General features: G+C 74.3%; 43 protein-coding genes and 1 pseudogene (2 of these 44 only partly in view). 21 read left to right on the top strand and 23 right to left on the bottom strand.

All coding sequences use genetic code 11. The features are described 5' to 3' along the window. Positions 1-65 carry the 5' end (the start) of a helix-turn-helix domain-containing protein gene (locus AB0I16_RS19405; protein WP_363250648.1) on the bottom strand. It extends 304 nt beyond the left edge of the window, so the window shows 65 of its 369 coding nt (coding positions 1-65); it begins with the start codon at positions 63-65; the stop codon falls past the left edge of the window. A 128-nt stretch (positions 66-193) separates the two neighbouring features. Between AB0I16_RS19405 and AB0I16_RS19400 the strand changes: the two genes are divergently transcribed. Further along, positions 194-967 (top strand): ANTAR domain-containing protein, encoded by a 774-nt coding sequence (locus AB0I16_RS19400; protein ID WP_363250647.1) that lies wholly within the window; start codon positions 194-196, stop codon positions 965-967. A gap of 25 nt (positions 968-992) precedes the next feature. On the opposite strand, the gene AB0I16_RS19395 is transcribed toward AB0I16_RS19400, so the two are convergent. The 4 genes from AB0I16_RS19395 to AB0I16_RS19380 all read right to left on the bottom strand — a co-directional run bounded on the left by AB0I16_RS19395 (position 993) and on the right by AB0I16_RS19380 (position 4,314). Then, the gene (locus AB0I16_RS19395; protein ID WP_363250646.1) at positions 993-1,325 is read right to left on the bottom strand and encodes an STAS domain-containing protein; all 333 of its coding nucleotides are present in this window, start codon (positions 1,323-1,325) and stop codon (positions 993-995) included. Then, positions 1,322-2,638: a SpoIIE family protein phosphatase gene (locus AB0I16_RS19390; protein WP_363250645.1), complete on the bottom strand. Its 1,317-nt coding sequence runs from the start codon at positions 2,636-2,638 to the stop codon at positions 1,322-1,324. Before AB0I16_RS19390 ends, AB0I16_RS19395 begins: the two co-directional genes overlap by 4 nt. After that, positions 2,638-3,441, bottom strand: a complete 804-nt coding sequence (locus tag AB0I16_RS19385) for an alpha/beta hydrolase (protein ID WP_363250644.1) — start codon at positions 3,439-3,441, stop codon at positions 2,638-2,640. Before AB0I16_RS19385 ends, AB0I16_RS19390 begins: the two co-directional genes overlap by 1 nt. Positions 3,442-3,591: 150 nt before the next feature. Beyond that, on the bottom strand, positions 3,592-4,314 hold the full coding sequence (locus AB0I16_RS19380) for a hypothetical protein (RefSeq protein WP_363250643.1): 723 nt from the start codon (positions 4,312-4,314) through the stop codon (positions 3,592-3,594). Between the two features lie 255 nt (positions 4,315-4,569). On the opposite strand from AB0I16_RS19380, the gene AB0I16_RS19375 reads away from it, so the two are divergent. Next, positions 4,570-5,214: a LysE family translocator gene (locus AB0I16_RS19375; RefSeq protein ID WP_363250642.1), complete on the top strand. Its 645-nt coding sequence runs from the start codon at positions 4,570-4,572 to the stop codon at positions 5,212-5,214. On the opposite strand, the gene AB0I16_RS19370 is transcribed toward AB0I16_RS19375, so the two are convergent. Further along, complete coding sequence (locus AB0I16_RS19370; RefSeq protein ID WP_363250641.1) at positions 5,177-6,181, bottom strand: MBL fold metallo-hydrolase; 1,005 nt, start codon at positions 6,179-6,181, stop codon at positions 5,177-5,179. The genes AB0I16_RS19375 and AB0I16_RS19370 overlap by 38 nt on opposite strands. 274 nt (positions 6,182-6,455) lie before the next feature. Between AB0I16_RS19370 and AB0I16_RS19365 the strand changes: the two genes are divergently transcribed. From AB0I16_RS19365 to AB0I16_RS19350, 4 genes are all read left to right on the top strand, one after another. Further along, on the top strand, positions 6,456-6,683 hold the full coding sequence (locus AB0I16_RS19365; RefSeq protein ID WP_363250640.1) for a hypothetical protein: 228 nt from the start codon (positions 6,456-6,458) through the stop codon (positions 6,681-6,683). Further along, on the top strand, positions 6,670-8,067 hold the full coding sequence (locus AB0I16_RS19360) for an amidase (RefSeq protein WP_363250639.1): 1,398 nt from the start codon (positions 6,670-6,672) through the stop codon (positions 8,065-8,067). The genes AB0I16_RS19365 and AB0I16_RS19360 overlap by 14 nt, the downstream gene beginning before the upstream one ends. Before the next feature lie 28 nt (positions 8,068-8,095). Further along, complete coding sequence (locus AB0I16_RS19355; protein ID WP_363250638.1) at positions 8,096-8,674, top strand: TetR/AcrR family transcriptional regulator; 579 nt, start codon at positions 8,096-8,098, stop codon at positions 8,672-8,674. Positions 8,675-8,933: 259 nt separating this feature from the next. Next, on the top strand, positions 8,934-10,100 hold the full coding sequence (locus tag AB0I16_RS19350; protein WP_363250684.1) for an alanine--tRNA ligase-related protein: 1,167 nt from the start codon (positions 8,934-8,936) through the stop codon (positions 10,098-10,100). 48 nt (positions 10,101-10,148) lie between these two features. Here AB0I16_RS19350 and AB0I16_RS19345 read toward each other — a convergent pair whose 3' ends face one another. The 3 genes and pseudogenes from AB0I16_RS19345 to AB0I16_RS19335 all read right to left on the bottom strand — a co-directional run. Then, complete coding sequence (locus tag AB0I16_RS19345) at positions 10,149-10,796, bottom strand: NAD(P)H-dependent oxidoreductase (RefSeq protein ID WP_363250637.1); 648 nt, start codon at positions 10,794-10,796, stop codon at positions 10,149-10,151. 172 nt (positions 10,797-10,968) lie between these two features. Beyond that, positions 10,969-11,238, bottom strand: a complete 270-nt coding sequence (locus tag AB0I16_RS19340) for a hypothetical protein (protein ID WP_363250685.1) — start codon at positions 11,236-11,238, stop codon at positions 10,969-10,971. Between the two features lie 229 nt (positions 11,239-11,467). After that, a pseudogene (locus AB0I16_RS19335) lies at positions 11,468-11,599 on the bottom strand (nucleotidyltransferase domain-containing protein); the annotation flags it as partial. 359 nt (positions 11,600-11,958) lie between these two features. Between AB0I16_RS19335 and AB0I16_RS19330 the strand changes: the two are divergent. From AB0I16_RS19330 to AB0I16_RS19305, 6 genes are all read left to right on the top strand, one after another. Then, entirely contained in the window at positions 11,959-12,141 is a 183-nt protein-coding gene (locus AB0I16_RS19330; protein ID WP_363250636.1) for a hypothetical protein, read from the top strand. Continuing rightward, positions 12,138-12,872, top strand: a complete 735-nt coding sequence (locus AB0I16_RS19325) for a hypothetical protein (RefSeq protein WP_363250635.1) — start codon at positions 12,138-12,140, stop codon at positions 12,870-12,872. The genes AB0I16_RS19330 and AB0I16_RS19325 overlap by 4 nt, the downstream gene beginning before the upstream one ends. 17 nt (positions 12,873-12,889) lie before the next feature. Continuing rightward, entirely contained in the window at positions 12,890-13,819 is a 930-nt protein-coding gene (locus AB0I16_RS19320; RefSeq protein WP_363250634.1) for a hypothetical protein, read from the top strand. Next, entirely contained in the window at positions 13,816-14,991 is a 1,176-nt protein-coding gene (locus tag AB0I16_RS19315; protein ID WP_363250633.1) for a serine hydrolase domain-containing protein, read from the top strand. Before AB0I16_RS19320 ends, AB0I16_RS19315 begins: the two co-directional genes overlap by 4 nt. Positions 14,992-15,275: 284 nt before the next feature. Beyond that, on the top strand, positions 15,276-16,499 hold the full coding sequence (locus tag AB0I16_RS19310; RefSeq protein WP_363250632.1) for a phospholipase D-like domain-containing protein: 1,224 nt from the start codon (positions 15,276-15,278) through the stop codon (positions 16,497-16,499). A 107-nt stretch (positions 16,500-16,606) separates the two neighbouring features. Continuing rightward, positions 16,607-16,897, top strand: a complete 291-nt coding sequence (locus AB0I16_RS19305; protein WP_363250631.1) for a hypothetical protein — start codon at positions 16,607-16,609, stop codon at positions 16,895-16,897. Between the two features lie 25 nt (positions 16,898-16,922). Here the strand turns inward: AB0I16_RS19305 and AB0I16_RS19300 are convergent, their stop codons facing one another. Beyond that, positions 16,923-17,348 carry a pyridoxamine 5'-phosphate oxidase family protein gene (locus AB0I16_RS19300; protein WP_363250630.1) on the bottom strand — a complete coding sequence of 142 codons (426 nt, stop codon included), beginning with the start codon at positions 17,346-17,348 and terminating at the stop codon, positions 16,923-16,925. Between the two features lie 92 nt (positions 17,349-17,440). Further along, the gene (locus AB0I16_RS19295; RefSeq protein ID WP_363250629.1) at positions 17,441-17,929 is read right to left on the bottom strand and encodes a hypothetical protein; all 489 of its coding nucleotides are present in this window, start codon (positions 17,927-17,929) and stop codon (positions 17,441-17,443) included. A 125-nt stretch (positions 17,930-18,054) separates the two neighbouring features. On the opposite strand from AB0I16_RS19295, the gene AB0I16_RS19290 reads away from it, so the two are divergent. The 4 genes from AB0I16_RS19290 to AB0I16_RS19275 all read left to right on the top strand — a co-directional run bounded on the left by AB0I16_RS19290 (position 18,055) and on the right by AB0I16_RS19275 (position 22,738). Beyond that, a complete protein-coding gene (locus AB0I16_RS19290; RefSeq protein WP_363250628.1) occupies positions 18,055-18,915 on the top strand; it encodes a LysR family transcriptional regulator in 861 nt (286 codons plus the stop codon). Between the two features lie 152 nt (positions 18,916-19,067). Further along, positions 19,068-19,598: a 2Fe-2S iron-sulfur cluster-binding protein gene (locus AB0I16_RS19285; RefSeq protein WP_363250627.1), complete on the top strand. Its 531-nt coding sequence runs from the start codon at positions 19,068-19,070 to the stop codon at positions 19,596-19,598. Continuing rightward, positions 19,595-20,590, top strand: coding sequence for a xanthine dehydrogenase family protein subunit M (locus tag AB0I16_RS19280; RefSeq protein WP_363250625.1), 996 nt, complete (start codon positions 19,595-19,597; stop codon positions 20,588-20,590). The genes AB0I16_RS19285 and AB0I16_RS19280 overlap by 4 nt, the downstream gene beginning before the upstream one ends. A 45-nt stretch (positions 20,591-20,635) precedes the next feature. Then, positions 20,636-22,738 carry a xanthine dehydrogenase family protein molybdopterin-binding subunit gene (locus tag AB0I16_RS19275; RefSeq protein WP_363250624.1) on the top strand — a complete coding sequence of 701 codons (2,103 nt, stop codon included), beginning with the start codon at positions 20,636-20,638 and terminating at the stop codon, positions 22,736-22,738. 66 nt (positions 22,739-22,804) lie between these two features. Here the strand turns inward: AB0I16_RS19275 and AB0I16_RS19270 are convergent, their stop codons facing one another. The 6 genes from AB0I16_RS19270 to AB0I16_RS19245 all read right to left on the bottom strand — a co-directional run bounded on the left by AB0I16_RS19270 (position 22,805) and on the right by AB0I16_RS19245 (position 27,692). Next, entirely contained in the window at positions 22,805-23,833 is a 1,029-nt protein-coding gene (locus AB0I16_RS19270; protein WP_363250623.1) for a PHP domain-containing protein, read from the bottom strand. A gap of 96 nt (positions 23,834-23,929) precedes the next feature. Continuing rightward, positions 23,930-24,181 (bottom strand): hypothetical protein, encoded by a 252-nt coding sequence (locus AB0I16_RS19265; RefSeq protein ID WP_363250622.1) that lies wholly within the window; start codon positions 24,179-24,181, stop codon positions 23,930-23,932. 83 nt (positions 24,182-24,264) lie between these two features. Further along, positions 24,265-25,113: a SigB/SigF/SigG family RNA polymerase sigma factor gene (locus AB0I16_RS19260; protein WP_363250621.1), complete on the bottom strand. Its 849-nt coding sequence runs from the start codon at positions 25,111-25,113 to the stop codon at positions 24,265-24,267. Between the two features lie 385 nt (positions 25,114-25,498). Next, positions 25,499-26,164 (bottom strand): HAD family hydrolase, encoded by a 666-nt coding sequence (locus AB0I16_RS19255; protein WP_363250620.1) that lies wholly within the window; start codon positions 26,162-26,164, stop codon positions 25,499-25,501. 3 nt (positions 26,165-26,167) lie between these two features. Then, on the bottom strand, positions 26,168-26,386 hold the full coding sequence (locus tag AB0I16_RS19250) for a hypothetical protein (RefSeq protein ID WP_363250619.1): 219 nt from the start codon (positions 26,384-26,386) through the stop codon (positions 26,168-26,170). 64 nt (positions 26,387-26,450) lie between these two features. Beyond that, positions 26,451-27,692 (bottom strand): cytochrome P450, encoded by a 1,242-nt coding sequence (locus tag AB0I16_RS19245; protein WP_363250618.1) that lies wholly within the window; start codon positions 27,690-27,692, stop codon positions 26,451-26,453. Between the two features lie 292 nt (positions 27,693-27,984). Here AB0I16_RS19245 and AB0I16_RS19240 point away from each other — a divergent pair, with 292 nt between their 5' ends. Further along, complete coding sequence (locus tag AB0I16_RS19240; RefSeq protein ID WP_363250617.1) at positions 27,985-30,789, top strand: BTAD domain-containing putative transcriptional regulator; 2,805 nt, start codon at positions 27,985-27,987, stop codon at positions 30,787-30,789. Positions 30,790-31,021: 232 nt separating this feature from the next. Here AB0I16_RS19240 and AB0I16_RS19235 read toward each other — a convergent pair whose 3' ends face one another. After that, positions 31,022-31,195 carry a hypothetical protein gene (locus AB0I16_RS19235; RefSeq protein WP_363250616.1) on the bottom strand — a complete coding sequence of 58 codons (174 nt, stop codon included), beginning with the start codon at positions 31,193-31,195 and terminating at the stop codon, positions 31,022-31,024. Positions 31,196-31,375: 180 nt separating this feature from the next. Here AB0I16_RS19235 and AB0I16_RS19230 point away from each other — a divergent pair, with 180 nt between their 5' ends. Further along, positions 31,376-31,576, top strand: a complete 201-nt coding sequence (locus AB0I16_RS19230; protein WP_363250615.1) for a DUF4236 domain-containing protein — start codon at positions 31,376-31,378, stop codon at positions 31,574-31,576. Between the two features lie 57 nt (positions 31,577-31,633). Here AB0I16_RS19230 and AB0I16_RS19225 read toward each other — a convergent pair whose 3' ends face one another. Continuing rightward, a complete protein-coding gene (locus AB0I16_RS19225) occupies positions 31,634-32,248 on the bottom strand; it encodes a LysE family transporter (protein ID WP_363250614.1) in 615 nt (204 codons plus the stop codon). Between the two features lie 70 nt (positions 32,249-32,318). Here AB0I16_RS19225 and AB0I16_RS19220 point away from each other — a divergent pair, with 70 nt between their 5' ends. From AB0I16_RS19220 to AB0I16_RS19210, 3 genes are all read left to right on the top strand, one after another. Then, complete coding sequence (locus AB0I16_RS19220) at positions 32,319-33,242, top strand: LysR family transcriptional regulator ArgP (protein ID WP_363250613.1); 924 nt, start codon at positions 32,319-32,321, stop codon at positions 33,240-33,242. A gap of 157 nt (positions 33,243-33,399) precedes the next feature. Then, the gene (locus AB0I16_RS19215) at positions 33,400-34,296 is read left to right on the top strand and encodes an MBL fold metallo-hydrolase (protein ID WP_363250612.1); all 897 of its coding nucleotides are present in this window, start codon (positions 33,400-33,402) and stop codon (positions 34,294-34,296) included. An 86-nt stretch (positions 34,297-34,382) separates the two neighbouring features. Next, complete coding sequence (locus AB0I16_RS19210) at positions 34,383-34,685, top strand: hypothetical protein (RefSeq protein WP_363250611.1); 303 nt, start codon at positions 34,383-34,385, stop codon at positions 34,683-34,685. A gap of 33 nt (positions 34,686-34,718) precedes the next feature. On the opposite strand, the gene AB0I16_RS19205 is transcribed toward AB0I16_RS19210, so the two are convergent. The 4 genes in view from AB0I16_RS19205 to AB0I16_RS19190 are tightly spaced (at most 49 nt apart) and all read right to left on the bottom strand, a layout consistent with a single transcriptional unit that may run on beyond the window. After that, positions 34,719-37,235: a beta-ketoacyl synthase N-terminal-like domain-containing protein gene (locus AB0I16_RS19205; RefSeq protein ID WP_363250610.1), complete on the bottom strand. Its 2,517-nt coding sequence runs from the start codon at positions 37,233-37,235 to the stop codon at positions 34,719-34,721. A 9-nt stretch (positions 37,236-37,244) separates the two neighbouring features. Beyond that, entirely contained in the window at positions 37,245-38,393 is a 1,149-nt protein-coding gene (locus tag AB0I16_RS19200) for an OzmP (protein ID WP_363250609.1), read from the bottom strand. Between the two features lie 49 nt (positions 38,394-38,442). Further along, positions 38,443-41,985, bottom strand: coding sequence for an amino acid adenylation domain-containing protein (locus AB0I16_RS19195; RefSeq protein ID WP_363250607.1), 3,543 nt, complete (start codon positions 41,983-41,985; stop codon positions 38,443-38,445). Beyond that, positions 41,982-56,572, bottom strand: partial view of an SDR family NAD(P)-dependent oxidoreductase gene (locus AB0I16_RS19190; RefSeq protein WP_363250606.1) — the 3' portion only. 238 nt of this gene lie beyond the right edge of the window; the window shows 14,591 of its 14,829 coding nt (coding positions 239-14,829); its start codon lies off the right edge, out of view; it ends in the stop codon at positions 41,982-41,984. Before AB0I16_RS19190 ends, AB0I16_RS19195 begins: the two co-directional genes overlap by 4 nt.

Below are 56,572 nucleotides of genomic sequence, written 5' to 3'. Positions count from 1 at the left end.
GCCAGCACGCGCGCGTGGTTGGTGAGGAACGTCCATCCGGTGTGAGGCTCGGGCACTTCATCCATGGACCCAACTCTAGCGACCCCGGTTACACGATTTCAAAAACACGTACTATCTTTCGTGCATTAGTTGACGTGCTTGGCTGCGGCAGGCAGCCTGGTAGCGGCGGTAGGCGATACGAGAGGGAGAGGCCATGCCTGAGCCTGCACACCCCGAGCGGCCCCTCACCGGGGGTGGCGCCGACAGTGCCGAGGAAGGCCGGGGCACTCGCCCTTCGCCGCCCGCGATGCCTCTGCCGGCCACGGTCGACACCGTGCCGGACGGTGCCCGGGTGGGCGTCATCGTGCGCGGCGAACTCGACCTCGACGCCTGCCAGCGCCTCCGGCCCGATCTGCTGCACGCCCTGAGCCGCTCGGCGGAGGGCCTCGACCTCTACCTGCGCGAAGTGGCCTTCTGCGACTGCTCGGGCGTCAACCTCCTGCTCGCCCTGCGCCGCCTCGCACTGAGGTACGGCAAGACCGTCCTTCTGCGCACCACGAGCCCCGCCGTCGAACGCATGCTGGACCTGACCGCCACGCACGCCCTGTTCGAGCCGTTCGAGCCCCACGAGTCCGAGGACGTACCTGCGGTCGGCCCCGCCGCAGGCGGCACGACCGAGCAGGAGCTGCGGACCATCGTGTCCCAGCTGCAACGGGCGATGCGGACCCGGCCGACCATCGACCTGGCCCGCGGCATCCTGATGTCCGTCTTCACGCTGAGCCCGGAGGCGGCGTGGGAGGTCCTCGTCACGGCGTCGCAGAACACCAACACCAAGCTCCACCGCCTGGCCGGGCACCTGGTCGACACCGTCAACGGCGACGAGCTGCCCCCGGCCATGCGGAAGCAGCTCGCGAACGCGGTCGCCAAGGCCAACAAGACGCGCGCCGCGGGGAGCGGGCCTTCCGTCCCTCCCCAGGGCTCCGCGTGACCGGCCGCGCCGGACTCAGAGGCTCTCAGAGCACGTCGTCCGCGCTGTCGCGGATGACGAAGATCTGGTCCAGGCCCGCGACGGCGAGGATGCGCATGGTGTTGGGCGGCACGCCGACCAGGACCAGGCCCGCCTCCGCGGCCTGCGCGCGCTGCCGGGCCGCCAGGAGCGCGGTGATGCCGCTGGAGTCGCAGAACTCCAGGCCGGACAGGTCGATGACCAGGCGCCGGCCCGGATCGAGCACGAGATCGGAGACCTGTTCCCGCAGGCCACCTGCGTACTTGTAGTCGAGCGCGCCGGCCACGGAGAGGACCGGTCCGGCTGTCGCGTCTCGTCGGGTGATCTTCAGTTGGCTCATCGTGGTCGCTTCGCTACCGAGGGAACGGTCGGGCCGACGGCCGGAACGCCGAGGGCGAGCAGGGCGGTGTCGTCGTCGAGGCCGTCGCCGAAGCTCTCCAGGAGCTTGGACAGCGCGCCGATCACCTCGTGGACCGTCGCGGAGGTGTGCTCGGCCGCGAAGGCGCGCAGCGCCTCGTCGCCGAACATGCTCTCCCTGGTCTGGCCTATGCGGGCCTCGGTGAGGCCGTCGGTGTAGAGGAGAATCGTATCTCCGGCGGCGAGAACGGTCGACGCCGTGGTGAAGGGGACGGCGGGCAGGGCGCCGACGAGCAGCCCTCCCGGGGTGCGCAGATACTCCGTCCGGCCGTCGGCCCGCATGATGAGCGCCGGCGGGTGGCCGCCCGAGGCGAGCCGCACAGTGGTCCCGCCCTCCTCCGCGCCCGGCTCGATGACACCGAAGATGGCGGTGCAGTAGCGCGGGTCGCCGCCGGCGGAGTAGCGGTCGTGCAGCACCGCGTTGAGCGTGGCAAGGGCGGTGGCCGGTTCGGGATCGTGCAGCGCGGCGGCCCGCAGGGTGTAGCGGGTGAGCGAGGTGAGGGAGGCCGCCTGGGGCCCCTTGCCGCACACGTCACCGAGGAAGAACGCCCAGCGGCCCTCACCCAGCGGGAAGAGGTCGTAGAAGTCGCCGCCCAGGAGGTCGGGCGAGGCGGTGTGGTAGTAGACGGCCGCCTCAAGGCCGGGCACCTCCGGCAGCGAGGAGGGCACGAGTGACTGCTGGAGGGCGGCGAGCGCGTCCGCGAGCCTCGCCCGGTCGGCCTCGGCCTGGCGGCGTGCCTCCTCCGCCTCGGCGCGCGCCCGCTCCGCCTCCTCCTGGCGGCGCAGGAGCTCCTGCTCGTAGGCGCGCCGGTCGGAGGCGTCGAAGACGGTGGTGCGGATCAGCAGCGGCTCGCCCGTGTCGGTGTGCTTGACCACGGAGGAGACGAGAACGGGGAGGCGGCGTCCGTCGGCGGCCTTCATCTCCAGGGCGATGCCGCTCAGCTCCCCCTGCATGCGCAGGAGCGGGGCGAAGTGCGTCTCGTGGTAGAGCTTCCCGCCGACCGTCAGGAGGTCGGCGAAGGTCCTGCGGCCCACGACCGCTTCGCGCTCCAGACCGAGCCAGCCCAAAAGTGTGCTGTTGATTTTGGCGATGGTGCCGTCCATCAGCGTCGACAGGTACCCGCAGGGCGCCGACTCGTACAGTTCCTCGGGGCTGTCCTCCAGCAGGGCCGAGAACGCGGCGTCCGTACCGGCCGCGTCCCCCGCCTCGGACGGCTCTCCGCTCTGGCAGTTCATCACCTCAGTTCCTTCAGGAAGCCGAGCATCGCTTCCGCGGTCGCCTCGGGCGCGCTGAGCTGGGGGCAGTGACCCGTGGCGTTCAGGGTGACGAGCCGCGAGGAGGGAATGCGGGCGTGTACGTACGCGCCGACCTCGCGGGGGGCGATGACGTCCTGGGAGCACTCGATGACCAGGGTGGGCACGGTGACGCTCCCGAGGTCGTCGCGGCTGTCGCTCAGGAAGGTGGTGCGGGCGAAGACGCGGGCGATGTCGGGGTCGGTGGCGCAGAAGCTGTTGGTCAGCTCCTCGCCCAGCTCGGGCCGCTCGGGGTTGCCCATGATCACCGGGGCCATGGCGGAGGACCAGCCCAGGTAGTTCGACTCCAGGGAGACGAGCAGTTCGTCGATGTCCTCGGCGCTGAAACCGCCGCGGTAGCCGTCGTCGTCGATGTAGCGGGGCGAGGGGGCCACCATCACCAGGGCGCCGATCCGCTCCGGCGCCGAACGCGCGGCGAGGACGCCCACCATGGCGCTGACGGAGTGGCCGACGAACACGGCCTGCCGCAGATCCAGCTCCTCGCAGACGTCCACCACGTCCTGCGCGTAGCCGTCGAGGGAGGAGTACCGCTCCTCGTCCCAGGCGGACAGTTCCGAGCCCCCGGAGCCGACGTAGTCGAACAGCACCACCCGGTAGCGCTCGGCGAGGACGGGCACGGCGAGCCGCCACATGTTCTGATCACAGCCGAACCCGTGCGCGAGCACCACGACGGGCGCGTCCGCGGGGCCGATGGCCGTGATGTTGTTCCTGCGGCGAATGTCCATGTCACCCATCCTCGCATCCGCCCGGGTGTGCCCTCGCGGCGGTGCGGTGCGGGCGGGCGGCGCGGGCGGACACGGGGTGCCGGGCGGACGGACACGGAGGACCGGGCCGCCCGCCCGGCGTCGGACGGGCGGCTGAACGGGACCGGCCCGCTACTCGGCACCGGCGAGTTCGCCGAGGTCGACGGTCTCGCCGGCCGCGGGCTTCTCCGGGCTGACCGCCTTGCCGTAGTCGCTGAACGTGGCGGTGTTCGGCGTCTGCCCGCCCTCGGCGGTGCTGCGCAGGATGTACGGCTCGCCCTCAGTGGCCACGTAGAGCGTCAGTGTCTCGCCGCCCGCCTTCTTCTTGGTGAGCTTGATGGCCTCCTGGCCGCCCACCGTGGTGGTCCCGCCCTTCTTCATGCCCTTGCGCTCGGACTTGTCCTCGTCCATCGACGCGATGAGCTTCTGCTTGTCGCACAGGCCCTCGTCCGCGTCCTGACCCGCGGGCATCTTCGCCCACTTGCCCTTGAGCTTCGTCACCGCCTTGCCGGCGTCCGGCTGCCCCTTCAACGCGGTCTTCCAATAGGCCTCGTCACCGCGCATGTAGAAATTCTGGCCGACCTGCCGCACGTCCGCCCGCGCGTTCTGCATGCGGATCGTCCCGTCGCAGTTCTTCTTCTTGTCCACCGCGAGGTCGACGGTCATCGCCTTTCCGCCGGACTGCTGCGCGTCGCCCTTCATGCGCAGGGATTCGGCCTTCTTCGTGGCCGCTACCGCCTTTTCCGCGATCTGGTCCGCGCTCTGTCCGGAGAACGGCTTGTCCGAGCCGCTCTTTCCGTCTCCGTCGTCACCACATCCCGCGAGAAGCGCCCCTGAAATCCCGACAACCGTCATCGCCGCCAGCATCCTGCTTCCACGCACTGTGAACGCCACCCTCCCTGGAACGCACGACCGCGTTCCGTTTCTCGGCGCGGCTTCGGTATCAGCCGCCGCTGGATGTGCCGGATACCCCCAATTCCCGTTTCTGCACAGCAGTGTTGGCCTTTTGCCGACGGTGCGATCTCCCGGGCCGCGGCATAGGGGGCGTGATCCGTGGAACCTGGCCACCCGAGACGCGTCCGGCGGCCGGACGCGGGACGGAGCGGCACCATGTCGATCGATCTGGCCGGATTCCTCGGGGTGGTGGTGCTGGCCTATCTGGTGCCGGGCCCGGACTTCCTGGTGATCGTACGAGCCGCGGCGCGCCGTGCCTCCCTCGGCCGGGCGGCGGCCCTGGGGGCGCAGGCCGGTCTCTGCGTGCACATGTGCGCGGCGGCGATGGGCCTGTCGGCGATCGCCACCCGGTCGGCCCTCGCGTTCACCGTCATCAAGTTCGCGGGCGCCGCCTACCTGATCCTCCTCGGCGTACGGGCCCTGCTCGACGCGCGGCGCCGCCCGGCAGGACCGGATCACACCGGAAACCCGCACCCGGCGGGCCCTGCGGCCGGCCCGGCCCTACGGCGGCGGGACAGCTTCGCCGAGGGATTCCTCACCAACGTGCTCAACCCGAAGGCCGCGCTGTTCTTCCTGAGCGTCCTGCCCCAGTTCGTGGACCGGGGCGGTTCCCTGCCCGAGCAGATCTTCCTGCTCGGCGCGGTGGACGTCGTCATCGGCGTGGCCTACTGGCTGGCCCTGGTGCGGGTCGCCGCCCGGCTGCGCGCGGCGTTCGACCGACCCGCCCGGCGGCGCCGCTGGGAGCGGATCAGCGGCTGCCTCTTCATCGCCGTCGGCGTCGGGGTGGCTGCGGTCGAGTGACCGGCGTGCGGGTGGCGTGGACCGGCACCATCCGGTAGCCGGCGCCGTCGGCGACGACGCGGCCCGCGGTCGGGGGCGCGAAGTGGGTGCCGATGACGAGCGTGTCGGTGCCGGCGAGCGAGGCGAGGAGCCCGCGCCGGGTGGCCTCGGACCGCGCGGGGTCGATGTCGACGCACGAACCGATGCCGGGGTGGGCGAACTGCACGGGGTGGTGGACGCAGTCGCCCGTGATCAGCGCGGTCCGCCCCCGCGACGACAGCTCGACGGCGACGTGGCCGGGGGTGTGCCCCGGCGTGGGCAGCAGCCGCACCCCCGCGGCGACCTCCACGCCTTCGTCCGGGACGTCGACGAGGTCGAGCAGGCCGGCCTCCTCCACCGGGGCCACGGAGTCGGCGAACATCTGCCGACGCGCCTCGTCCATCTCGTGCCCGGCCCAGAACGCCCGCTCGACGCGGGAGGTGAGGTACCGGGCGTCGCGGAAGGTCGGCACCCACGCGCCGTCGACCCGGCGGGTGTTCCAGCCGACGTGGTCGGTGTGCAGGTGGGTGAGGAGCACCAGGTCGACGTCGTCCGGGGCGAAGCCCGCCGCGCCGAGGCCGTCCAGATATCCCGTGTCGAGGCCGTGCCAGGCCGGGTTCGCCCGTGTCTTGCCGTTGCCGATGCCGGTGTCGACGAGCAGCCGCGTGCCGTCCTCGGCCTCGACCGCGAAGCTCTGGCTGTGGGCGCGCAGGACGCCGTCGCTTCCGGCGAAGTCGGGGCGCAGCCAGTCCTGCCGGCCGACCACCTCCTCGGTCGCGTCGGGCAGCAGCCAGCGGCCGGTCTCCGGGGGCAGCGCGGTCTCCTCCACGCGGTACACGGTGATGCCGCCCACGGTCCAGGCGGGCGGGGGGAGGGGCGAGGTGGCGGAGGTGAGGGAGGTGGCGGGGGTGGTGTCGGCGGGGTCGGAGGTGTCGGTGAGCGTGGTCATGGGGTTCTCCGCGTTCGAGGGACAGATCCGGAGCGCGTGTGCGTGTGAGCACTTGAGCGCTTGAGCGCTTGCGGCACCTGAAGCACCTGCGGGCACTCGCGGCACTCGTCAGCACTGGAATCTCTTAACGCAATGGGATTGCTTTAAGCGACCGTAGGCCGTAGCGTCCCTTAATGCAACTGTTTAGCGTTTACGTGCTGCGTCAAGCCAACCTGCCATCCACCCGTCCACCCGTCCGTCCACCCAATCGCCCATCCCCCCGGAAGGGACCCCCATGTCCGACCTCACGCCCACCGAGGCGGCCCGCCTCGCCGCTCGTGCGGGGCTGCCGCTCGCCGAGGCGCGCACCGCCGGTGTCGCGGCCACGGCCAACCACATCCACTCCGTCGTCTCCACCCTGCGCGAGCTGGACTTCGGCGACACCCCGCCCGCCTCCGCCTACCGGGCCCTGGCCGTCGGGCACGGAGCCGCACCGGAGGAGAACACCGATGGAGCTCGCTGACCTCACCCTCGCGGAGGCCTCGGAGGCGATACGGGAGCGCCGCCACTCCCCCGTCGAGCTCGTCGAAGCCGTCCTCGACCGCGTCGAGCGGGTGGAGCCCCGGCTGCACGCCTACGCGGCCGTGACGGCGGACCGGGCCCGCCGCGCCGCCGGGGAGGCCGAGCGCGAGGTGGCCGCGGGGCGGTATCGCGGTCCGCTGCACGGCGTCCCCATGGGCCTCAAGGACCTCATCGACGTCGGCGGCATGGCGACCACCGCGGGCTCGAAGGCCCGCGCGGGCCACCGGGCCGGCTCCGACAGCGCGGTGGCCGGACGGCTGTCGGCGGCGGGCGCGGTGCTCATCGGCAAGACCCACACGCACGAGTTCGCCTACGGTCTGACGACGCCGCAGACGCACAACGCCTGGGACCAGGAGCGGGTGGCCGGCGGATCGAGCGGCGGCTCCGCGGTCGCCGTGGCGGCCGGCACCGCCACCTTCGCCCTCGGCACCGACACCGGCGGCTCGATCCGCGTGCCCGCCTCGCTCAACGGCGTCGTGGGCCTCAAGCCCACCTACGGCCTGGTGTCCCGGCACGGCGTCACCTCGCTCTCCTGGTCCCTCGACCATGTGGGCCCGATCACCAGGACCGTCGAGGACGCCTCCCTCGTACTCGCCGAACTGACCGGGTACGACCCGCGGGACCCGGCGTCCGTGCCCGCCCCCGGCGGCGACCACCGGCCGCCGAGCGGCACCGACCTGTCCGGGCTGCGCGTCGGGGTGCCGGGCAACTACTACTTCGAGCGGGTCGACCCGGAGGTCGAGGCCGCCGTGCGCGGTGCCATCGCGCGGCTCGCGGAGCTGGGCGCCGACCTCGTCGAGGTCGAGATCCCCATGGCCGAGTACGTCCGGGCCGTCCAGTGGGGGCTGATGGTGCCCGAGGCCACGGCCTACCACGAGCGCGGCCTGCGGAGCGCGCCCGAGCTGTACGCCGACGACGTCCGCGCCCTGCTCGAAGCGGGCGAGCTGATGAGCGCCGGGGACTATCTGCGCGCCCAACGCGCGCGCACGCTGATGCGCGAGGCGTGGGCGGGCCTGCTCGACGGCGTCGACGTCATCGCCGCCCCGACGGTGCCCATGACCGCGGTTCCCGCCGGGCAGTCGACGGTCACCTGGGACGACGGCACGGTGGAGAGCGTGTCCGATGCCTACGTGCGCCTCTCCGCCCCCGCCGACATCACCGGCGTCCCGGCCCTCACCCTGCCGGTGGGGCAGGACTCGGCGGGCCTGCCGATCGGCATGCAGGTGCTCGGCCGCCCCTTCGGCGAGGACGTGGTCCTGCGCACCGGACACGCCTACGAGCGCTCGCGGCCCGCCGCCAGGGGGCTGACCGCCACGACCGCCTGAAGCAATGGATTCGCTTTAAGGTGGTGCCATGAGTCGCAAACCGATGGTGCGCCCGGGCGGGCGCAGCGCCCGGGTCCAGGAGGCGGTGCACGGAGCCGTGCGCGAACTGCTCGCCGAGGTGGGCCGCGAGAACCTGACCGTGCCCATGGTCGCCTCGCGGGCCGGTGTCACCCCGTCGACCGTGTACCGGCGCTGGGGCGATCTGCAGGAACTGCTCTCGGACGTGGCGGTGGAGCGCCTGCGGCCCGAGGCCGCGCCCGACGACCACGGTGCGCTGCCCGCGGACATGGCCGCGTGGGCGGAGCAGTTCGTCGACGAGATGTCCTCGCCCGCCGGGCGCGCGTACATCCGTGACGCGCTGCTCGGCGATCCGGACGGCAGCAACGCCGGCCAGTGCTCCGCCTACGCGGCCGAGCAGATCGACGTCATCCTCGCGCGGGCGGCGGAGCGCGGGGAGGCCGTGCCGGAGGTGGAGACCGTCATCGACGGCGTCGTCGCGCCGGTCATGTACCGCATCCTGTTCCGGCCGACGGAGCTGGGCACGCCGTACGCGCGACGCCTCGTGGCGTCGGTGCTCGACGGCCGACGGCCTGTGACGGGCGGTTAATCGAGTGACTTCGCGGGGCGGAGGCGTTATCGTCGGCCCCATGAACGTCATCGGACGAGACACCTTCGCGACCGCGCGAGCGACCAGCTCGCCGGTTGCCGCCGCCTGACGTCCTTCTTCCATCGGCGACCGGAAACGGCCCGCCGATGACTTCCTGGCTCTGGCTCTCGCCCCGGCTCCGGTGATCGTGCGGTCCGTCGTCCGGCCGCCTCCCCCGCCCGTGAGCGAAGGAGCCACCGCCATGAACCACCGGCCCACCATGAGCACCGAACGGATCATCCGGACGTTCGTCGAGTACTTCGAGGAGCGCGGCCACCGTCGGACGACGGGTTCGACGCTGCTGCCCCCGCCCGGCGACCCGGTGCTGTTCACCACCTCGGGCATGCATCCGCTCACCCCCTACCTGGAGGGGCGGCCACACCCCCTCGGCAGGCGGCTGGTCAACGTACAGCGCTGCCTGCGCACCACCGACCTGGAGGAGGTCGGCGACCCCACCCATCTGACGGTCTTCGAGATGCTGGGCACCTGGTCGCTCGGCGACTACGAGGGGCCGCAGAGCCTGGACTGGGGATACGGCCTCCTCACCGAGGGCTTCGGCGTCGACCCGAAGCTGCTGCACGCCACGGTGTTCGGCGGCGACGGGCAGGTCGGCCCGGACACGTCCTCCCTGGAGGTGTGGCAGAGGCACGGCGTCCCGGTGGAGCCGACCGTCGAGGACAACTGGTGGGACAACGGGCCGACCGGTCCCTGCGGACCCGACTCCGAGATCTTCCTCTGGACCGGTGACACCCCACCGCGTTCGACACCCACCCAGGACGACCGGTGGGTGGAGGTGTGGAACCACGTGATGATGCGTCACCGCCGGCTCGACGACGGTTCACTCGTACCGCTCCCCCAGCGCAACATCGACACGGGGCTCGGCCTGGAGCGGCTCGCCTCGCTGCTGCAGGGCAGGACGTCGGTGTTCGAGTGCGACGTCTTCGACCCCTGGCGGCGCCTCGTGCCCGGGCTGTGGACCGTGGACGAACCCTCGCTGCGGCTGGTCTGCGACCACCTGCGGTCCGCCATGGTGGTCATCGGCGACGGCGTGCGCCCGTCCAGCACCGGTCGCGGGTACGTGCTGCGCCGCCTGGTGCGGCGCGTGCTCACCACGCTGTGGCGCGACGACCCCTCGCGCGAACTCGGCAGCCTGCCGGACGAGTTGTTCCGCCACACGGGCGACCACTTCCGCCAGGAGACGGACGTGGAAGGCGTACGGGGTGTGCTGCGCGAGGAGGAGCAGCGCTTCCGCCGCCTCCTGGAACGCGGCAGGCAGGTCCTCGCCCGCCCCCGCTTCCGTGGCCCGCTCGGCGAGGAGGACCTGCACTACCTGCACGACACGCACGGCCTGCCGCGCGACCTCGTGCTGAGCCTGCGCGAGGAGTGAGGTGCGCGGCGCTCGGGGCCGCGCCGGGGGCCGGACCGAGGCCATGTCCTACGCGGCCAGTCGCGCCAGTTCCTTCGCGTGGGACTCGGCGGCCGCCAGGGATTCGGTGCGGGATGCCTCGTAGAGCGGGACGAGGTCGGCCATCGCCGGGACCGTCGGGGCCATCGTCAGCTCGGGGACGATGAAGGTGACGTCGAGTCCGAGCGCGCCGCCGAGCGTCTGCCGCAGGAAGTCCTGCACGTAGTCGTTGCCGTGGTTCGGAGTCCCCTCCCGGTAGGAGCCGCCGCGGCTGGTCACGACCACGGCGCGCTTGCCCGCGAGCGTGCGGTCCCCCGCGCCCGCGGTGCGGCCCATGGCGAAGACGTGGTCGATCCACGCCTTCAGCGTCGAGGGGATGGAGAAGTTGTACATCGGGGCGGCGAGCAGCAGGACGTCCGCCGCCTCGGCCTCCGCGATCAGCTCGCCCCGCAGCGCGAAGGCCGCCTGTTCCTCGGCGGAGCGGTCGGCAGGGTCGGTGAACCCGGCGTAGAAGGCGTCGGCCCGCAGGTGGGGCAGCGGATCGGCGTCGAGGTCACGGTAGATCACCGTGCCCTCCGGGTGCTCGCGCTCCCACGTCGCGCGGAACGCGGCGGTCACCGCGCGGGAGTGGGAGTTGTCGCCGTTGAGCGAGGTGTCGATGTGCAGCAGCGTGGCCATGGCGTTTCTCCGTGAGTCGAGAGGTGGGGTGGGGCGGTGGAGCCGAAGGGACGCGGCTCGGCCCGCTCCGGTGCCGGTGAGGCGGAGCGCTTCGGCGCTCCCCCTGCACACCGATACCGTGCTCCCTCAAGTCCACTTGAGGTCCAGCCCCACCCGGCCCGTGTGATCCACTTCACCCGCCCGAGCCGCCACGCCAGTCGAGCGCATACCCCTCCCGCAGCGGCCCGCCGACGAGACCGAGCACCTGGTGGACCGCCGCGGCCAGGGGCGCGGGGTCCGCGGTCTCGGCCACGGCCCGGTGGCCCTCCAGCAACGCCCCGCCCCGCACCGCGTCCGCGGCGAGCAGCCGGCGCGGCAGCCATCTGCCGATGCCTGTCCAGGCACGGTGGTACGCGGTGAGCAGGTGACTCGCCTCGCGCAGCGTGAAGTCGGCCAGGGACAACTGCTCGTGGCGGGCGGAGCGCGGGGTGTCCAGGAGGTCGTCGAGGTAACACGTCAGGCTGTAGCGGCCCCGGGACCACTCGGCGGGGGTGAGCGGTGGCGGGGCGGGCCCTGTCCCAGGCGAAGAACTCCGGTATGTCGGCTCGGGTGTTGAGGAACAGCTCGGCCAGGCGGCCCTCGTGGCGCAGGACTTCGCGGCGGCTCCTCCCGGTGTCCGGCAGGAGCACGGCCACGTCCAGGTCGCCGGCCGGAGTAGCACGGCCCTGGGCGGCCGAGCCACCCAGTACGGCACCGAGTGCCTGGGGGAAACGGGCGGAGACCAGGCGCAGCGCCTGCGCGGCCGGATCGTCGTGGTCGGTCATGAGACCGCATCCTGACAGGCCCGGCGCCCCGCCCGCCCCCTCATCCGACAGCGCCCACCCCCGCGCGTCCGGCGCGCTTTCCGGACGCGCGGGGGTTACTCCGCAACCACCGTGGGCTGACGCGGCGTTGAGGGCGAGGCCGCCGGGGCGGGCGCGCCCATCGCCCGCACGATCAGCGTCCGCGCTCGCACGCCACCCGGTGCGCGCCGCGGCCACCCTGAGTACTCGCCCGGTTCCGCCCTGCTGAGGGTTCAGGACGCCGCGGGAACTGAACGGACAATATAGGCCAATTGCCTTAAACTAGTCCGAGGGTGGGCGTCATCGGAACGGTGACGACGACTTTATTTGAGGAGGCAATGATGCTTGCTCAGGAAACGCCACTTCTCATCAGCTCGACGGACACCGCGGCGCTCGGCACGGCCATGGTGGAACCGGAGGCCGCTCTCAGTGACGCCCCGGTGTACGCGCCGCAGGCCGTAGGGGTCCTCCTGCTGCTGGCCCTGCTCTCGCCGAAGGAGCCGAAGGAGCCGAAGGAGAAGTGAGCCCCGATCAGTCGCAGACCGCATATGCCGCGTCGGCGGCTGACCTGGCTGTTCGCGTCCTCGATGCCCTGCGTGGCACCGAGGACGCGGCGCTGGTCGCCCGGCACGTCGAGGAAGCGGCGGACCCCAAGGCGGCGCTGGCCGCGATCCGCGTCGTGGGCGCCGACCTCTTCGCCCCGCACCTGCTCGCCGACGCGGTCCTCCTCCCCGAGGACGCGATGGCCGTCGTGCAGTCCTTCACCGTCTTCCCGCCCCCGGTGACCGTCCCGCCTGCGCCGCCCGCGGGACCCGCGGAGCCCTGGATCGCCGCCTGGCGGGACCGGGCCACCGCCACGCTGCTCGCCCGCTTCTCCGGCGGTGAGGCACTGGTGCCCGAGCCCCTGGGAGCTCCCGTCGCCGAGGAGCCCGACTGGCAGCGCTGGTCCGTCCGCATGGGCCAGCTCTCGCCGCTCGCGCTCCCGGGCCTGGACGGGCCCGTGCACACCGCCGCGCGGAACGCACCGCTCGCCCTCGCACGCGGCGCCTGCCGTGCGGTGCTGCGCCGCGACTTCCCCACGGCCATGCGGATCACGCGCTGGCTCGCCCTGCTCGCCGCGGAAGGCGCGCGCCCGCCCATCGACCCCGCTCCCCTGGTCGAGCACCTGCGCCTGCTCGGCGGCGGACCGCGGCTCGCCCTCGACGCGGCGATCGCCGGGCGGCTGCTGGCGCCGGCCCGCCGCGGCCACGCCTGACCCCGTACGGAGATCCCATGACGGCGACCGCGACGCAGACCGCCCACCAGGTGAGCACCCGCGCCATGGCCTGGCTGCACGCGCACCACCGGCTCGGCGCACTGCCCGACGACACCACCGCCGACCTCGGCGACCCGGACAGCGTCTACAAACCGCTCGGCGAGACCGCTCTCGCCGCCTCCCTCGTGCTGCGCGAAGAGGCGGCCGGAAGCACCCAGCTGCGCATGGCCCGCGAACTCCTCGACTTCTGCTGGCAGCAGCTCCGCGCGGGCGACATGCTGTACGAGCGGCTGCTGCGGTACTCGATGATGAGCGACCCGCTGGAGACGTACGCGCCCTTCGCCCGCAGCGGTCTCCGCCACGAGCCCCTGGAGCGGCTGCTCGCCCACACCGGCGGGCTGCGGTCCGTGCGCGCCGTGGAGATCATGCCCAACCGGCGGCTCGCCGTCGCCAACGCCGCCCGCGTCGTCGGCCTCGGCGGGCGGGACGCGTACGACTGGCCGACCCTGGCCCGCGCCACCTGGCTCGGCAATCTGCCCGAGCCGTGGCTCGTGGACTGGATGTCCGCCTACTGCGCCACCCACACCGTCTTCCACCTCACCGACTGGGGCGGACGGCCCGCGGGTCTGCCGGCCGACCTCACCGCGTACGTGACCGCGTGGCTGCCCGTGTGGATCGACATCTGGGCGGAGATCGAGCAGTGGGACCTGGTCGGCGAGCTGATGCTGGTCGGGTGCTGCCTGGAGGAGCCCTACTGCGAGGCCGCCGACTGGGAGCGGCTGGCCGGCGCCCAGCACGCGGACGGACTCGTCCCGCGCGACGGCGACCCCGTCTCCGACGACCCCGTGCGACGGTTCACCGACCACCAGCACACCGCCGTGGTCGCCGCCGTCGCCGGCACCCTCGCGGTCTCCCGGGCGCTGGGCGGCGGAACGGCGGCCACGTGAGCCGCGGCGGCCCGCCATCGGCGGGGGACGGCGCGCGGCCACCGCACGTCGAGCCCGGCCGGGCGTCACCGGACGCCCCCGGCCGCGACGCGCCGCCGGACCCCGCCTGGGCCACCGCCCTCCTCGCCGGACTCCGCGACGCCGCCCCCGGAGCCAGTGCGGTGGCGCTCGCCGTGCGGCGCGGGCCGGAGAGGGCGCTGCTGGCCACCGGTCGGACCATGACACGTGGCGGGAGCGCGGCCGGGCCCGACACCCGGTTCGAGATCGGCTCGCTCACCAAGACGTTCACCGCGCTGCTGCTCGCCGAGATGGTGGCGCGCGGCGAGGTCGCGTACGACGATCCGATCGACCGCTACCTGCCGGGCGGCGCCGCCCCGCTGCCGCGCGGCTCCCCCATCACGCTCGGCCATCTGGCCACGCACACGTCGGGGCTGCCGCGGCTGCCGCGCGGCTTCCTGCTCGGCGGCGCGTCCGGCTACTTCAGCAACCCCTACGCCCACCGCTCCCGCGCCGACCTGTGGCGGGCCCTCGCGCGCACCCGGCCGCACGCCGCCCCCGGCACCCGGGTGCGCTACTCCAACCTCGGGGTCGGGCTGCTCGGCGAGCTGCTGGCGCGCGCCGCGCACGGCCCCGGCGGTGCCTACGCCCCACTGCTCGACGAGCGCGTCCTGCGGCCGCTCGGCCTGACCCGTACGAGCTGCGACACCGGGCAGCCGCAGGCCACCGGCTACTGGCACGGCCGGGCGCGGCCCGCCTGGCGGATTCCCGCCCTGCCGGGTGCCGGGGCGGGGCGGTCGAGCCCGCGCGACCTCCTCGCGGTCCTCGACTTCCTGATGGACCCCGCGTCGGCGCCCCCGGACACCCCGGGCCCGCTCCGGGCCGCGCTGGCCGACGTCACCGGGCCGCGCGTCGCGCTGCCGCGCACCGGCCGGCGCATCGCCCTGGTGTGGAACATCCGCCCGCGCCCGGGGTACGACCTCTACCACCACTCCGGAGGCACCCGGGGCTTCACCGCCTTCGCGGGCTTCGACCCCCGGCACCGCGTCGCCGTGGCCGCGCTGGCCAACACGCAGCCGGCCCCGACCGGCGCGTTCATCCAGCGGGCGTACCTGGGGCTGTGGGCACTGGCGCGGGAGGGGGCTTCGCGGGAGGAATCGCCGAAGCACGGGTGACCGGTCGGCATGCGGGAGAGGACCGGTGGGCATGCGTGAGCGGCCGCGTCTCTGTCCCACGAGGACGCGGCCGCTCCGTTCACACCCGGCACCGCCCACTGACCATTCACAGCAGTGCCTCACAGGTTGTCACCCCTGTACTTGCCGACTGCCCCGCGCACCGGCGCCTACACCCCTTCGCACGGAAACAGTTCCCGGTGGCGTAAAGTCTGCTCGCCGCGCCGCCTGAGCCGGACCGGGTGGCGGCGGCCCCTCGTCCCCTCGTGTGCCGGCCAGGTGACGCCATGACTTCTCCACAGGACCGGCCGGAAGCGGGCCCCGACGCCGTGCGGAGATCCGATGCCGAGCTCTTCGAGTACCGGACCGCCCGCATACGCCGCCGCCTGGAGCGGCTGATAGGCATCGCGGCGACCGAGGGCAACTCCCTGGTCGCCCTGCGCAACGGGAACGAGATCTTCACCGCGATGCTCGACGCCATCGACGGCGCCGAACACACCGTGGACATGATGACGTTCGTCTACTGGAAGGGCGACATCGCCCACCGGTTCGCCGAGGCGCTCGCCGGCCGTGCGCGCCGGGGAGTGCGCGTGCGGCTGCTCCTCGACGGTTTCGGCAGCCGTCTCATCGAGAAGGACCAGCTGGAGCTGATGGAGCGGGCCGGAGTGCACGTGACGTGGTTCCGCAAGCCGCTGTCGCTCTCGCCGTTCAAGCAGAACCACCGCTGCCACCGCAAGGTCCTCGTCGTCGACGAGTCCGTGGCGTTCACCGGCGGTGTCGGCATCGCGCAGGAGTGGTGCGGCGACGCCCGCGACGAGAACGAGTGGCGTGACACGCATGTCTCGGTGCGCGGCCCCGCGGTCGACGGCATCGCCGCCGCGTTCGCGCAGAACTGGGCCGAGTGCCACGAGGAGCTGTTCGACGAGCGGGACCGGTTCATCGACCTGCCCCCGCAGGGCGACGCGGTGGTCCAGGTCGTGCGCGGGTCCGCGAGCTTCGGCTGGCAGGACATGCAGACGCTGATGCGGGTCATGCTGGAGTCGGCGGAGGAGCGCTTCCGGCTGGCCACCGCCTACTTCGCGCCGGACCCCTACTTCGCCGAGCTGCTCTGCGCCGCCGCGCGCCGCGGCGTCGAGGTGGAGATCCTGCTGCCGGGCCCGCACACGGACAAGCGGGTCTGCCTGCTGGCGGGCCAGAACTTCTACGAGGACCTGACCGCCTGCGGCGTACGGATTCACCAGTACCAGCCGACGATGATGCACGCGAAGATCATCACGGTGGACCGGGTCGCCTCGCTGGTCGGCTCGACCAACTTCAACCGGCGCTCCCTCGACCACGACGAAGAGGTCATGCTCGCCGTCCTCGACCCGGGCTTCACCGCCACGCTCGACGGGCACTTCGACGAGGACCTCGCCGTCAGCAAGCTGGTGGAGCGGGGGCGCTGGAAGAACCGCTCACTCGTGCAGCGGTCCAAGGAGTACGCGGTCCTGCCGATCCGCCGCTTCCTGTGAGCGGCGCGCCCCCGCGCCCCCGGCGTTCCACCCCCCGGATGGCCGAACAGGTCCCCTGATCAGTGGGGCGGACGCATCCTCGGCCCGCCTCGGACGTTGGGGAGGGCATGAACAACCAGAACCGCGTGATCGCCTCCGTCGGCCTCGCCGCCGCCATGCTCGCCCTGACCGGGACCGCCCACGCCGCCGCCCCCGCGGCGGACGGCAAGAACAACGGGAACGACATCGGCCGGGCCGTCAGCAGGACGCTGGCCGACCCGTCCGGCACCGTCGGGAGCGTCTTCGACGCCACCAAGATCGTCCTCACCGCCGCCAAGTCGGGCCTGGAGGGGAAGGGGACCACCCCGCAGACCGGTGTTCCGCCGCTGCCGAAGACAGTGAAGGGCTCGCAGCCGTAGCGGGCGGAGAGGTGCCCGCGCGGTGTCAGACCGTGCCGAGGTCCGCGGAGTACCAGCGCTCGGGGCGCAGGTAGTAGACGGCCTGCTCGCCGTGTTCCTTGGCGGCGGACTCGATGTAGCCGTCCACCTTCTCGGCCGGCAGGTAGCGCGCGGTGATCTCCCGCAGTTGCTCGGTGGTCGCGTCCTCCGAGCGCACCACCGGGCCCTCCACGGAGACGTACCTGACGGTCGGCTCCAGGCGGTCGACCATCAGTGAGAAGCGGCCCGCCTCCTCGATCAGGCGCCCCTTCTTGGAGTGGCGTCCGGTCATCACCCACAGCTCGCCGCCGGGCGCGTACTGGTACCAGATCGGCAGGGTGAGCGGTGCCCGCCCGTCGCCCGCCGCCACGGCGAGCGCGCCGATGTGGGGCTCGGCCAGGAACTGCTCCCGCTCTTCGACACTGAGGGACATGGGTTTCTCCTCCGACGGTACGGCGCTCTCGGGTCTGTCCTGAACCTCAACTCGGCCGCCCCGCCCGGATATTCCGGACGCGGGCCGAGGTCTCAGCGCTCGGCGAGCGGCGTCCCGCAGCGTGCGCAGAAGCGGGCGTCGCGTTCGGTGGCGAGGCGGCCGCACTCGGGGCAGACGCGGTCGAGCAGGCAGGCCGCCTCGCCCTCACCGGAGGGCCGGGACGAGCCGATGCTCATCGGCGGCCTGCGGCGGTGGGCGGTCGTGTACGTGAGCCCTTCGGGGCCCGCGTGGACGGAGCGGGTCGTGCCGGCGGGCAGCCAGGCGAGGACGCCGGGTTCGAGAGCGAACGTCGCGTCCGGCGTGCGCACCTCGCCCGAACCGGCCAGGACGGTGACGAGGACGCCGAGGACGGTCTCGGTGTGCTCGGAGATGTACGCGTCGGGCGCGAGACGCACGACGTTGGCGTCGAGGTCCCGTGCGGGGCCGGTGAGCGACCACGTCACGCTGATCGGGCCCCGGCCGGCCGCGCCGGTCTGCTCCCTGCCGACGTACTCGGCGGCTGCGGACGGCGGCGTACTCATGGCAACTCCAGTCGACGGGGGTCGGGTCACCATAACCAAGCCGCGCTCCACCCGCCCGCGCGGCCCGCACCGGGCCTCCTGCCCGGCCGCCCCGCCGCCGTGACGCACGGTTATGCTCGGGAGGCATGACCATCGAGCTGCGGCACCTGCGGGCGTTCCTCGCCATCGCCGACGAGGGCAACGTGACCCGTGCCGCCGCGCGGCTCCGGCTGAGCCAGCCCGCGCTCTCGCGGACCCTGCGGCAGTTGGAGGACCATCTGGACGCCCGGCTCGTCGACCGCTCCACCCACCACCTCGAACTCACCGCGCGGGGCCGCGTCTTCCGCGACAAGGCCGCCGTCGCCCTCGCCGCCGCGGAGACCGCCCTCGACCCCGGCGGCCTCGGCGGCTGGCCGCTGCGGCTCGGGCACACCTGGGCGGCGCTCGGCGACCACACCGTTCCGCTGCTGCGCCGCTGGGACGAGACCAGGCCCGGCGTCCCGCTCGAACTGCTCCGCGTCGACGACCGCACGGCGGGGCTGACCCGGGGCGAGGTCGACGTGGCCCTGCTGCGCGGCACGGTGACCGCCGCCGGGCTCCGCACGGAGCCGCTGCGGCACGAGGCGCGGGTCGCGGTCATGCCCACCGACAGTCCCCTGGCGGCCCTCCCCCGGGTCACCCTCGCGGATCTCGCCGCCCACCCGATCGCGCTGAACGGCGTCTCGGGCACCACGACACCGGAGCTGTGGCCGCCCTCCGCCCGTCCCCGCAGGACCGTCCACGTCTCCACCACCGACGAATGGCTCATGACCATCGCCGCGGGGCGCGCCCTCGGGGTCTCCACGTCGGCCACGCCGAGCAGTCACGCCCACCCCTCGCTGGTCTACCGCCCGCTCGCCGACGCGCCGCCGGTCCCCCTCGTCATCGCCTGGCGCGAGGGGCGGGGGCACCCCGCCGTCCCGGACCTGGTCGCGCTCGCCCACGAGATCCTCGCCGGGCCCGAGTGACCCCGGCGTTCCCGCTGATGGCGTAGTCGTCCCGGGTGAAGGGCCCGGCGAGCGCGGACCCGCGCGTCGTCGGCATGCCGGAACGTGTGTCCTGGCTCAGGCTGGATACGCGGTCACCGCACCGAAAACGCCCGACGAGGGAGCAGAGAGTCATGGGAGCCGATGCGTTCCACTCGGAAGTGCCCCTGACGGTGAACGGCGAAGCCCGCCGGCCCACCGTCGACCACCGTTCGACGCTGCTGGACGTCCTGCGCGAGCAGCTCGGCCTGACCGGCGCCAAGAAGGGCTGCGACCACGGCCAGTGCGGTGCCTGCACCGTCCTCGTGGACGGGCGCCGCGTCAACAGCTGCCTGCTGCTCGCGGTCTCCCTGGAGGGGTGCGAGGTCACCACCATCGAGGGGCTGTCGCCCGCCGGCGGCGAGCTGCACCCGCTGCAGCGGGCCTTCGTCGACCGGGACGCCTTCCAGTGCGGCTACTGCACCCCGGGCCAGCTCTGCTCCGCCGTCGGCGCCATCGCGGAGGCCGGCGCGGGCCACCCCTCCCACGTGACGGACCCGGCCGCGGGCGTGGGCGGGTCCGTGGAGCTGACCAGGGACGAGATCCGGGAGCGGCTCAGCGGCAACATCTGCCGTTGCGGCGCCTACCCGCACATCGTCGAGGCCGTCGAGGACGTGACGCGATGAAGTCCTTCAGGTACCTGCGCGCCCACAGCGTCGAAGAGGCGACCGCCGCGCACGCGGGACGCCCCGGCTCCCGCTACCTCGGCGGCGGCACCAACCTCGTCGACCTGATGAAGATGGGCGTGGAGCGGCCCCGGACGCTGATCGACGTCAGCGGGCTGCCGCTGGACGCGGTCGAGGAGCTGCCCGACGGTTCGGTGCGCGCCGGGGCGGCGGTGCGCAACAGCGACCTCGCCGCCCATCCGCTGGTGCGCGGGCGCTACCCCGTCCTCTCCCAGGCCCTGCTCTCCGGTGCGTCGGGGCAGCTCCGCAACGCGGCGACGACCGGCGGCAACCTGCTCCAGCGCACCCGCTGCCCCTACTTCCAGGACCTCGGCAAGCCCTGCAACAAGCGGGAGCCCGGCACCGGCTGCGGCGCGCGCGAGGGCGTCCACCGCGACCACGCGGTGCTCGGGCACTCGGCGCAGTGCATCGCCACGCACCCCTCCGACATGGCGGTCGCACTGGCCGCGCTCGACGCCCAGGTGGAGCTGCACGGGGCGCACGGCCGGCGGACCGTGCCCGCCGCCGAGTTCCACCGGCTGCCCGGTGACCGCCCCGACCTGGACACCGAGATCGCGCCCGGTGAACTCGTCACCGGCGTCCGGCTCCCCGCCGCCACGGCCGGCCTGCCCTCCGCCTACCGCAAGGCCCGCGACCGCGCCTCGTACGCCTTCGCGCTCGCCTCCGTGGCCGTGGTGCTCGACGTCGACGGCTCCCTCGTACGCGATGTGCGGATCGCGTTCGGCGGCCTCGCCCACCGGCCGTGGCGCGCGCTGCGCGCCGAGCGGGCCCTGGTGGGCGGCCCGGTGACCGAGGAGGCGTTCCGCGAGGCCGTCGACGCCGAACTCGCCGCCGCCGAACCGCTGCCCGACAACGCGTTCAAGGTGCCCCTCGCCCGCAACATCGCCTGCGACGTGCTGCGGCGCCTGAGCACGGCGCCCACCGCCGCCTGACCCGAAGCCGCCGCCCGATTTCCGCCACCGAGGGAGACGAAACCCATGCCGGACACCACCAGCGCGCTCGGGGCGCCCACCGAGCGCAGGGAGGGCCCCGCCAAGGTGACCGGGGCCGCCCGCTACGCCGCCGAGCACCTGCCCGACGGGCTCGCGTACGCCTGGCCCGTGCCCGCCACGATCGCGCGCGGCGAGGTCACCGCCGTCGACGACACGGCGGCCCGCGCGGTGCCCGGTGTCGTCGGCGTCCTCACCCACCTGAACGCGCCGCGCCTGGGCGAGGCGGACGACGCGACGCTCGCCGTGCTCCAGGACGCCCGGGTCCCGCACCGCGGCTGGTACGTCGCCCTCGTCGTCGCCGACACGCTCGAAGCGGCCCGTGAAGGTGCCGCCGCCGTCGCGGTCAGCTACGCCGAGGAACCGCACGACGTCACCCTGGACCCCGCCCATCCCGCCGTGCGCGTGCCCGAGGACCCCGACGGCAACCCGGACGAGCACACCCGCGGTGACCCCGAAGAGGCCTTCGCCGCCGCACCCGTCCGGGTGGACGTGACGTACGAGGTGCCGCCCCTGCACAACCACCCCATGGAGCCGCACGCCACCACCGCCCACTGGGCGGACGGACACCTGACCGCCCACGACTCCAGCCAGGGCACCACCACGGTCCGCCAGACCCTGGCGAGCCTGTTCAAGCTGCCCGAGGAGCAGATCACCGTCGTCTCCGAACACGTCGGCGGCGGCTTCGGCTCCAAGGGCACGCCCCGCCCGCACGTGGTGCTCGCCGCGATGGCGGCGCGCGAGACGGGAAGGCCCGTCAAACTGGCCCTTCCCCGGCGCCACCTGCCGGCCGTGGTGGGCCACCGCTCGCCGACCGTGCAGCGGATGCGGCTCGGGGCGGAGGCGGACGGCACGCTGACGTCCTTGATCCACGAGGTCACCTCGCACACCTCGCGGATCAAGGAGTTCGCCGAGACCGGCGCCGCCGTGTCCCGCGTCATGTACCCCTCGGCGCACGCCCGGACCGTCAACCGGGTGCTGCCGCTCGACGTGCCGAGCCCCTCCTGGATGCGGGCCCCCGGCGAGGCGCCCGGCATGTACGCCCTGGAGTCCGCCATGGACGAGCTCGCGGAGGCGCTCGGCATCGACCCGGTCGAGCTGCGGCTGCGCAACGACACCCGTACCGAACCCGACACGGGAAAGCCGTTCAGCAGCCGTCACCTCGCCGAGTGCCTGCGCGAGGGCGCCCGCCGCTTCGGCTGGGCCGAGCGCGACCCGCGGCCCCGCTCGCGCACCGACGGCCCCCTCCTGATCGGCACGGGAGTGGCCGCCGCGACGTACCCGGTGCTGGTCTCCCCCTCCCGGGCGAGCGCCCACGCCTACCCGGACGGCGGCTACGTGGTCCGGGTCAACGCCACCGACATCGGCACGGGCGCGCGCACCGTGCTCGCCCAGGTCGCCGCCGACGCGCTCGGCGTGCCGGTGGACCGCGTGCGCACCGAGGTCGGCAGCACCGACCTGCCGGCGGCGCCGCTCGCGGGCGGCTCCTCGGGCACGGCGTCCTGGGGCTGGGCGGTCCACGAGGCCTGTACGCGGCTCGCCGGGCTCCTCGCGGGCCGGCGGGGGCAGCCGCTTCCGCCGGAGGGGGTCGGCGCCTCGGCCGACACGGAGGGCACCCCCGACACCAACTACGCGGAGAGCGACTACGCCCGGCACGCCTTCGGCGCGCACTTCGCCGAGGTGGGTGTCGACTCCGTGTCCGGCGAGGTCCGCGTCCGCAGGCTGCTCGGCGTCTTCGCGGCGGGGCACATCCTCAACGCCCGTACGGCGCGTTCGCAGTTCATGGGGGCCATGGTCATGGGCCTGGGCATGGCGCTGACCGAGCACAGCACCATGGACAGGGCCTTCGGTGACTTCGCGGAGAGCGACCTCGCCTCGTACCACGTACCGGTCAACGCCGACGTGCCCGCGATCGAGGCGCACTGGATCGATGAGGACGACCCGCACCTCAACCCCATGGGCAGCAAGGGGATCGGCGAGATCGGCATCGTGGGCACGGCCGCGGCGATCGGCAACGCCGTGCACCACGCAACGGGGGTCCGGCTGCGGGAGCTGCCGATCACACCGGACAAGCTCGTGACCGGTCTCTGACCGGGGCCCGGGCAGGGGGGCCGGTGAGGGCGCCGGGATGCGGGTGGTGGCTCCGGCGGGCCGGATTCAGGTGGTGGCCCCGGCCCGGCTCTCGCGGGTCCAGGCCACCACCTCGTCCGCCGTCCACGTGGTGACCACCCGCTCGGCGGGCACCCCGCACTCCTCGGCCCGGGCGCACCCGATGATCTGCCAGTCGAGCTGGCCGGGGGCGTGCGCGTCGGTGTCGACCGAGAACAGGGTGCCCGCTTCCACGGCACGTCGCAGCAGCCGGCGCGGCGGGTCGAGCCGCTCGGGCCTGCTGTTGATCTCCACTGCCGTCCCCGCGTCGGCGCAGGCGGCGAAGACGGCGTCCGCGTCGAACTGCGACTCCGGCCTGCCGCGTCCGGTGACGAGCCGTCCCGTGCAGTGCCCGAGCACGTCGGCGCGCGGGTCGCCGACGGCCCTGACCATGCGGCGGGTCATCGCGGCGGCGTCCATGCGCAGTTTGGAGTGCACCGACACGACGACCACGTCGAGGCGGTCGAGCAGCTCGGGCTCCTGGTCGAGGGAGCCGTCGTCGAGGATGTCGCACTCGATGCCGGTGAGGAGCCGGAAGGGCGCCCAGGTCTCGTTGAGCGCGGCGACCACGTCCAACTGCTCGCGCAGCCGCTCGGGAGACAGGCCGCGGGCGATGGTCAGGCGCGGGGAGTGGTCGGTGAGGACGGCCCACTCATGGCCGATCGCGCGGGCCGCGAGGCCCATCTCCTCGATCGGGCTGCCGCCGTCGGACCAGTCGGAGTGCAGGTGGCAGTCGCCGCGCAGCAGCGACCGCAGCCCGCTCCCGCCCTCCACGAGCGGGTCGTCCGCCTCGCCTTCGAGCCGCTCCAGGTAGCCGGGGACACCGCCGGCGAGCGCCTCGCGGACCACGGCCGCGGTCTTGGGCCCGACTCCCTTGAGCTTCTCCAGGCTGCCGTCCCCGGCCCGCCGCTCGGCCTCGCCCTCGGCCAGGCCCGCGATCACGGCGGCCGCGGTGCGGAAGGCCCGTACGCGGTAGGTCGGGGCGCGACCGCGCTCCAGGAGAAAGGCGATCCGCTCCAACGCCTCCACGGGCTCCATGGGCACCTCCGGCCCGCCGGTGACTCCGGCGGCGTACGCGTCCTCACAGCTTCGCCGACGGAGCGCGGCACTGCGAGCCGGGCGCCCCGTGCGGCGTCAGCCGGTGGGCTCCTGGGCGTCGGGGTCCTCCTCGACGCCCGTGCTCCCGGATTCGGTGGTGCCGCGCCTGCCGGTGCCGCCCTCGTCCGTCTGGGGGACGTCCTTGCCCGAGCGCTCCGCGCCGTCCGCGTCGGCCGCCGCCACGTCTATGTCCAGGGGGTCGCTCTCACCCGTGTACTGCTGGTCCGGCAGGTCCCTGGGGATGGGCTGACCGTCCTCGCCGGGGGATGCGGGGTTCCGCTCGACCATGGTGTTCTCCGTTCGTACGTGTGCTGTGTGCCGTCTGAGGGCGCAGGTACCCGCCGTCGCCGTCGCGACACAACGGGAGGAGGTCAGGCCGCCTGCGCCCGGTCGGCGTCCTCCCGGTCGGGGTCGGCCTCGGCGCGCACGCGGGCGCAGCTCCGGCTGATGAGGCGCGAGACGTGCATCTGGGAGATGCCGAGTTCCTCGGCGATCCGGCTCTGCGTCATGTCCTCGAAGTAGCGCAGGTACAGGATGGTGCGCTCGCGCTCGGGGAGCCGCCGCAGGCCCGCCTTGGCCGCCTCGCGGTCGTTGACGTGGTCGTACGCGGGGTCGGGCCCCCCGAGGGTGTCGGCGAGGCTGAACCCGTCGGGCTCGGCGGAGGAGACCTCGGCGTCGAGCGACAGGGCGCTGTAGCCCTCCATGGCCTCCATGCCGTCGCGGACCTCGGCCTCGGTCAGTCCCGCCTGCGCGCCGATCTCCGCGATGGTGGGCTCGTGGCCGCTGCCGCCCGGCCGGTCGAGGAGTTCACGCCGGGCGGCGCGGACCTTGTTCCGCAGTTCCTGGACGCGCCGGGGGACGCGTACGTCCCACATGCGGTCGCGGAAGTGGCGCCGGAGTTCACCGGTGATGGTGGGCACCGCGTAGCTCTCGAACGCGCCGCGGCCCGGCTCGTACCGGTTGACGGCCTTCACCAGGCCCATCGCGGCGACCTGCTGGAGGTCTTCGAGGCTCTCGCCCTTGTTGCGGAAGCGCCCGGCGATGCGGTGCGCCATGGGCAGCCACGCCTCGACGATCTCCGCGCAGAGCACCTCGCGTTCGGGGCCGCTCCCGAGAGAGGCCAGACGGGCGAATTCCACCGTCGTGTCGGGAGCGTCGCTGTGGGAGTGCCGGTTCGCCGCGCGGCGACGTTCGGAGTATTCGGTGAGATCAGTCAGCATGAGGAAAAACGCCTCTCAACGGTGCCGTCAAACAAGTGACCGCGAGAAACGGGGCGCCCCAGCAGCAGGCATCCACCAGGAGCTGAACACACCGCTCCCCGCGAACGCGCCTCCGGTCCGAAGCACGTGATTCGCCTGCCCTTCGATTCCGGAACCAAACAGCTGCCTTCACGAAAGGCCCGAACGCGTACCGACGAGCCGTCGAATGACGGCCGGGTGTTCGCCGCGTGGTCCGTTCGGGGGACGCGTCGCATGGGTCGGCGCGGAGGGGGCACACGCGCCCCGGGATGCGAGCGCGTCAGAACGGCCTTCGGACGCCCTCCTCATCCGGCCGGCCGCATTGGGGTGCGGCCGGCCGGTCTGCCCCACCGGCCCCCGGGCCGTGTCACTCCTGGCCCGCGAGGACCTCGCTGTCCAGGTGGTCCAGCATGTCGGCGGGGTCGGTGTACACCGCGGTGGCTCCCGCCGCCTCCAGGTCGCCGCGGGGGATGCCGCCGGAGAGCAGCGCGACGGCGCGTACGCCCGCCCGCGTGGCCGCCTGCATGTCCCAGACGGAGTCGCCGACGAACAGGGCGTCCTCAGGGGCACATCGCGCGATGTCCAGGGCGTGCCGGACCGGGTCGGGGGCGGGCTTGCCCGACTCCACGTCGTCGGAGCTCGCCACGCCCGCGATGACGTCGTCGGCGTCGATGGCCCGGCGCAGCGCGTCCAGCTCGAATCCGCCCGCCGAGGTGGCGAGGACGATGCGGTGGCCGCGCTCGTGCAGGGCGTACAGCAGGTCGCGTGCGCCGTTCAGCGCCGCGAGCCGGTTGAAGTACGTGCCGTACAGGGCGCTGTGCGCGGCGCTGATGTCCTCGTCGCCGTCACTGTCGCGGTCCTCCCCGAGGCAGTGCTCGACGAGGTCGGCCGAGCCGAGGCCGATGGCGTGGTGGATGTCGCGCGTCGCCACCGTGTGGCCCGCCTGCCGGAACGCCTCCCACCAGGCGACCACGTGCAGGTGATTGGTGTCGGTGAGGGTTCCGTCGACGTCGAAGAGCGCCGCACGCGCCATGGTTCAGTCCTTTCCGCGGTCGTTGTCCCGGTGGATGTCCTCCTGCGCCGAGGGGCTGGGCGTCAGGGTGTCGCCCGCCTCGCCGTCGTCCCCGTCGCCGTCGGGGGCGCGCCGGTCGCCGGGAAGGCGTGTTTCCGCGGACTCGACTTCGTCGAATACCTCTTCGGCGGCTGTTTCGGCGTGGTGGCCATTCCTGCTGTCGTGGTTCCGCTTGTCGTTCATGAAGTCCGTCCTTTCTTGAATTCCGGAATAGTGGTGCGGCGCGCGTTCGCGCTCCGTTCGCGCTTCAGTGCGTTTCCGCGATGACGAAACCGCTGCGCGGCTTGGTGGGCATTCGGTTCAAGGGGATGCGCAGGTCCTGGTCCGGAACGCGGTAGTCGAGCCGTGCGAGGCGCGGCAGCAGGGTGCTCAGGACCGCGAGCGTGACGTCCTCGCCCGGGCAGCGGTGCCCCTGCGAGGCCTCGCCGCCGCCCTGCGGCACGAGTTCGTCGCGCCCCGGCTCCCGGCCCGCGAACCGCTCGGGGTCGAAGGTGTACGGCGAGTCCCACAGGGCGGGGTCGTGGTTCTGCCCGTACAGGTCGAGGAGGACCATGGTGCCCTCGGCGATGTGCTCGCCGTGCCACTCGACGTCGCGCGGTGCGAGGCCCGCGACGAACGGCGCGAACGGGTAGAAGCGCCGCACCTCGTGGGCGAACGCGCGGGCATGGCCCTCGCCGCCCGTGGCCAGGCGCTGCCGCAGCGCGGGGTTCCTGTGCAGGGCGTGGGCGCCGAACACCGTGTACCAGGTGACGGCCACCGTGGGCCGGATGATGTTGAGGATCTCCACGGCGGCCGTGCGGGGGTCGAGGAGTTCGCCGTCGGCGTCCCGGTGGACGGCCACGGCCTCCACGGCGCTGGCCGGGGGGCCGCCCTGCCCGGTGGTCTTGCCACTGGCCGACCTGATGTCCTCGACGAGCCGGGCGAGCCGCTCCTCCTGGCGCCGCCGGGCGCGGCGGGCCCGCCAGTGCCGCGGGCCCGCCGTCGCGAAGCCGTCGACCATGGCGATCAGGTCCCCCGCCGTCCGGCGCGCGTCGCCGTCGGGTCCTTCGCCGAGCGGGACGCCGGCCCAGGCGCAGACGGCACGCGTGATCAGGACGCTCACCTCGTCGAAGAGCGTCACCCGCGGCCGGTCCGACCACTCCTTGACCGACCGTTCCCACTCGTCGGCGACCCGCTCCGCCAATGCGGTGACGCCGGAGGCGTCCTTGAGCACCTTGATGAACAGGTCCTTGCGTTTGCGGTGCTCCGCCCCGTCCAGGGTGTGCACCGCGCCCTTGCCGAAGAGGGTGCTCAGGATGGGCTCGGGCAGGGCCGTGCGGCGCCGCACGTGGTCCTCGTCGTAGAAGAACCCGACGGCCGCCGGGCCGCGCAGCGCGATGGCGGGCCTGCCCATCAGACGGGTGCGGACCGCGCCGGGACCCGTGCGGCGGCTCAGGTCGGGGAGCCACGCGTAGCCCCGCGCGAGCAGCGGAACCGTGTTGTCCAGCATGAGGTCCTCCTGGGTGGGACGTACGCGGGCCGGTACGTGCACGGGCGGCCGGGCGGTGGCACCTCTCAGAATCCTGCGGGAACCAGGAGACCCGTGCATGTCACCGTCCCGCGCTCGGACCGGTCGGGCGGTGATCGTCGATCACGGTCACCGGGTGCCCCGAGCCGACTCGCTGAACCCGGGCGGCCGGCGGCGGGCGGCGGCGGGGACCGGCCGGGGAAGCGTCACCTCGGCAGGAACACGCGTACGGCTCGGCTAATCTGGATCTTTTACCGCAGGAGGAGTAACACCGGTGGAGTTTCGGCTGCTCGGAGCGGTTTCCGTCGCCACAGAAGTCGGGGTGCTGCCGCTGGGCCCCGCCAAGCGGCGGAGTCTTCTCGCCGCTCTGCTGCTGCGGCCCAACCACCCCGTTCCGGTCGACCGGCTGACGGCGGCACTGTGGGACCACGAGCCGCCCCTGCGCTCCCGCGGCGTCATCCAGGGGCATGTGTCGCGGCTGCGGGTCCTGCTCGGCGGCGCCGACGCGGAGATGTTCGGCGTCGAACTGGTCACCCAGGGCACGGCGTACGTGCTGCGGATGCCGGAGTCGCTGCTGGACGCCCACCGCTTCGAGGAACTGGTGACCCTGGCGCGCGGCCAGCGGGCGCCCGCCGACGCCGTGGCGATGTATCAGGAGGCCCTCGCTCTGTGGCAGGGCCCCGCGCTGACCGGCGCCTATCCGAGTCAGCCGCTGCTGGCCGCGGCCCAGGCACTCGAAGAGCTGCGCCTGGCCTCCGTGGAGTCACTGGCCGGTGCCTGGTCGCGGATGGGCGAGCACGCCAGGGCCGCCGCGGTGCTGCGCGCCGAGGCCGGGGCGCACCCCCTGCGCGAATCGCTGTCGGCGGCGCTGATGCGGGCGCTCCAGCGGGCGGGCCGACGTACCGAGGCCCTGGACTGGTTCCACCGCACCCGGCGGCTCCTCGCCGACGAGCTGGGGGTCGACCCCGGCAGGGAACTGGCCGACGCCTACGCCATCGCGCTGCGCGGAGCCGACGAGAGCGAAGAGGAGGAGTTCGGCGCCGGCCGTGCGGCCGGGCAGGGAGGCGGCCCGGTGCGGATGTCCGGGCGGGGCGCCGCCGCGGTCGCCCCTCCCCCGGCCACGGCGGCCGTCGCCGCGCCCCTCACCGTCCCGGCGCAGCTCCCCGCCGCGATCGACCTGCTGCCGCGCATGCCGCGCGGCTTCCACGGGCGGGCCGCCGAACTCACCGCCCTGTCCCGCGCCGCGGCGGGCGAGGCGCCCGTCTGCCTGGTCACCGGGCCCGCGGGGGTGGGCAAGACGGCCCTCGTGACGCACTGGGCGCACCGCCACCGCGACCAGTTCCCCGGCGGGCTGCTCTACGCCGACCTGCGCGGCTTCAGCGACACCGGGGAGCCGGCGCTCCTTGAGGTGCTGCGCGAGTTCCTGCTCGGCCTCGGGGTCGCGCCGCGCCGGATACCGGAGTCGGCGAGCGCCGCGTCCGCGCTGTTCAGGTCCCTCTGCGCCGACCGCCAGCTCCTGGTCGTCCTCGACAACGCGCGCGCCTCCGAGCAGGTGCGGGAGCTGCTGCCGGGCGGGGCCCGCTGCGTCACCGTCGTCACGAGCCGCTACCGGCTGCGCGGCCTGATCGCCTCCGACGCCGCGCGCCCCGTACCGGTGGACGTGCTGGAGCCCGAGGACAGCGCCGCTCTGCTGGCCGCCGTGCTCGGCACGGAGCGGGTGTTCGCCGAGGAGGTGGCGGCCCGGCGCCTGGCGGAACTGTGCGGCGGACTGCCGCTCGCGCTGCGGGTGGCCGCGGCCCGGCTCGCGGACCAGCCGGACTCGTCGCTCGGCGCGATGGGCGAGGAACTGGCCGACGAGTCGCGCAGGCTGAGCCTGCTCGACGTGGAGGACACGGGCGTACGGGCCGCGCTGCGGCTGACCGTGCGCCGGCTGCCCGCGAGCGCCGCGCACCAGTTCGCGCACCTCGGCCGCCATCCGGGCAGGTACGTCGACCGGTACATGGCGGCGGCCCTCGCGGGCACCGACCCGGCAGGAGCCGAGGCCGCCCTCGACACCCTGGCCGCCGCGCATCTCGTGGTGCGGACCGCGCCCGACCGCTGGACCCTGCACGATCTCGTACGGCTGTACGCGCGCGGCCTCGACGCCGGGAGCGACACGCTGGTGCGGGTGCTCGACCACACCGTCCTCACCGTCCTGGCGGCGGCACACGCCGCCGAGCCCGGCGACGAGCCCTGCTTCCCGCTGCCCGCGGACTTCCGGGCGCCCGCGGCGACGCGGACGTTCACCGGCCGCGAACAGGCCATGGACTGGTACGCGGCCGAGCGCGACGACCTGACGCTCGCGGCGACGGCGGCGGCAGCCGCGGGGCTGCACGGCAGGACGTGGCGGATCGTCCTGGGGATGTGGCCGCAGATCGTCTGGCGGGTGCGCGACGGCTGGACCCCGCCGCTCACCGCGGCGCTCGACGCCGCGCGCGCCGACGGCGACGCCCGTGCCGAGGCACGGGTCCTCGCGCTGCTCGGATGGGTGCTGACCGAGGAGGGCAGGCTGAGCGAGGCCCTGGTCCACCTGGAGGCCGCGCCCCCGCTCGCCGCGCGGGCGGGCGATCCGCACGGCGAGGCGACCGCGCTGATCAACCTGTCCCTCGCGCAGGCGGCGCTCGGCAGCCCGGAGGAGGCCGCCGAAGGCTGCGCGCGGGCAGCCGCGCTCGCGCACGGCGTCGGCGACAGGAACACCGAGCGTCTCGCCCTCAGCCATCTCGCCCGGCACCACCTGGAGGCGGGGCAGTGGCGGGACGCCCACGACACGGCCCGCGCCGCGCTCGCCCTGGACACCCCCGAGGAGACCCCGGCCGCGACCAGGATTCTGCTGCGCACCGCGCTCGGCGAGGCGCTGGTGGCCATGGCCGACGAGACCGGCGGCATCAGCCACCTGGAGGCGGCGGCCCGCGAGGCGGAGGCCTGCGGCTACGACGACGGAGCGGTCCGCGCCCTGGGCGCCCTGCTCCGGGTCTCCCCGGACGCGGGGCTCAAGGCCCGCCACGACGCGGCGACGGCGCGGCTGACGGCCCGGACGTGAGCCGGCGACGCGGCGGCCGTGGCCGCGACGCCCCTGCCGCCGGAGGGCGCCGCCGCCAGGGCGTGTGGCGAAAGTGGCGTCGTCCGCCCGGAGGGCGGGTCCGGCGGCGTCCGGTGCGTGCGATCGCAAGGCGGAGGGTCGCCCCGATACTGGTGGTATCGGGGCGATCCCGACAACGCCGCAAGTGTGCGTGCCAGGCGTCGCCGGACAGACGGGACTTTCGCCACACGCCCTAGGACACGGCCTCCGCGGGCACGTCCAGGCGCGGCGGGGTGCTGAAGTCCAGGACGTCCTGGGCCGTCTGCCGGGTCTCCTCGGCGGCCTTGCGCGCCGTGGCGAGCACGTCGCCGTGCTCCTGCACGAGGGAGTGGTAGATCGGCGCCTGGGTGACGTCATTGGCCGGCATGAACTGCGGCTCCTTCTTCGGGGACAGTCGGATCGGATCACCCCCGTGGGGCGACCGACCCGCGACCTTACGCGAACCGCATGCCCCGGCGGCACCCGACCCCGATCATGCGACGGCCCCTTGTGATGTCTTTCACAGGGGCGGAACGGGGTACCCGGCAGGGGACGTCAGGAGGAATCCATGCCACTCACGTTCCGCAAGAGCTTCCGGATACTTCCCGGGGTGCGGCTGAACATCAACAAGCGCTCCTGGTCCCTCACCACCGGCGGCCGCCACGGCCCGCGCCGCACGCACAGCAGCACGGGCCGGCGCACCACGTCGATGGACCTGCCGGGCCCCTTCGGCTGGCGCCGCACCACACGGCGCGGCGGTCGCCCCTAGGGCGCGTTGGCCGCGGAGTGCCGGGCCGGGCTGTGGGAGGGGTGACCGAGGTGCGGCTCAGAGCGCGCCGATGACCAGGGTGAGGCCCATCGCCGCCATCATGACGGCGATCAGGGCGTCGAGGAACCGCCAGGCGCCCGGGCGCGCGAAGAAGCCGCTGAGCAGGCGGGCGCCGTAGCCGAGCGCGGTGAACCAGACGACGCTGCCGAGCATCGCGCCGAGCCCGAAGGCCCACCGCAGCCCGCCGTGGCCCGCGGCGACCGAGCCGAGCAGCAGGACCGTGTCGAGGTAGACGTGCGGATTGAGCCAGGTCATGGCGAGGCAGGCGAGCAGAGCGCCGCGCCTGCTGCCCGCCGTGGCACCCGCGGCCGACATCGCCTCGGGGCGCAGGGCGCGGCGCGCGGCGAGTACGGCGTACGAGAGGAGGAACGCGCCGCCGATCAGCCCGACGAGGGTCAGCGCCGGCGGCCAGGCCGTGACCGCCGCGCCGACCCCCGCGACGCCCGCCGCGATGAGTACGGCGTCGGAGACCGCGCAGACGGCCACCACGGTGAGCACGGCCTGCCGGCGGATGCCCTGGCGCAGGACGAAGGCGTTCTGCGCGCCGATGGCGACGATGAGCGAGAGTCCGGTGCCGAGTCCGGCTGCTGCGGCGGTCAGTGCTGATCCCATGCCGTCGACGTTATGGATCACCGGCCACTTAAGTACAGGTAATGATTCTCAGGTAGCTTAAGCAATCGTGATGTCCCGGCACGGCAGCCTCTCGGAGCTGCCCCTCGAACAGGTGCGGACGCTGCTCGCCGTCGTCGACGAGGGCACCTTCGACGCGGCGGCGGCGGCCCTGCATGTCACGCCGCCCGCCGTCAGCCAGCGCGTGAAGGCGCTTGAGCGCAGGACGGGCCGGGTCCTTTTGACGCGGACCAAGCCGGTGCGGCCCACGGAGTCGGGGCAGGTCGTCGTGCGGTTCGCGCGGCAGCTCGCGCGCCTGGAGCGGGACGCGCGCGCCGAGCTGGGCATCGGTGAATCGGGGCGGGGCGCGCTGCTGCCGGTGGCGGTGAACGCCGACTCCCTCGCGACCTGGTTCCTGACCGCGCTGGCGCGGGTCCCCGCCGAGCTGCGGGTCTGCTTCGAGCTGCGCCGCGAGGACGAGGTGCACACGACGTCGCTGCTGCGCGAGGGCGCGGTGATGGCCGCCGTGACCTCGTCGCCCGACGCCGTGTCGGGCTGCACGGTGCGCCGTCTCGGCCGGGTGCGCTATCTGCCGGTGGCCTCGCCGGAGTTCGTCGGGCGGTGGCTGGGCGAGTGGCCCCGGGTGCCGCTGGGGCAGGTCATCGCGGACGCCCCCGTGCTGCTCTTCGACCGGCGCGACACTTTGCAGGACCAGTTCGCGCGCGAGGTGACGGGCGGCCGGGGGGCGGGCGCCCTGCGCCACTACGTCCCCTCGTCGCGCGGCTTCACCGAGGCGATCGAGGCGGGGCTCGGCTGGGGCGTGGTGCCGCGCGCCCAGGCGGAGCCGCTGCTGCGCACCGGCGCCCTGCGGCTGCTCGACGCCGAACGGGTCGTGGACGTACCGCTGTTCTGGCAGCAGTGGAAGCTCGACTCGCCCGCGCTCGCGGCGCTCGCGGACGCGGTGGTGGGCACGGCGGCGGAGGCGTTGGACCAGTGAGGCACCGCCCTATATGACATGTCCACGCCATGCGTGTATGTGCCCGTCAGAGACCCCTCGCCCCGCAGAAACAAGAGCCGACCCCCCTTCCTCTTCCGTCCGGCCCCGGGTTACCCCTGAGGGGAGAAGAGAGCCCCCGCAGAAGGCGAGACCCGACGTGAAGGACCCCATCCCCCTGCCCCTGACCACCGGCTGGTCCGTGGACGACCGCTGCACCAATTGCGACGTCGCCCGGCAGCTCGCGCCCGACCTGGTCCACGAGGTCGGGCGGCGCTCGGAGGTCGTGCGCCAGCCCCGCGACGCCGCCGAGGAACGCCTGCTGTACGCCGCCGCGTTCGCCTGCCACACCCGCTCCGTCCGCCCCGCCTCCGGGCGCCTGGACGAGGCGCGCGACCCCTACCCCCTGCCCGTGGACGACACCGTCCTGTTCTGCGGGCACAACTCCCCGCACACCGCGGGCGCCAACGCCTATCTGCTGCGCCGCCCCGCGGGGAACCTGCTGATGGTGGACACACCCCGCTGGAGCGAGGCGCTGGCCGCGCGGTACGAGGCGATCGGGCCCGTCACCGACGTGCTCCTCACCCACCGGGACCACGCGGCGCACGGCCGCAGGTACGCCGACCGCTTCGGGGCCCGACTGTGGATTCACGAGGGCGACCTGGACGCCTCGCCCGACGCCGACCGCGTCCTGCGCGGCACGGACGCCGCCGAGGTCGCCGACGGCGTCACCGCCCACCCGCTGCCCGGCCACACCAGGGGCAGCGTGCTGTACGTCGCCGACGAGGAGTACTGCTTCAGCGGGGACAGCTTCTACTGGTCGCGGTCGACGGGCGACATCGAGGTCGCCGAGAGCGTGACGTGGTACTCCATCGAGGAACTGGCCGCCTCGTTGGCCCGCACGGCCGAACGGCTCCGCTTCAGTTGGCTCCTGCCCGGCCACGGCGACCGCAGGCGCCTGCCCGCCGACGAGATGGCGCTGCGCATGCGGGCGTTGACCGCCAGGGCGGCCACGCTGCGGCCCCGCCCGGTGGACTTCACCGCCCTGCGCTGGTGACGGCCCGCGGGCGTGTGCGGCGACACACCCCGCCGCCCGGCGGCGAATACACGCGGCGGGCGCCGCTCCTGTCTAGCGTCGCCCGCATGGCGACTGAACCGCGAAGGACCGAGCCCGACCTGCCCGATCCGCAGACGTTCGAGCTGCTGATCGTGCCCGAGTTCACCGACGAGGACGGCACGGAGACCGCCGACACCCGGGGCACCCTGCGCTCCGCGGTGGTGCGGGCCACCGGGGAGACCGGCGCCTCCGGCTACCCCCGCTACACCGGTGACGGCATGGAGGCCGACATCGACCCCGTGAGCCGGGCCGTGGAGGCCCTGCTCGTCGACGGGGCCGAGCTGGACTACGGGCTCATGGTGCGCGTCGCGGACCACCTGGGCGGCTGAGCCCGCCGGCTCGGCCGCCCAGGAACGCCGGGACTACGCGCCGGGGCGGCGCGCCGCCGCCCGCTGTGCCCTGCGGGAGACGCGGCCCTCGGAGGCGGCGGGGGCCGGGGCCGCCGCCTCCGGGGCGATGCCCAGTTCACCACCGAGGTCGGCGACGAAGGAGCGCACGGTCGGGTACTCCACGAACGCCGACGAGCGCACCGGGTGGGACAGCTCCTCGCTGAGCTTGGCGATGACCTCGATGAGGATCAGCGAGTCGAGACCCATGTCGAACAGGTTGGTGTCGAGGTCCACCGTGCGCGGGTCGGGTGCGCCGAGGACCGCGGCGATCTCCTGCCGGATGAACCCGGTGAGCAGGGCGCTCTTCTCGGCGTCCGGGGCGCCGTCGAAGCGGTCCCGCAGCGTCCGCGCCGCCGGACCGGCGGCCGGTGCCGCGCTGCCGTGCGGCTCGATCCAGTGCCGTACGCGCTCGAAGGGGTAGGTGGGCAGCGGCACCCGCCGTATCCGCTCGCCCTGGTGGAACGCCGCCCAGTCGACGTCCTCGCCCGCGGTCCACAGCCGCCCGACGAGACCGAGCAGGAACGGCACGCCGGTGGAGTCCGCCGCCCGCGGCAGCAGGGCGATGCCGGGCCGCCCGGCTCCTGCGGTGTGCTGCGCGCCGATCCCTTCCAGCAGACGGAGTGCCGCGTCGGGCAGCGCGGTGCGGTCGGCGGCGACCACGGGGGCGGTGACGCCCCAGCCGGCCAGGGTCCGCGCGGTGGCGTACTGGACGGCGAAGTCCGCCGCCGGGCCCCGCGCGGCCAGCAGTTCGGCGGCGGGGGCCCCCAGTTCGGCGGCGCACCGGTCGTAGTGCTCGCGGAAGGCCGCGGCGTCCGCGTACAGGGCCGCGGCGTGGCCGGGCACGCCGGTGCCGGGTGCCAGGTCGAGGACGGGCCGCTCGTCGGCGGGGTCGGCGGTCAGGACCCGGCCGGCGTCGCCGAGCGCCAGGGCGAGCGCGGCGTCCCGTACACCGGTGGCGACCAGCGCGCGCCGGTAGGGGTGCGCGCGGCGGCCGAGCGCCAGAGTCTGGGCCACGGCGGGCAGGTCGAGGCCGCGGTCCTTGCGGAGCGCGCGGGCCAGGTCGGCGGTGGCCGTGTCGAGGGCGGCCGGGGTGTTGGCGGAGAGCACCAGGAGGCGGGGGCCGGCGTCCTCGGCGTCGGGGGCGGCGACGGCGGGCGGCTCCTCCACGATGACGTGGGCGTTGGTGCCGCCGATGCCGAAGGAGCTGACGCCGGCCCGGCGCGGGGTCGGCCCCTCGGGCCACTGCCTGGTCTCGGTGCCGACGTAGAAGGGTCCCGCCGCGAAGTCGATCTCCGGGTTGGGGGCCTCGAAGTGGAGGCTGGGGACGAGGGTGCGGTGGCGCAGCATCAGGACCGTCTTGATCAGCCCGGCCATGCCCGCGGCCGTGTCGAGGTGACCGACGTTGGTCTTGACGGAGCCGATCGCGCAGGACTCCGGGGGCAGCGTGCCGCCCTCGCGGCCGAATGCCTGGCTGAGCGCGGCGACCTCGACCGGGTCGCCGAGCGGGGTCGCCGTGCCGTGGGCCTCCACGTACGAGATGGTCTCCGGCCCGACGTCGGCGATCTGCTGGGCCTCGGCGATCACGGCGGCCTGGCCCTGGACGCTCGGCGCGGTGTAACCGGTCTTGTCGGAGCCGTCGTTGTTGACCGCGGTGCCCTTGATGACGGCGTGGACGGTGTCGCCGTCGGCCAGCGCGTCGCTCAGCCGCTTGAGGACCACGGCGCCCACGCCGTTGCCGATGACGGTGCCCTGCGCCTTGGCGTCGAAGGCCCGGCAGTGGCCGTCCGGCGAGAAGATCATCCCCTCGTGGTGGAGGTAGCCCTCGCCCTGGTCGGCCTGGATGTGGGCGGCGCCCGCGATCGCCATGGTGCAGTCCCCGGAGAGCAGGCTGAGGCAGGCCAGGTGCACGGCCACGAGGGAGGTCGAGCAGGCGGTGTTGGTGCTGACGCTGGGGCCGTTCAGGCTCAGCTTGTAGGAGGTGCGGGTGGCGACGAAGTCCTTGTCGTTGGTGATCATCATGCGGTAGCGGTCCACGGACGACGCGGTGCGGTAGCGCTCGCCGAGGTTGTGCAGCAGATAGGTGTTCAGGCCCACTCCGGCGTAGACGCCGATCTGCTGCTCGCCGCGCCGCGGGTCGTAGCCCGCGCCCTCCAGCGCCTCGTGCGCGCACTCAAGGAACTGGCGCTGCTGCGGGTCGATCAGCTCCGCCTCGTCCCGGGTGATGCCGAAGAGCCCCGCGTCGAACGTGTCGGCGTCCGGCAGGATCTGGCCCGCCTTCACATACCGGTCGTCGCTCAGCAGGTGCTCGCCGACCCCGGCCGCGCGCAGCTCCTCGTCGGAGAAGTAGGTGAGGGTCTCCCTCCCCTCGCTGAGCACCTGCCAGAACTTGTCGGGGGTGTCGGCGCCGGGGAACCGGCAGGCGAGCCCGATGACGGCGATGTCGGAGTCCCGGACCTCGTGGTCCTGCCGCTCTGTCCGCTGGTCGTTCATGTCTTCTCCTCAACCCACCTTGATACCGAGGTCCGCCGCGACGGCGCGCATGTCCAGGAACGTCTCCGCGATGAACCGCGCTCCGTCGTCGGTGGTGTCCATCTGCTTGAACAGCTCCACCAGCGCGGCCCGGTGCTGCTCGCGGTCCCCCTCGCCCGCGGCTATCTCCAGAACCACCTTCTTCAGCTTCTCCTCGACCTCGGGCAGGTCCAGGGAGCGCGGGAACTTGATGCTGAAGGTGGAACGGTCGTAGTCCTTGTTGCGGCTCACCGCGCGCGTGTAGCTGGACGCGTTGAGCTTGTAGAACATGCAGTCCCAGTTCTTGAACGAGTAGTAGTTCAGGAGGGGGAACAGCGTGCAGTGCGTCTCCATCGGCGAGGAGGCGTAGAGGCCCTTCTCCTTCAGCTCCGCCACCATGCGGTCGGGGTCGTAGTCGTGCCGCATGGCGATGAACGGAAAGACGATCTTGGGGAGTTCGTCGTCCTCGGCGAAGAGGATCTCCTCGATCTCGCCGTCGAAGAGTTCGCTCGCCAGCTCGGGTCCGAAGGACTTGTAGAAGCCGCGCACCACTTCCCTGACGTTCGACTCCATGGTGAGGATCTGCTGCGGGTCGGCGCAGAGCGCGATGTAGGGGATGTGCTCGCGGTAGGCGTGCAGGATGGCGCGGATCACGAAGAACGTACGGCAGGAGACACAGGGCAGCTTCTCGTCGAGGTACTGCCCCGGCTTCTTCGGGCGCGGCCGGTTGAAGACGTCCCGCATCATCTTCTTGATGTTGTCGTCGTCCGCGTCCACCATGAACGTCGCGGGCAGCTTCTCCTGCGCCAGTTTGATGTTCTGCGCGGCATGCGTGCTCTCGAAGGGCACGTCGAAGGTGTACGCGAGGGTCCGCTTGCCGTACTCGTTGACGAACTTGTCCAGCATGTACGTGCTGTCCTTGCCGCCGCTGTACATGAAGAGGCAGTCGAACTCACCGCGCGGATTGGGCGGGGCCGCCTGGAACTCGGCGAACACCTCGTTGGTGTACTTGTAGTTGACGATCAGGTCGCCCGCGAAGTCGAGGTTGCAGAGACTGCACACCTGCTGGTCGTCGAGGACGATCCCCGGATGCCCGTCCTTGATGGAGCAGATCTTGCAGCGGACGATGGTGGGTTCCACGATGCCTCCTGGAGAGATGTGTCGGCCGGCCGTCCGGCCTCCGGCGGGCTCAGCGTTCGGCGCCTGACCTCCGGCGGCGCGCTCCGAGCAGGGACCTGTCCCGGCCGCCCTGCTGCCGCCCGCGCACCGGCGCCCCGGACGGGGTGCCGTCCTCGGCGAGATGGCGGGCCATCGTCCGGATCGTCGGGTGGCGGAACATGTCGAGCCGGCTCAGCGAGGGGCGCAGCTCGGCCCTGAGCCGCGCCACCACGTGGGTCAGCCGCAGGGAGTCGCCTCCCGCGTCGAAGAAGTTGACGTCGGCCCCGATGTCCGGCAGACCGAGCGCGCTCCGCCAGATCGCGGAGATCCGCTGTTCGAGCGCGCCGCGCGGCCCGGCCTCGTCCGGCCGCCCCGTGGGGGCCGCCGTACCGTGCGGGGCGGGCAGGGCACGGCGGTCGAGCTTGCCGTTCGGTGTCAGCGGCAGCGCGGGCAGCGGGACGACGGCCGACGGGACCATGTAGGCGGGCAGCCGCTCCCGTACGTGCGCGCGCAGCTCGGCGGCGGCCGGGAGCGGACCCGCCCCCTCGGGCACGGCGTAGGCGACGAGCCTGCCGCCGCCGGGCTCCTCGTCGCGTACCACCACCGCTGCCTGGGCGACGGCGGGGTGGTCGCGCAGGACGGTCTCGATCTCGCCCGGCTCGATGCGGTAGCCGTTCAGTTTCACCTGGCCGTCCACCCGGCGCAGATACTCGACGCGGCCGTCGGGCAGGTGCCGTACCACGTCGCCCGTGCGGTAGACGCGGCCGGGCGCGAAGGGGTCGTCGAGGAACCTGGCGGCGGTGAGTTCCGGGCGTCGGTGGTAGCCGTCGGCCACTCCGTCACCGCCGATGTACAGCTCCCCCGGGCTGCCGGGCGGCACGGGCCGCAGCCGCTCGTCGAGCACGTACATCCGCGTGTTGGCGAGCGGGCGGCCGATGGTGACGGGGTGTCCCTCCTCGACCCGGTCGAGCGAGGACCAGATGGTGGTCTCGGTCGGCCCGTACATGTTCCAGACCCGGTCGGCCCGCCGCACGAGCTCGGCGGCCAGGTCCTCGGGCAGCGCCTCGCCGCCGCACAGGACCGTCAGCCCGGGCCCACCCCGCCAGCCCGCGCCGATCAGCATGCGCCAGGTGACGGGTGTCGCCTGCATGACGGTCGGCCGGTACGCCTCGACCAGCTCGCGCAGCGCGAAGCCGTCGGCGGCCGTCTCCGCGGACGCCACGCGCACCTCGCCGCCCGTGACGAGCGGCAAATACAGCTCAAGACCCGCGATGTCGAAGCAGGCCGTGGTGACCGCGAGCAGGGAGTCGTCCGGGCCGAAGCCGGGCTCCCGCGCCATGGAGCAGAGGAAGTTGGTCAGCGCGCGGTGGCCGACGCGCACGCCCTTGGGCAGGCCGGTGGAGCCGGAGGTGTAGATGACGTAGGCGAGGTCCTTGGCGGAGGCCCGGTCGGGGAAGTCGTCATCGGCATCCGCCTCGCCGCCCTCTCCGTCCCCGTCCCCGTGCCCGCCTGCGGGGCCGATCTCCACCGTCCGCGCGGGGCAGTCCGCGGGCAGCGCGGAGGAGAGCGCCGGTTCGGTGAGCACCAGGAGCGCGCCGGAGTCGTCGAGCATGTGCCGGATGCGCTCGGGCGGGTAGACCGGGTCGAGCGGCACGTACGCGGCGCCCGTCCGCAGCACCGCGAGCAGCCCCGTGAGCAGGTCGGCCGAGCGGTCGAGGAAGACCCCGACGAGCGTGCCGGGACCTGCGCCGAGGCGGGCGAGGCGGTGCGCGAGGCGGTTGACCGCGCGGTCGAGTTCGCCGTAGCCGAGGACGGTGTCGCCGGACCTGACGGCGGGCGCCTGCGGCTGCCTGGCCGCCCACTCGGCGAAGAGCTGGTGCACGCACCGGTCGGCGGGGTAGTCGGCGGCCGTGTCGTTCCAGGTGTCGAGGACCAGGCGGCTCTCGTCGCCGGACAGCAGCGGGAGGAGTGCGGCGTCCTCGTCGGGCCGTTCGGCGGCCGAGCGCAGGAATCCCTCGAAGCGGGCCGCCAGGTGGTGGGCGGCGGCCGCCCCGCTCTCCTCCGCCGGAAGGAAGGCGACAGTGCGGGGCACCTCGCCCGGCCCGCCGATCCGTACGGTCAGGGCGGACCCCGCAGCGCGGTGAGCGGTGCCGCGGCCCTCGCTCAGGTCCACGGTGACAGGCAGCGGGGTCCCCGCGAGCGCCGCTCGTTCGCCGGGACCGGACACGCGCAGGTGCGCTCCCCGCAGTGGGGCGCTCCGCTCGGCCGGTTCGGCGAGCCGCCGGGAGACCGCTGCCGCGAGGTCGGCCACGGAGCGGGCCGCCGCGGGGACGCGGAAGGGCGCGTCGGACATCAGGGGCCCGGCCGGCGGCCCGGTCAGACGGAGCGCCACGTCGAACCCTCCGGCGTCCTCCCCCGCCATCCGGCCGAGGAACCGCAGGAGCGCGGCGACCAGCCAGGCCCTCGCCTCCTCGGGGTCCGCGGCCGGGACGCCGGGCGGCACAGCGGCGCGGGCGAGGGTGCGGGCGCCGGACGGCTCGGCGGGCTCCGGGGCCGCGGGCCACGGGACTTCGAGGGGCGCCCGGTCGGTGAGCAGGGGCAGCCAGTGCCGCTCGTGGCGGCGCGCGGCGCGGGCCGTGGCCGCCCACCGCTGCCGGGCCGCGTCGTCCGGCTCCGCGAACCGGTCGCCGGGGCGCAGGCCCGCCGCCGTGGCCGACGGGCCGCCGTCCAGGTCGGACAGGTCCGTGAGGCGCACGTCGAAGTCGGTGGTGGCGACCGTGGCGGCCGGTCCTTCCACGGCGACCACGGTGCCGGGCGGGCTGGTCGAGGGGCGGTCGGTGACCTCCGCCTTCCCTACGGCGAACAGGCGCTCCCCCAGGGCGAGGAGCGCGAGGCCGAACGTGTTGCGGTGCGGTCCGAGGTCGGTGGCGCGCACCAGGGCGCCCAGGCCGGCGGCGGACCCGCGCCAGGAGAACAGGCCGCCGTCGGGCGGGCCGTCGTGGAGGCCGTGGTAGGTGCGCAGGGTGAGGTCCTGCGGGGTGCGGGTCCCGGTGCCCGCGGCCAGTTCCTCGACGAGCTCGCCGAAACTCGCGGCGGCGGCCTCGTAGCAGGCGAGGTTGAGGGTGTACGCGGTGTCGTCGGGGCCGACCGGCACCGCCCGCTGCTTGAGCACGTCGCCCGTGTCGGCCTCGCGCTCCATGACGTGCCAGGTGACGCCGTGCTCGGTGGCGCCCTCCAGCACGGCCCAGCTGGTGGCGTGCAGGCCGGCGTGCCGGGGCAGCAGCGCGTCGTGGAAGTTGACGGCCATCCGCTCGGGCAGCGCGAGGACGTCGTCGGGCAGCATCCGCAGGTTGGTGACGCTGAACAGGTACGCGAACCGCAGCGGGCGCAGCCGCTCCGCGAGACCCCGGCCGGGATCGACGACGGTCAGCCCGTGCCCGGCGGCCCAGCGGCGCAGCCCCGGGTCCTCGGCGACCACGGCGGCCACGTGGTGGCCCCGCGTCAGCAGATGCTCGCCGCACTCGGCGAGGAGGGGTTCCTCACCGATCAGGACGGCACTGAAGGGCGTGGTCATCGCTGCTCCTCCTGGTCCTGGAGAACACTGCTCAACTGGCGCAGCAGGCGGTCCACCTCCGCGTCCGAGAGGCTGTCGACGATCTGCTCGACACCGGGGTCCGGCTCCGGGCCCGGCTCCGGGACCGGCTCCGCTTCGGGCTCCCCCATGGGCTCCGGCCGGGGCGTCTCGCCCGCCGCCGTGGCGGCCAGGTGGCGGGCGAGGCGCTCGATGGTGATGTGCTCGAAGAGCAGGGTGGACGGCAGCGGCCCGTACTCCTGCTCCAGCTCCTTGGTGAGGCTGAGCACCACCAGTGAGTCGACGCCGTAGTTCTCGAAGGTGGCCCGGGGGTCGAGGAGGTCCTCGGGCATCTCCAGGACGCGCGCGAAGACCGCCGTGACCCGGCGCTCCGCGGCACTCACCCGGTCGGCGTCGGCGGGCCGCGCCTCGGGAGCCGTGACCACGGGGTGAGGCACCTCGGGGGCGGGCGTCCCCGGTGCGGAGACGGGGACGAAGCCGTCGCTCTCGGCCGCCAGGACGCACTGGTGGGTGGCTCCGGCGGGGCGCGGTCCCTCGGTGATCCGGCGGAACCCGTTGTGGGCGAGGACGTCGCGCCAGGCGGTGGCGGACAGGAGCGGGGAGTGCGGCAGCCGGTACTCCGCGTCCTCGAACAGCCACCAGCCGGCGGTCAGGCCGAAGATCAGCGCCATCTGGTCGCGCTGCTCGACGCCCTCGTTGAGCACCAGCACACCGTGGGTGGCGAGGAGGCGCTTGGTGTGCGCGAGGGTGCGGTCGATGCTGCGGGTCGCGTGGAAGACGTTGGTGCCGAGCACCAGGTCGTATCCGCCGCTCTCGATGCCCTGCTCCCCCGGGTCGCGCTCGATGTCGAGCGCACGGAAGCCGGCGAAGGGATGGTCGGCGCCGAAGCGCTTGCGGCCGTGCCGCACGAAGCCCTCTGACACGTCGGTGTAGAGGTACTCGACGTGGTCGCCGAGCCCGGCCTCCGCGATCGCGCGCAGGACGCGGGCGCTGGTGCCGCCGGTGCCCGCGCCGACTTCGAGCACCTTGACCCGGTCGCCGGGCCGGCCGCGCAGGCGCTCCCGCACGTACCGCACCACCGTGTCGGCGACCTGTCCGTTGCACCGGTCGGTGACGGGGTCGCCCGCGTAGACGGCCTCGACCAGGTCGAAGGAGCCGCCGGGGAAGAGCACGTCCATGTGTCCGCGCCGTCCGGCCAGTACGTCGGGCAGCGCCTCGACGCAGCGCAGCAGCAGGGCGGCCACGGGGCCCGCCTCGGGGTGACGTGCCGTCAGTTCGGCCGCCGCCTCCCGCGGGTGTACGGCGCGGCGGAGGAGTTCCGGGTCGTCGACCAGGGCGGTGGTCACCAGCTCGGCGCCCTCGGCACGGAGGTGGCCGCCGCGCTGCAGGACGTCGAGGAGCAGGCCGAGGAGCCGTTCCTGTGCCGGGACGACGCCGAGGCGGGCGCGGAGCCCGTCGCGGGTGTGCCGCTCACCGGGGCCGCGCAGGACGCCCGAGCTCCGCAGGGCGCCGACGAGCAGCCGCCGGGCGAAGACCTCGGTCTCCGTGGCCGCCGGGCCGCCGGGCGCGGGCCCGGCCAGCGGTTCCCGGCCGGGGGCCAGCAGGGCGGACGGCGCGGGACGCTCCGGCTGCGCCCGCAGCACCGTGTCCGCGTCGACGCCGAGACCGGCGAGGATCTTGGGGTCGGCCTTGACGACGAGTACCCGCGGCAGCCCGCCCGAGAGCACCCGCTCCACGGCCGCCATGCCCTCCTCGGCGCCGATGGGCCGGATGCCCGCTGCGGCGAAGCGGCCCAGGACGCGTTCCCTGTGGGCGTCGCCCGCGGCGTGCCAGTAGCCCCAGTTGACGGTGCGGACGGGGTAGGGCGCGGTGCGGGCCTCGGCGTGCGCCCACGCGTCGGCGACGTGGCAGCCCGCCGCGTATCCGGCCTGGCCGTGGTTGCCCTCCAGGGTGACCGCCGAGGAGTACAGGAGCACGAAGTCGGGCCGCTCGCCGCGCAGGGCGTGGAACATGCTCCACACCGTGTCCGCCTTGGCGTCCAGGGCGGTGCGCAGCTCGGCCTCGGAGAGGTCCCTGATGGGCTTGTCGACGAGCACCATCGCGGAGTGGATGACGCCGTGGAGCGCGCCGAAGCGGTCCTTGGCCCCGTCGATCACCTGGCGGAGGGCCACCGGGTCAGCGGCGTCACACGGTACGTACGACACCTCGGCGCCCAGCTCCTCCAGCGCCGCGAGGTCGGCGCGGCGCCGCTCGTCCGGTGCCCCGCGGCCGACGAGGACCAGGCGGGCGCGGTAGGTGCGGGCCAGGTGCCGGGCGGTGTCACGCCCGAGCACCCCGAGGCCGCCGATGACGAGGTAGACGCCGCCCGTGCGGAAGCGGGTCGGGGCAGCGGCCGGCTCCACCGCTTCGAGGCGGCGGACGCGCCGTACGCCGCCGCGCAGCGACACGGCACGGACCTTGGCGAGCGCCGGCTCGTGGACCAGGGCGGCGACACCGGCGTCGAGTTCGTCGCCGCGCACGTCGAGGCAGGCGGCGGAGAGCCGCGGGAACTCCTTCGCCGCGACCTCGCAGTAGCCGATGAGCCCGGCGGCCGTGGGGCGCACCGCGTCGTCGTCGCCGAGCGGCAGGCCGTCGGCGGTGAGCACCTTGAGGGCCAGGGGCCTGTCGAGCGTGCCCGCGCGGTCGAGGGCGCGGATCAGCCGGTGCAGCGAGACGGTGCCGCGGTCCTGCGCCGCGTGCAGCCCCGCCCGGTCCTCCACGGGTCCGTCCGTGCCGCCGGTGCCCAGGAAGTACACCAGGTCGAGGTGGGGGACGCGGGCCAGGAGTCCGTCCGTCGCGCGCTCGTCCAGGCCGCCTTCGCCGATGGTCAGCCGGACGTGTTCGGCGTCCGGGTGGGCCGCGCGCAGGGCGTCCGCCCGCGCCGCCCCGTCCTCGCCCGTGACGGTCAGGACGGCCCGGGGCGCCGCGGTGCCCGCGGTGACCGGGGGCGCCACCGCCCAGCGGGGCCGGTAGTCGATGGACGGCTCCGGCCTCAGCTCCCGCAGGGCGAGGCCGACGACGCGTACGCACACGTGGCCCCCGGTGTCGGTGACGGTGACGTCGAACCGCCGCGCGCCCAGGTCGCGGACGTGGGACCAGCCTTCGTCGGGCAGGGCGGCGTGGATCTCCACCCGGTCCGCGGCGAACGGCAGCAGCGGCCGGGCGCTCGCGCCGCTGTCGGCGAGCAGCAGGGCCAGCGGGTGCAGCGCGGCGTCGAACGTGCCGGGGTCCAGCGGGCCGGGGGCCAGCGGGCCGGGGGCCGCGCCGGAGTGCCCGCGCGGTCGGCTCAGCCGGGCGAGGGCGGTCCCCTCGCCGGTCCACGCCCGCGTCACGCGCCGGAAGTGGGGGCCGTAGGGCAGACCTCGCCCGCGCAGGCCCTCGTACAGCTCCTCGTGGCCGACCTCGCGCGGGCAGTCCGCCTTGATCAGGTCGATGGGAAGGGGTGCGGGGCGGTCGGGCGCGGAGGCGAGGACCTGGCCGAGCGAGAACACGGGGCCGCCTTCGCCGGTCGCGCCGTCACCGGCCGGGGCCGCGCTCAGGCGGTAACCGAGCGCCGGGGCGGCGTCCGGCTCGGTCGTCAGGGCGACTTCGGTACCGGTGTCCGGCACCGTGAGCGGGGCGAGCCAGCGCACGTCGCGGAAGACGCGCGCCGCGTCCGCGCCCAGGGTGCGGGCCACCAGGTCCAGGTGGCCGACGCCGGGCAGCACGGCACGGCCGCCGACCACGTGGTCGCGGACGACCGGGTCGGTGGGCGCGAGCGTCAGGGTGCTGCTCACCGGCTCGGGCCGCGCGGGCCGTGCCGCCGTCGGTGAGGGCGGGGGCGGCACCTCCGGCTGTTCCGTACGGGTGACGGGCAGCCAGTGGCGCCGGCGCTCGAACGGGTAGCCCGGCAGCGGCAGCGTGCGGCACCCGGCCGCGGTGAACTCCTCCAGGGCCGTCCACTCCGCGAAGGCGCCGGAGACCCAGAGCCTGGCCAGGCGGGTGTGGTCGCCGGCGGCGGCGAGCGTCCGCAGGAAGTCCGGGCCCGCGCCGTCGGTGAACACGTCGGCCAGCGCGGTCTGCCGGTCGGCGTTGCCGGTGATGACCGAGGGGACGCTCGCCCCGTCGGCGAAGGCGGCGAACGTGTCGGCGGCGTCGTCGATGTCGGCCGCGGTGAAGGCCAGGCGTTCGGGCAGCGCCTCGCGGCCGACGCGCAGGGTGTGGCCGGTGTCGGCGAGGGAGGGGCGCTCCGCGCGCAGATGGGCGGCCATCTCGGCGGCGTAGGCGCGCAGCCGCTCCGGGCCGCGCGCGGAGAGCACGAGCAGTTCGGGACCGCCGGACGGGGCGGCGGGCCGCTCGTCGGGGGCGCGGTACTCCTCCAGGATCACGTGCGCGTTGGTGCCGCCCGCGCCGAACGAGCTGACGCTCGCCCTGCGCGGCTGCTCCACCGGCACCCCGGCCACCTCGGTGACGGGCCGCGCCCAGTCGGTGAGGGTGCGCTGCACGCGGAACGGCGACCGGGTGAAGTCGATGATCGGGTTGGTCTCCTCGGAGTGCAGCGAGGGCACCAACTGGCCGTGGGTGAGCTGGAGCACGGCCTTGGTGACGCCCGCGATGCCCGCGGCGCCCTCCAGATGGCCGATGTTCGACTTCACGGAGCCGAGGGCGATGGCGCCCGGCTCCCGCGCGGCCCCGGCGAATGCCTGCTGGAGGGCCGTGTGCTCGATGGGGTCGCCGAGGGCGGTGCCCGTGCCGTGTGCCTCGACGTAGCCGATGGTGCGCGGGTCGATGCCCGCGCGGTGCAGGGCCTCTTCGACGAGGGCCTGCTGCGCCTGGGGGTTGGGCACGGTGTAGCCGCCGGTGCGGCCGCCGTGGTTGACCGCCGTCGCCTTGATGACCGCGTGGATGTGGTCGCCGTCGGCGACGGCCTCCGAGAGCCGCTTGAGCAGCACCGCGCCCACGCCCTCGCCCGGCACGTAGCCGTCGCCTCCCGCGCCGAAGGAGCGGCAGCGGCCGTCGGTGGAGAGCATCCGCATCCGGCTCAGGTGGACGTACTTCGACGGGTGCGCGGAGACGTTGACGCCGCCCGCGAGGGCGTAGCGGCACTCCCCCCTGCGGACGCTCTCGCAGGCCTGGTGCAGGGCGACGAGCGAGGCCGAGCAGGCGGTGTCCACGACGACGCTGGGGCCGCGGAAGTCGCCGAAGTAGGAGACCTGGTTGGCGATGGCCGAGCGGTTGGCGAGGACCGTGTGGTGGTTGCCCCGCGCGGACTCCTCGGCGGCGAGCTGGGCGTAGTCGCCCCACATCACGCCGGCGAAGACGCCCACGTCGCGGCCCTGGCCCCCGAAGCGGGGACGGGGCAGGCGCGAGGGCGGGTAGCCGGCGTTCTCCAGGGCCGACCAGGCGGCTTCAAGGAACAGGCGTTCCTGCGGGTCCATCAGCTTGGCCTGCGAGGGCGGGATGCGGAAGAACAGCGAGTCGAAGGCGTCGACGTCCGCCAGGAAGCCGCCCCACTTGCCGTAGCTCGCGCCGGGGGCGGCGTGGTCGTCGGCGAAGTGCGCGTCGGCGTCCCAGCGGTCGCGGGGCACCTCGGTGACGGCGTCGTGGCCCCGGCGCAGGTTCTCCCAGAACTCCGCCAGGTCGCGGGCGTGCGGGTAGCGCCCGCCGATGCCGATGACGGCGATGTCGTCGTCGCCCGCGGGTTCCCGCCGGGGCGGGGCGGGGGCGGCGGGGGCGGCGGGCCGCTCCTCGGCGGTGACCGGGAGCGTGCGGGGCGCGGCCTGGCCGGGGAACAGCCGCCGGGCCGCGTCGGGGTGTTCGTCCAGGAGGTGGGCGGCGAGGTCGTGCACCGTGCGGTACTCGAAGAGCAGGGTGCCGCGGGCGCCGGGGAAGTCCCTGTCCAGGTGCTCGTTGGTCTCCATGACCAGCACGGAGTCGAGGCCGTAGGCGTCCAGGGCGGTGTGGTCGTCGATGCGCTCCGCCGCGAGGCCGAGCACCTGGCCGAGCAGGCCCCGTACGTGGTCCCGCATGCGGTCGAGCAGGGCGGGGGCGGGCAGGGCGGAGGCGGGTGTGGCGGGCGGCGGGGCCGCCTGGGGCGCGGCGGCCGGTACGGCATCCGCGCGGGGCGTGAGCGCCGAGTCCACGGCCACGGGGTCGCCGACCGCGGGCACGAGCCGGACACGGCCCGTGCGCCAGGCCAGTTCGAGGGCGCGCATGCCCTCCTCCCCGGTGAACTCCCGCATGCCGGTGCGGTGGCGGTACCCGGCGCGCTCCTGCTCGCCCATCAGGGCGTCCACGCCGCCGATCCGCCAGAGCGGCCAGGCGAGGGACAGGGTGCGGCCCGAGGCGCGGCCCTCGCGGACCCTCAGGTCGCGCAGCTCCGCGTAGGAGTCGAGGAAGCGGTTCGCCGCCGCGTACGCGCAGGCCCCGAAGTCGCCGACGACCGAGGCGATGGAGGAGAAGACCACGAACAGGTCGAGCGGTTCGTCGGCGGTGAGCGCGTCGAGCAGCCGGACCCCGTGCGCCTTCACGGAGAGCAGTCCGGTGAAGCGCGCGGCGTCCGCTTCGAGCAGCGAGCACTGGTCGGCGGCGCCCGCGAGGTGGAAGACGCCGTCGAGGTGCCCGAAGCGCTCCTTGGCGCGCGCCACCGCGTCCCGCATGCCCGCCGCGTCGGCGGTGTCGGCCGCCGCGAGCAGCACCTCGCCGCCGAGCGCGGCGAGCCCGTCGGCGGCCTCGCGCGCCGACGGCCGGTCGGCGGAGCGGCTGACGAGCACGAGCCGCGCCCGGTACGTGGACGCCAGGTGGCGGGCCAGCTCAAGGCCGATGCCGCCGGTGCCACCGGTGATGAGGTAGGTCCCGCCCCGCTTGAGCGGGACGGCGGCCCCGGCGCCCGTCGTCTCGGCCCTGCGCAGGACGCGGACCTGGCGGCCCGCCGCCGAGTGGCGGATCTCCGCCCCCGTGAGGCGTCCGCCGCGCGCCAGCTCGGCGTCCAGCAGAGCGGGCAGCTCCGGCCCGCCGGAGCGGGCCACGGTGAAGAGCTCGAAGCGCGGCAGCACGCCGGCGAGGGAGAGCGCGAAGCCCGCCACGGCCTCCTGTTCGGGGCGCGGGCCGTGCTCCGTGCCGTCGAGTACGTAGGCACAGCGCACCCGGCCGGGGAGGCGGACGGCGTCCAGGGCGAGGGCGAGGGAGCGCAGGGAGCCCAGTCCGCGCGCGAAGGCGCCGTCGAGCGCGGCCTCCGCCTCGGTGGTGGCGCCCGCCCGCCCGTAGTCGACGGGCTCGGCCGCCAGACCCCACAGGTGGACGACGTCGAGCGAGCGGACGCCGTCCCGTGCCAGGTCGGTGAGGAGGCGCTCGAAGTCACCGGGCCGCGTGGGGTCGACGCCGTACCGGTCGGGCCCCGTCCTCGCGTACTCCGGCGCCACGCGTACGTCGATGACGCGCCGCGCGCCGGCCCGCCCCGCATGGCTACGGGCCACCTCGTCGTCGTCCCCGAGGACGAGCACGGCGTCGGCGGCGGGAGCGGTGCCCGGCACGAGGTCCTGGTCCTGCCAGGTCTGCTCGTAGAAGAACGGGGTGTCCTCCCGCGTCAGACGGCGTCCGCCGAAGTGGTCGATGCGGACCAGCTCGGCCCCGGCGTCGTCGAGTATCCGCACGTCGAACCGGCGCGGTCCGGAGTCGTCCCCCGTGTGACGGGCGGGCACGGCGTGCGCGTGGCACCTGCGCGGCAGCCCCCGCGGAGCGCGGATCTCCAGCGCGCCGAGGTGGAACGGCACCGCCAGGCTCCCGCTCTCCTCCGGCGAGGGGCGGTCGGCCCAGTGGCAGGCCCGCAGCGCGCCGTCGAGCAGCGCGGGAGGCAGCAGGCAGTCGCCGTCCGCCTCGGGCAGCGTGAGGGTGAGGAGCGCGCCGCCGTCGCCGAACCTGGCCTCCTCGATGACGTCGAACGCGGGCCCGTAGGCGAAGCGCGCGCCGTCGTAGGCGGCCAGGACCGCCGTGCGGTCGCGGACCTCGGGGCAGCTCGCGCGCAGGGCGGCGAGGTCGGTGGGGCCCGCGGGCCCGGCAGGGTCCGCGGGGTGCGTGTCCACCGTGCCGCGCACGTGGACCGTGCGCTCGCCGCCCTGTTCCGTCCAGACGGTGAAGGCCGGTTCGCGGCCCGCCCGGTCCTGTCCGCCGTCGGTGCGGGTCAGGCCGACGTACACGTCGACGGGGTGTCCGTCCTCGATCACCACCGGCCGTCCCCACAGCACGTCGCGCAGGCCGAGTGCGTCGCCGGGACCGGCGAGACCGGCCGCCGCGCGCGCCATCTCCAGGCAGACGGCCCCGGCGAGCAGGGCCCGTCCCTCGATGACGTGGTCGCGTACGAGGGGTTCGCCGGCCCGGAAGGTGCGGCGGAAGCGGATCTCGTCGAGGGTGGACTCGTTGGCGTCGAGCAGCGGGTGGAGGCGGGCGGGAGCACCGCCCTCGCCCCGGTCGGCGGCGGGCACCCAGTAGCGCTCGCGGGCGAAGGGGTAGCGCGGCGCGGGGACACGGCGGGGCTTCGGGCCGCCGGGGGCGACGGCGCTCCAGTCGGCCGAGCCGTCACGGGTCCAGCGGGCGGCGACACGGAGAGCCTGGCCGTGCTCCCCCGGCGGCTCGGACCCGAGGGAAGCGCTGGTCACGAGCCCGGGGCACGGAGAGCCCTGCTGGAAGGCGCGGAGCGCCCTGATGAGGGCCGCGCCGTCGTCGGCGACCACGGCGAGGCGTTCGTCCATGACCTCGCGGCCGTGCTGGAGCGTGTGGGCGAGGTCTTCGGCGCGTACCGCCTCGCGTTCGGCGAAGTCGGCGAGCCGGCCCGCGTAGACGCCGAGCCGTTCGGTGTCGCGTGCGGAGAGCGGGAAGACCAGGGGCCGCGCGAAGCGCTGCCCGGCGACCGGCAGTTCGGGGCGCTCGGGGCCGTCGCGGTACTCCTCGACGACGAGGTGCGCGTTGGAGCCGCCCGCGCCGAACGAACTGAGCCCGGCGCGGCGCGGGGCGGGGCCGTGTTCCCCGGCGGGCGCCGGCCAGTCGGCGGCCTCGCGCTGCACGCGGAACGGGGAGCGCCCGAAGTCGATGTTGGGGTTCGGCTCGTCGGCGTGGAGCGAGGGCACCAGACGCCGGTGCTTGAACTGGAGCAGCACCTTGGTGAGTCCGGCGATCCCGGCCGCCGATTCGAGGTGGCCGATGTTGGACTTCACCGAGCCGATGGGCCACCGCGGCTCGGGCCGGCCGCGGCCGGTGGCGTCCGCCTTCGGCGCGCCGAAGACCTTGGTGAGCCCGGCGATCTCGATCGGGTCGCCGAGGGACGTGCCGGTGCCGTGGGCCTCGACGTATCCGATGTCGGCCGGTTCGAGACCGGCCACGCCCAGCGCGCGGCGCACGGAGTCGGCCTGCGCGTGCGGGCTCGGCACGGTGTATCCGTTGGTCCTGCCGCCGTGGTTGACGGCGTGTCCCCTGATCACCCCGTAGATGTGGTCGCCGTCGCGCTCGGCGGCGGCCAGCGGCTTGAGCAGCACCACCCCGACACCCTCGCCGGGCACGTAGCCCGTGCCCCCGGCGCCGAAGGCACGGCACCTGCCGTCGGCGGAGACGAAGCGGCCCTGGCTGAGGAAGACGTACTTGTAGGGGTGGAGGGAGAGGTTCACCCCGCCCGCGACCGCCACCTCGCTCTCGCCGCCGCGCAGGCTCTCGCAGGCCAGGTGGATGGCGGTCAGCGAGGACGAGCACATGGTGTCGAGCGCGATGCTGGGCCCGTTGAGGCCCAGGGTGTACGAGACGCGGTTGGCGATGGAGGCGAACGACGAACCGGTGACCCTGATGCCGCCGCGCTCGGCGTCCGCCGCGCCGTAGAGCTGGTACTCGCCGTACATCACACCGACGAAGACCCCGACCGGGCGGCCGGAGAGTTCGTCCCTGCGGTAGCCGGCGTCCTCGAACACGTGCCAGGCGTTCTGCAGGAACAGGCGCTCCTGCGGGTCCATCAGCTCCGCCTCGCGCGGCGAGATGCCGAAGAACAGCGGGTCGAAGCGGTCCACGTCGCGCAGGAAGCCGCCCCACTTGGAGAAGGCGCGGCCGGTGGCCGAAGGGTCGGCGTCGAAGTAGCGGTCGTGGTCCCAGCGGTCGGCGGGGATCTCGGTGACGCAGTCCCGTCCCGCGGCGAGGTTGTCCCAGAACTCGTCGACGTCGTCGGCCATGGGGTAGCGGCCGGAGAGGCCGATGACGGCTACGGCGTGGGCGTCGTCGGGGGAACCGGCCGGGTGTGGGGCCGGTTCCGGGGCCCGCTCCTTGAGCGCCGGCCGGGTCGCGGGGCGGTCGGCGGCGGCGTCCGCCGGTGCGGTCCCGCCCGCCGGTCCCTCGCCCGCCGGTCCCTCGTCCGTCGCCGCCAGTTCCCCGAGCCGTTCGGCGTAGTCGGCGGCGAAGTACTCCGCCAGCTCCTCCAGCGTGGCGTACTCGAAGAACAGCGTCTTCGGCAGGTCGTCGAAGTGCCGCTCCAGCTCCGCGTTGAGCCGGGTGATGACCAGCGAGTCGATGCCGTAGCGGTCGAACGGCACCCGCGGGTCGATCTCCCGCACGTCCAGCTTCGTCCGTTCGGCGAGCAGCCGCCGCAGGAAGCCCGTGGCCCACTCGGCCAGGCCGGTGCCGGAAGGCCCCGCGCCCGTCGCTCCCCCGGCCGCGACGGCCTTGCGCACGGGGGCGGGTTCGAGCGCCGCCGCGACCCGGGCCAGGTCCCCGTGGCCGACGAGCAGCGCGCCGCCGTCCTGCCGCAGCGCCGCGTCGAAGGCGGCGAGACCGGCGTCCGTGGGCATCGGTGACAGGCCCGTACGGTGCCGCAGTGCCCGCACGGCGTCCTCGTCCTGGCGCATGCCGCCCGCCGTCCAGAGCGGCCAGCCGAGCGAGAGCGTACGGCCGGAGCGGCTGCCCGCGGCCACCCGGGCGCGGCGGCGCTCGGCGAAGGCGTCGAGGTAGGCGTTGGCGTACGCGTAGTCGCTCTGGCCCGCGTTGCCGAACGCGGCGGCGACGGAGGAGAAGCAGACGAAGAAGTCCAGCGGGTCGTCGGCGGTGAGCCGGTCGAGGTGCTCGGCGCCGAGCGCCTTGGGGCCGACGACCCCGGTGAACTCCTCCCAGTCCTTGTGCAGCAGATAGGCGTCGTTCAGCGTGCCCGCCGCGTGCACGACCCCGCGTATCGTCCCGTGCTCGGCGCGGACGGACGCGACGGCGTCGCGCAGGGCCGCCTCGTCGGTGACGTCCGCGCGGCGGAAGGTGACGTCGTGGCCCGCGGCCCGCAGGGCTTCGACGCGACGCGCGGCGGCCGGGGCGGGCGTCGACCTGCCGAGCAGGACGAGCGGGCCCCCGGTGCGCGCGGCGAGGTGTTCGGCCAGGGTCAGACCGAGGCTGCCGGTACCTCCGGTGACCAGGCACGCGCCGCCCCGGGGCGGTGTGCCCGCCTCCCCGGTCCCGGCGGCGGTGGGCGCGGCTTCGGTCAGCCGCCGGTGGCGCCGCACCTGCCGGACGCCGCCCCGGTGCCGGGTCTCGGTCTCCCCGTCGTCCAGGCGGGCGAGTTCGCCGGCGAGCGCGGGCACGAGCGGCGTCGCGGCGTCCAGGCCGACCAGGCGGTGGGTGAGGCGCGGGTTCTCCAGGGTGACGCTGCGCGCGAGTCCGGCGAGGGCGGCGTCGGCGGGGTCGGCGCCGTGCGTGTCGGTCCGGTGGGCGACGAGCAGCGCGGTGCGGTCGCCGCCGCGGCGCGCGAGCAGCGCCTTGGTCAGGGCGAGGACCGAGCGCGCGCCGTCGTGGCCGTGGCCCTCCTCGGTCGCGCGCCAGGTGTGCAGCACCGCGGCAGGGGTGCGGCCGGTCTCGGCGAGCCGGTCGAGGAGCGCGGCGAAGTCCTCCTGGCGGTAGGGGTCAACGGTGTAGTGGTCGCCGTCCACCTGCGTGAACTCCTCGCCGGGCGTGGCGACGACCACCGCGGGGCCCGCGTCACCGGCGCCCCGGAGCGCGTCGCGCAGGGCGGGGTCGTGCGCGAGGAGGAGCCGCGGGCCCGCGGGCGGTGCGGCCGGGGCCTCGGCGGCGCTGGTCTCCCAGGCCGCGGCGAAGAGGGCGGTCCCGGGCTGCTCGTGGCCGGGCCTCAGGGTCCGTACGGACAGGTCGCGCAGGCGGGCAAGGAGCCGTCCCCCGGTGTCCAGGAGGTCGATGTCGGCCTTGGTCTGCTTCTCCCCGGCGCCGTGGGCGGGCAGCGTGACGTGTGCGAGGCAGTGCCGGGGCAGCGGGTGGAGCACGTCGAGGGCGCCGAGGGCCAGCGGCAGGTACGTGGTGCCGTCGTCCTCGCGGGCGGCGAGCAGGCCCACCACCGCGTGCAGGGCGGCGTCGAGCAGCGACGGGTGCAGGACGAAGGCGTCGGCGGTCCGGTCCCCCGCGGGGAAGGGTCCGTCGGGCAGTTCGAGGACGGCCAGGGCCTCGTCACCGCCGCGTCGCAGCTCGCGCAGGGAGCGCATGGCGGGGCCGTAGTCGAGGCCGCGGGCCCGCAGCAGGTCGTAGAGGCCGGCGGCGGCGAGGAGGTCGGGGCAGCGTTCCGCGATGGCGGCCGGGTCCGCGGGGGCCGGGGCGTCGGCGGGGTCCGTGGCGGACAGTTCGCCGCGGGCGAAGACCTCCGGCTCACCCGAGGCCGTCGCGGTGCGGTCGGTGATCGCGAACCGTGCGGCGTCCCCGTGCGGGGTCAGCTCGACGTGCACCGTACGCGGTCCGTGCCCGAAGGACAGCGGCCGCTCGAAGGAGACCCGGGCCAGGGTCCGCGCGCCCGGGGGCAGGGACAGGGCGCCCGCGGCGCGCGCCATCTCCAGGTAGGCGACGGCGGGCATGATGGCCCTGCCCTCGACGCGGTGGTCGGCGATGTAGAACTCGTCGCCGGTCAGGGTGGTGGCGTAGCGGTGCTCGGCCAGCGTCGAGACGTTGGCGCCGATGAGCGGATGCGGGCCATCGGCGGTGGCAACCGCGGTCTCCGGGGGCGGTTCGAGCCACACCCTGCGGCCCTCGAAGGGGTACGTCGGCAGCGGGACGCGGCGGCGCCGCTCGCCGGCGTAGAACTCCGCCCAGTCCACCTCCGCGCCGTCGAGCCACGCGGTGCGCACGGCGTCCAGGAGCGCGCGGTCCGTGAGCTGCGGGTCCGGCGTGAACGGCCGCTGCCCGTCGGCGGCCGGGGCCTCACCGGCCGGGCGGCCGGGTTCGGCGCGCGCCGCACGCAGGGCGCGTACGGCTCCGGCGGGGTCGGCGCAGATCACGGCGCGCCGGTAGCGGTGGGCCCGGCGGCCCATGGCGAGGGTGTACGCGGCGTCCGCGATGTCGGTGCCGGGGGCGGCGTCGAAGTGGTCGGCGAGGGCGTCGGTGAGGGTGTCGAGGGCGGTGGGCGTCCTGGCGGAGAGCACCAGGAGCTGCTCCTCGCGCGGGGAGGGCTCGCCCGGGCCCTGCGCGGGGGCCTCCTGGAGGATCGCGTGCGCGTTGGTCCCGCCGATGCCGAAGGAGCTGACGCCGGCCCGCAGCGGTCCCTCGCCCGTCCAGGGTTTGGTCTCGGTGTTGACGTAGAACGGGGTGGCGGCGAAGTCGATGGCCGGGTTGGGCCGTTCGTAGTGGAGGGTGGGCACGAGGGAGCGGTGGCGCAGCATCAGCGCCGTCTTGATGACTCCGGCGACGCCCGCCGCGGCGTCCAGGTGGCCGACGTTGGACTTCAGGGAGCCGATGGCGCAGAAGCCCGTGCCGGGCGTGGAGCGGCGGAACGCGTCGGTGAGCGCGGAGACCTCCACGGGGTCGCCGAGGCGCGTCGCGGTGCCGTGCGCCTCGACGTACGAGACGCTGCCGGGGTCGGTGCCCGAGACGGCGTGTGCCTCGGTGATGACGGCGGCCTGGCCCTCCTTGCCGGGGGCGGCGTAGCTGACCTTCAGGGAGCCGTCGTTGTTGGTGGCGGTGCCCTTGATCACGGCGTGGACCGTGTCGCCCGCGTCGAGGGCGTCTTCGAGGAGCTTGAGGACGACGATGCCGACGCCGTTGCCGAGGACGGTGCCGCCGGCGTCCGCGTCGAAGGTGCGGACCCGCCCGTCGGGCGAGAGGATCGCGCCCTCCTCGTACAGGTAGCCGCGCGCCTGCGGCAGCTTGACCGTCACGCCGCCCGCGAGCGCCATGTCGCACTCGCCGTTGATGAGCCCCTGGCAGGCGAGGTGGATGGCCACGAGCGAGGTGGAGCAGGCCGTCTGGACGCTGTAGCTCGGTCCGCGCAGGTCGAGCTTGTAGCTGACGCGGGTGGCGAGGAAGTCCTTGTCGTTGCCGACCATGACCCGGAAGTGGTCCGAGGTGGCGGTCTGGTCGATGCTCGGCAGGACGTACCGCTGGAGGTAGGTGTTGATGGCTGCGCCGCCGTAGACGCTGATCAGCCCGTCGTAGCGGCGCGGGTCGTAGCCGGCGTCCTCCAGGGCCGTGTGGCAGCTCTGCAGGAAGAGGCGCTGCTGGGGGTCGATGACCTCGGCCTCGGCCGGGGTGAACTCGAAGAAGCCGGTGT

This window comes from Streptomyces sp. NPDC050703, assembly GCF_040654435.1.
In the GTDB taxonomy this organism is placed as follows: Bacteria; Actinomycetota; Actinomycetes; order Streptomycetales; family Streptomycetaceae; genus Streptomyces.
The sequence above is the reverse complement of the archived record's forward strand: the minus strand, read 5'-3'. Positions and strand labels throughout refer to the sequence as shown.

Bases quoted from the DNA above. Each gene is read 5' to 3' on its own strand.
- AB0I16_RS19400 (WP_363250647.1), top strand. From the start codon at position 194: ATGCCTGAGCCTGCACACCCCGAGCGGCCCCTCACCGGGGGTGGCGCC.
- AB0I16_RS19395 (WP_363250646.1), bottom strand. From the start codon at position 1,325: ATGAGCCAACTGAAGATCACCCGACGAGACGCGACAGCCGGACCGGTC.
- AB0I16_RS19390 (WP_363250645.1), bottom strand. From the start codon at position 2,638: ATGAACTGCCAGAGCGGAGAGCCGTCCGAGGCGGGGGACGCGGCCGGT.
- AB0I16_RS19385 (WP_363250644.1), bottom strand. From the start codon at position 3,441: ATGGACATTCGCCGCAGGAACAACATCACGGCCATCGGCCCCGCGGAC.
- AB0I16_RS19380 (WP_363250643.1), bottom strand. From the start codon at position 4,314: ATGACGGTTGTCGGGATTTCAGGGGCGCTTCTCGCGGGATGTGGTGAC.
- AB0I16_RS19375 (WP_363250642.1), top strand. From the start codon at position 4,570: ATGTCGATCGATCTGGCCGGATTCCTCGGGGTGGTGGTGCTGGCCTAT.
- AB0I16_RS19370 (WP_363250641.1), bottom strand. From the start codon at position 6,181: ATGACCACGCTCACCGACACCTCCGACCCCGCCGACACCACCCCCGCC.
- AB0I16_RS19365 (WP_363250640.1), top strand. From the start codon at position 6,456: ATGTCCGACCTCACGCCCACCGAGGCGGCCCGCCTCGCCGCTCGTGCG.
- AB0I16_RS19360 (WP_363250639.1), top strand. From the start codon at position 6,670: ATGGAGCTCGCTGACCTCACCCTCGCGGAGGCCTCGGAGGCGATACGG.
- AB0I16_RS19355 (WP_363250638.1), top strand. From the start codon at position 8,096: ATGAGTCGCAAACCGATGGTGCGCCCGGGCGGGCGCAGCGCCCGGGTC.
- AB0I16_RS19350 (WP_363250684.1), top strand. From the start codon at position 8,934: ATGAGCACCGAACGGATCATCCGGACGTTCGTCGAGTACTTCGAGGAG.
- AB0I16_RS19345 (WP_363250637.1), bottom strand. From the start codon at position 10,796: ATGGCCACGCTGCTGCACATCGACACCTCGCTCAACGGCGACAACTCC.
- AB0I16_RS19330 (WP_363250636.1), top strand. From the start codon at position 11,959: ATGCTTGCTCAGGAAACGCCACTTCTCATCAGCTCGACGGACACCGCG.
- AB0I16_RS19320 (WP_363250634.1), top strand. From the start codon at position 12,890: ATGACGGCGACCGCGACGCAGACCGCCCACCAGGTGAGCACCCGCGCC.
- AB0I16_RS19310 (WP_363250632.1), top strand. From the start codon at position 15,276: ATGACTTCTCCACAGGACCGGCCGGAAGCGGGCCCCGACGCCGTGCGG.
- AB0I16_RS19305 (WP_363250631.1), top strand. From the start codon at position 16,607: ATGAACAACCAGAACCGCGTGATCGCCTCCGTCGGCCTCGCCGCCGCC.
- AB0I16_RS19300 (WP_363250630.1), bottom strand. From the start codon at position 17,348: ATGTCCCTCAGTGTCGAAGAGCGGGAGCAGTTCCTGGCCGAGCCCCAC.
- AB0I16_RS19295 (WP_363250629.1), bottom strand. From the start codon at position 17,929: ATGAGTACGCCGCCGTCCGCAGCCGCCGAGTACGTCGGCAGGGAGCAG.
- AB0I16_RS19290 (WP_363250628.1), top strand. From the start codon at position 18,055: ATGACCATCGAGCTGCGGCACCTGCGGGCGTTCCTCGCCATCGCCGAC.
- AB0I16_RS19285 (WP_363250627.1), top strand. From the start codon at position 19,068: ATGGGAGCCGATGCGTTCCACTCGGAAGTGCCCCTGACGGTGAACGGC.
- AB0I16_RS19280 (WP_363250625.1), top strand. From the start codon at position 19,595: ATGAAGTCCTTCAGGTACCTGCGCGCCCACAGCGTCGAAGAGGCGACC.
- AB0I16_RS19275 (WP_363250624.1), top strand. From the start codon at position 20,636: ATGCCGGACACCACCAGCGCGCTCGGGGCGCCCACCGAGCGCAGGGAG.
- AB0I16_RS19270 (WP_363250623.1), bottom strand. From the start codon at position 23,833: ATGGAGCCCGTGGAGGCGTTGGAGCGGATCGCCTTTCTCCTGGAGCGC.
- AB0I16_RS19265 (WP_363250622.1), bottom strand. From the start codon at position 24,181: ATGGTCGAGCGGAACCCCGCATCCCCCGGCGAGGACGGTCAGCCCATC.
- AB0I16_RS19260 (WP_363250621.1), bottom strand. From the start codon at position 25,113: ATGCTGACTGATCTCACCGAATACTCCGAACGTCGCCGCGCGGCGAAC.
- AB0I16_RS19255 (WP_363250620.1), bottom strand. From the start codon at position 26,164: ATGGCGCGTGCGGCGCTCTTCGACGTCGACGGAACCCTCACCGACACC.
- AB0I16_RS19250 (WP_363250619.1), bottom strand. From the start codon at position 26,386: ATGAACGACAAGCGGAACCACGACAGCAGGAATGGCCACCACGCCGAA.
- AB0I16_RS19245 (WP_363250618.1), bottom strand. From the start codon at position 27,692: ATGCTGGACAACACGGTTCCGCTGCTCGCGCGGGGCTACGCGTGGCTC.
- AB0I16_RS19235 (WP_363250616.1), bottom strand. From the start codon at position 31,195: ATGCCGGCCAATGACGTCACCCAGGCGCCGATCTACCACTCCCTCGTG.
- AB0I16_RS19230 (WP_363250615.1), top strand. From the start codon at position 31,376: ATGCCACTCACGTTCCGCAAGAGCTTCCGGATACTTCCCGGGGTGCGG.
- AB0I16_RS19225 (WP_363250614.1), bottom strand. From the start codon at position 32,248: ATGGGATCAGCACTGACCGCCGCAGCAGCCGGACTCGGCACCGGACTC.
- AB0I16_RS19220 (WP_363250613.1), top strand. From the start codon at position 32,319: ATGTCCCGGCACGGCAGCCTCTCGGAGCTGCCCCTCGAACAGGTGCGG.
- AB0I16_RS19210 (WP_363250611.1), top strand. From the start codon at position 34,383: ATGGCGACTGAACCGCGAAGGACCGAGCCCGACCTGCCCGATCCGCAG.
- AB0I16_RS19205 (WP_363250610.1), bottom strand. From the start codon at position 37,235: ATGAACGACCAGCGGACAGAGCGGCAGGACCACGAGGTCCGGGACTCC.
- AB0I16_RS19195 (WP_363250607.1), bottom strand. From the start codon at position 41,985: ATGACCACGCCCTTCAGTGCCGTCCTGATCGGTGAGGAACCCCTCCTC.